A 56,597-nucleotide genomic window follows, 5' to 3' on the forward strand; every position below is an offset into this window, starting at 1 on the left:
AATGAAAAAACCAGTCCGTGAGATCACGAACTGGCAGGCGATTGTGAGCGCAGAGGCAAAAAGCGTGAAACCGAAGACGCTGAAAAATGCGTGGATGATGGTGGCGGCCGCGCTGAAATTCGGCGGGTGCGACGTGCCCAAGGTAACGCTGCCGCAAGTGCCGCCGAACGAACGCCAATGGCTAGACCCAGAGCAAATCAGGGTATTCGTGGCGGACGTTGCAAACGAGCCGTTTGCCATTCCCGCGCTGCTGGCGCTGCACGGCCTCCGCCGCTCGGAGATCATGGCGGTTAACTGGTCGGACATAGACCTGACCGCAAAGACGATCCGCGTATCCGGTGCGGTCGTCATCGGCGAGGATCAGCGGCCGCAGCAAAAGGCATCCAACAAAAACCGATCTTCCACGCGCACAATCCCTATCATGATACCGGAGCTGCTGGCCGCGCTGGAGGCCGTCGAGGACAAGTCCGGGCCGGTCGTGCACTGTAACCCGAACACGATTTACCACCAGATCAACCGCGTGTGCGCGCGCAATGGGCTGCCGCAGGTCGGAACGCACGGGCTTCGGCACAGCTTCGCGTCGCTGGGGTATCACCTCGGCGTGCCGGAGCTGGAAATGATGCAGCTTGGCGGATGGGCAGACAACCAGACCATGATACGCATTTATACGCACATCGCAAACGCTGACCGGGTCAAGGCAGAAAACGCTATGACCGGATTTTTTACGCAAAATGCTAACAAAAATGCTAACCGCAAGCAAAAAACGTAGTGTTTTCAATGGTTTTGCGATGCTTTTCAGCGGGTTCGATTCCCGTATCCCGCTCCAGTAGCCGCTGCGGAGGGATCTCTGCGGCGGCATTTTTTGCCATGACCTTGAAAAAGCCTGACGCAATCTGCGTCAGGCTTTTCGTTTATCCCGCAGCAGCCCGCCGTGCACGGTGCGCATCCAGCTTGGAAAACACCAAGCAGACCAGCCCCATATAGACAAAGAGAATGGCAAGCGCCGGAAGCTCATACAAAAACGGCACCGGTATCCACTTCCAGAGCAGGTTCAGGATACTGACGTCTATGTCCTGCCCGAACGCGAAGAAATAATTTGCCTGCGGACAAACGGTGTGCCGCAGCAGCAGGTCCACAAGGAATGCCGCAAATGCAGTCGTCAAAAGCGCCCCTGTGACGCCCGGCAGATCCTTCAGCCGAGGCCGGTAAAAGCCCAGTGTTGTCAGGCTGAACCCGCAGATTAGGATCAGCATGTGCGTGATATAATATCCCAGCATCCGCGGCAGCCACAGAGAGTAGCCAACAAACGGCGCCTCCGGAAACACAAGCGCCATGAGCGCACCGAGCGGCGCGACGAAAAAGGCAAACCCGAGCAAGGAGCGCCGGTGCGTCAGGATGCCGATTGGGATCAGGAACATGTTGATATTGCAGAGCTGCAGCGGCAGCTCGTTGAACCAGTTGAACCGGTCGAGCCCCGACGCCTGCAAAAACTGCACATCCCGGGACAAAAAGCCTTTATAGACGAAAAATCCGATGATGTTCACTGCACACAGCGCGATAAGCACGGCGGCACGGCAGCGCTCCGACCGGCCGCGCAGCAGAGCCCACAGCAGCACGACCGCTCCGGCGGCAAACGCAAGGAGCAGCAGATAGGCAGCATTAAACGGTCGTATGATCATGGTGAGACCTCCTCTTGGAAAACAGATACGTTGTCAGCGAATGCGCGGCCACGGCAAGTGCGCAGCCGGCGATGAGATCCGCCGCAGAGTGCTGCTTGACCAGCAGTGTGGACAGGCAGATCAAAATGACCAATACAGCGGACGCCAGACGCAGCCGCTTGCGCGCACGCAGCGGCGGCATGCGAAACGTCGCCAGATGCATGACCAGCGCCTCATAGCAGTGCAGGCTCGGAAACACGTTGACCGGCGCATCGTTAGCATAGATCAGGCGGCACAGCGCACGAGCCAAGCCGGGCCCCGCTGCGCTCGGGCGAAAATCCACACACGTCGGATAAAGCACAAACACGGCCGCACAGACAAACGCACCCGAAAACAGCGCCGCCACCTGCCGGTAAAACACATCCCTGGCCCGGAAACAGGCCCAGAGCATGCACCCCGGCACATAGAAATACCACAAAACATAAAACACGATAAAGCCCGGCCAAAACGGAAGCCAGTCATCGAGCGGCAAATGCACGACATGATACCGCAGCCCGAGGTGCTGCGACACGAAATAAAAAACCGACAGCGCACCGAAGAGCAGAAACCAGAGCGCGTGCCTGTATTTTTGAAACAACGACTGCATCGTCCGCCCTCCTTTGCGTGAGGCAGTATAACACACCACGGCACCTTTGTGCGGGGATTCGGCCATGTTTCACATCTTAATTCGACAAAGTGCGCAAAAACACACGACATAAGGCCCGAAGCCGATGGCTCCGGGCCTTTGCATAGAAACGTATTTACAGCAGCAGGATGCCGGCCCGCTCACAGGCGGCGGTCGTCTCGTCGTCCCAGACAGACGCCTGCACCTCACCGATATGTGCCTTGCCGAGCAGCAGCATGGACAGGCGCGACTGGCCGATGCCGCCGCCGATCGTCGGCGGTAGCTGGCCTGCCAGCAGCATCTTGTGATAGGTCCGCTCGCGGCGGTCGTCACAGCCGGCAATGGTCAGCTGACGATCCAGACTCTCGGGATCGACACGGATGCCCATGGACGAGAGCTCAAACGCGCAGTCGAGCAGCTCGTTCCAGAACAGGATATCGCCGTTCATCGTCCAGTCGTCATAGTCCGGCGAGCGGCCGTCGTGCGGCTTGCCGGAGCGCAGCGCGCCGCCGATGCCGATGATGAACGTCGTGTGGTGCTCGCGCACGAAGGCGTGCTCGCGTTCCTTCGGCGTCAGGTCCGGATAACGATCTTCCAGCTCCTGCGCCGTGACAAACGTCACCTGGCGCTCCAGCTCCGGCAGCACCTGAAGCTGCGGATAAATCGCGCGCATGGTGCGCTGCGTGTCACAGACAGCGGCAACGATATCCATGACCGTCGACTTGAGATAGTCCAGATTCCGGTCGCTGCTCTCAATGATTTTTTCCCAGTCCCACTGATCGACGTAGACCGAGTGCAGATTGTCGAGCACATCCTCGTCGCGGCGGATGGCGTTCATGTCGGTATAAAAGCCCTTGCCGGGATAGAAATCATAGCGGTGGAGCGCCATGCGCTTCCACTTGGCGAGCGACTGGACGACCTGCGCCTCCTTGCCAGCCTGGGGAATATCGAACAAAACCGGGCGCTCGTAGCCGTTGAGATTGTCGTTCAGGCCGCTGGCCTCTTCCAGAAACAGCGGCGCCGAAACGCGAAACAGATTCAGCTTCGCGGCGAGCTGATCCTCAAACAGACGTTTGAGCAGGCCGATGGCCTTCTGCGTGTCATAAACGCCGAGCAGGCTCTTATAGCCCTCGGGGATGTAGGTGTTCATGCTTTGTTTTCCTCGCTTTCTGTGAGCATACGCACGAGCGTCTGATAGACATCCTCCGCGTGTGCCTTAAAATAGTGCTCCATCGTGCGCGCCTGCGCCTCGTCGGCAGCCAGCAGCTGCATGGAAACGATCCGGCCGATCCCGTCCGAAAGCGAGAGATGCACATTGCACCCGCCCTCCGGCGTGTTCGTATGCTGCGCGACGATCATGGCGGCGCGGCGCATCTGCTCGGCGATCGGCTCCGTGACGCGGTCGGCCTTCATGCGCACGGAGTACGGCAGACTGCTGGCGACCTCCCTGACATTGCGGCTGCCCTTTTCCGTGATGCGGTACTTGCCGCCCTCTTCCGTGATGTGCGCCGTATCCACCAAATCCGCAAGACAGTCAGCGTAATCAAAATAGCCGATGCCGTTGTCGCAGAAAACGAGGTCGGACAACGTCTGCGCATCCACCGCCGCGGGTAAATGATTCAAAATGTAGAGGATGAGGATCTTAATGTCGAGTTTCTCGTGAATGAAACCGAGCCCTTCCATGGCGCACCTCCCATATGGGATAATAATATATTATAACGCGGAAAGCGTTTTGTGTAAAGCGCTTTCAAAAGGAATCACATCGAAAACCGCCACGCATACACTGTTACTGAAGCGTGCTTCAATCTGATGCCAGGAGGTTATGAAATGGCAGACAAAGTGGTACCGGGACCGGTCGAGGGCAGCGCCGCAGTCCGGGAAGCGGTTTGTATCCATACGCGCAAGATCTTCGACTCCTGCCGCGACAAAGACTGCGTGGAGGACCTGCGGGTGTATCCCACGGCCTGCTCGCAGGCGAAGCTGGACTGCGCCCTGAGCGTGCGTCCGCGCAGCGCCGAGCTGCTGTGCGCCGACGTGCACGTCAAGGAGATTACCTTCAACAAGGGCTACTATACGGTGGACGTGACGTACTTCTACCGCGTGCGCGGCGAGACGTTCCCCGGCTGCGAGCCGGTGTGCGGCCTTGCGATCTTCGATAAGCGCGTCATGCTCTTCGGCAGTCAGGCGAGCGCAAAGGTATTTGCCTCCGACGACTGCTGCTGCGATCCGTGCGAGAACGGCCTGCCGATCGGCGTGGTCGAATCCGTCGACCCGATCGCCCTGCACATGAAGTTGGTGGACAGCGGCAGTTCCGTGGAGTCCGAGCAGGAGCCGCGCGCCATCCCGCAGAAGATCCTCGACGCCATGGGCGAAGAGCTCTCGCTGACTTGCTGCGGCAAGAAGCTGTACGTGACGCTGGGGCAGTTTTCGATCATCCGGCTCGAGCGTGACACGCAGCTGCTCATCCCGGCCTACGACTACTGCATGCCGGACAAAGCGTGCCAGGGCTCGACCGAGGACGATCCGTGCTCGATGTTCAGCCGCATCCACTTCCCCATCGACGAGTTCTTCCCGCCGGACTGCGTGACGCCGGACGAGGACTACCGCAGTCTGCTGTAAGGCCGCGGGTGGCAGCAAAAATCCCATCGGCCTGCGCCGATGGGATTTTGCTTTTATTTCTTGTGGACGACCTCGCCCGAGGACTTGAGGATGCTGTCCGCCGGGATGACGCCGCGCACGCACGACACCGGATAGATGTTCGAGTGCCGGCCGATGACCGTGCCGGGGTTCAGGACGCTGTTGCAGCCGACCTCCACATAATCGCCGAGGATAGCGCCGACCTTCTTGCGGCCGGTCTCGATGTGCTCGGCCCCGTTTTTGATGACGACGAGCGTTTTATCACTCTTGACGTTTGACGTGATGGAGCCCGCGCCCATGTGGGACTTGTAGCCGAGGATGGAATCGCCGACGTAGTTGAAGTGCGGCGTCTGGACATTATCAAACAGCACCACGTTTTTCAGCTCGCAGGAGTTACCAACGACGGCGTTTTTGCCCACGATCGCATTGCCGCGCACGAAAGCGCACTGGCGCAGCTCAGCGCCGTGGTCAATGATGCAGGGGCCGGCGATATAGGCGCTGTCAAAGATCTTGGCATCGCGCGCGATCCAGATGTTCTCGCCGCGCTGCTCGTATTCCTCCGCCTGGAGCGTCGGGCCGAGCTGAAGAATGAAATCTCCGATCTCCGCCAGAGCCTCCCACGGATAGGTCTTGCCCGCAAACAGCGGGGCCGCGATCGTCTTGCTCAGGTCGAGCAGGTCTTGTATCGTCATCATATCATCTCACCCGGATCAAATGTCCGCTCTTTTGCATGGCGTCGATCACAGACGCAACATTTTCCTCACACAGCGCGTGCGTGGCCGCCTCGACCATGACGCGCAGCACCGGCTCCGTGCCGCTCTTGCGCACGAGGATGCGTCCCTCGTCGCCGAGCCGCTCGGTGACGGCCTGCTCCGCCGCAACGACCGCGGGGTCATGGAGCGTGGCGTCTTTGTCATCGACCTCCACATTCGTGAGCTGCTGCGGATACTCGCGCACCGGCGCGGCCAGCTCGGAGAGCGTCTTTTTGCGGTCGAGCATGACCTGCATGAGCTTGATGGCCGTCAGCAGTCCGTCGCCAGTATTGGCATATTTGCCGAAAATAATGTGCCCGGACTGTTCGCCGCCGATCAGGTGTCCGTTGGCGCGCATATTCTCTGCGACGTATTTATCACCAACGTCCGTCTTTTCATAGCCGATGCCGGCCTCGTCGAGCGCCTTGTACAGGCCGAGGTTGGACATGACCGTCGTGACCACTTTGGAATTGCCGAAGCGGCCCTCAGTCTGCATATTGCGTGCGCAGACATACAGGATCTTGTCGCCGTTGACGACCGAGCCGTTTTCATCCACGGCCAGGCAGCGGTCGGCGTCGCCGTCAAAGGCAAAGCCCACGTCCAACCGGTTGAGGCGGACATACTTCTGCAGGTTCTCGATGTGCGTCGAGCCGCAGTCCCGGTTGATGTTCGTGCCGTCGGGTTCATTGCCGATGACATACGTGTCCGCGCCGAGCGCGTCGAAGATGTTCTTCGCCATCATCCACGTGCTGCCGTTGGCGCAGTCCAGACCAACCTTCATGCCCTTGTACGAGTGCGTGGACAGGCTGATGAGATAGCCGATGTAGCGGTTGCGGCCGGCGGAATAGTCCTGCGTGCGGCCGATATTCGCGTCCGTGGCAAACGGGATCTCCAGATTGCCGTCGAGATAGTTCTCGATCTCGTCAATGACGCTCTGCTCCATCTTTTCACCGGCGCTGTTGAGCAGCTTGATGCCGTTGTCCGTAAAGGGATTGTGGCTCGCGCTGATCATGATGCCGCAGTCAAAATCATCCGAACGGACGATGTAGGACACGCTCGGCGTCGTCGTCACGTGCATGAGATAGGCGTCTGCGCCCGAGGCCGTCAGGCCGGCGGACAGGGCATTTTCAAACATATAGCTGGATCTGCGGGTATCTTTGCCGATCACGACCGAGCACTTGTGCTCCCGGCCGTAATACCAGCCGAGAAACCGGCCGATCCGGTAGGCGTGCTCCACCGTCAGGCCCACGTTGGCCTCACCGCGGAAGCCGTCTGTGCCGAAATATTTGGACATGGATGCTTCCCTCCGATCAGAATCGCCCGCAAACGCCGCGGGCAACTATTGATTATAACTGCGCAGCAGCGTCCGCGTCAAGATAAACCTCGACATCCGTATGCAGCTGCAGGAACGACGCGGGGATAAACGTTTCCGGACGGCCCGTAAGCGTGGCGTTGGCCGCCTTCGCGCAGCGCGCGCCAAAGCCGACGAGCAGGATCTTTTTCGCGCCCAGGATCGTGTGGATGCCGATCGTGATGCCGTGCTCCGGCGTCTGCTCGAGCGTGCCGAAGTCCGCGGCGATGGCCTCGCGCGTCACCTCCGCGAGCTTGGCAATGTGCGTTTTCTCGCCAAATCCCGCGCCCGGCTCATTGAACGCAACGTGGCCGCGCTCACCCAGACCGAGGATCACCAGATCGAGCCCCCCGGCTGCCTGAATGGCGGCGTCGTAGTCCGCCGCGTGCTCGGCATCCGCGTCCGGGTCCGGGGCGTGCACGGCCGCAAACGGCTTTGCCGCCGTGAGCGGCGAAAACGCCGTGCCGACCGCGTGCGCGCCCTTGCCGGCCGCGCCGCAGTATTCGCACGCCTGAAAGAGCGTCGCCCTGTCAAAGGCAATGTCGCTGGCAGCGAGCGCATCGAGTACTTCCGCCGGCAGATCCACCGCCGAAATGGCGATGTTCGCCTCCGGCTTGCTTGCGAGCACGGCCGCGACCTGTGCCGTCAGCTCTTTTGCAACATCTGCTTTCGTTCCGATGATCGTTTTCATGTCTTGTGACCTCCTATACCATCATCGTGGCCGCGCTCAGAGCGTGACCGTACCGTCAAACACAAAGGCTGCAGGGCCGGTCATATACAGCAGATCCTGCGTCCGATCCCATGCGATGTGCAGCGTGCCGCCGCGCAGGATCACATCCGCCTCGTCGCCGCACTTGCCCAGCCGCGCCGTGACGGCCAGCGCCGCCGTCGAACCCGTGCCGCAGGCGAGCGTCTCGCCGCTGCCGCGCTCCCACACGCGCACGCGCAGCGTGTGATCGTCCACGACCTCGACAAACTCGATATTTGCCCGCGCCGGGAACATCTTATGGTTTTCAAACGCGGGACCGATGCGCGGAAAATCCAGCGCCATGGCATCGTCCACGTAAGTGACGCAGTGCGGATTGCCGGTGTTCACGGACGAAACGATCCACGTCTCGCCCAGCACATCGATCGGCTGCTCGAGGAAGGTCTCCCCCGCCGCCGCGACCGGGATCTTCTCCGGCCGGAACTCCGGGCTGCCCATGCACACACGCACGGTCTCGACCGCGCCGTCGGCCACGTTCAGCCAGAGCGTCTTGATGCCGGCGCGCGTCTCGATCGTGAGCTCGGTCTTGTCGGTCAGACCGCGGTCGTAGACAAATTTGCCCACGCAGCGAATGGCGTTGCCGCACATTTCCGAGCGCGAACCGTCGGCATTGTACATCTCCATGCAAAAATCCGCGACGTTCGACGGGCAGATGAGCACCAGACCGTCCCCGCCGACGCCGAAGTGGCGGTCGGACAGGCGGATGGCCGCGGCCGAAGGATCGGCCACTGTCTCGGTGAAGCAGTTGACATAGATATAGTCATTGCCGCAGCCCTGCATTTTTGTAAACTTCGTTTTGGACACCTCCTACGCGGGTATGAACCCGCACGAATCGGAAAAACTAAACCAATCTGGAAAGGTGGTAATCTCATGGCGATCATTCTCATCCGGACACTGATCATTTTTCTTGCGCTCATCGTGGCCATGCGCCTCATGGGCAAGCGGCAGCTCGGCGAGCTGGAACTGTCCGAGCTGGTGGTGGCCGTGCTCATCGCGGACATCGCGTCCATTCCACTGCAAAACCCTTCCCTGCCGCTGAGCTACGGGCTCATTCCGCTGCTGGTGCTGTTTTGCTGCGAGCTGATCTTCTCCGGCCTGACGTACAAGAGCATTCACCTGCGCAAGCTGCTCTACGGCCGGCCGAACTTCATCATCGAGCGCGGCCGCATCGCCCAGCAGGCCATGCACCGCAACCGCTTCACGCTCGACGAGCTGACGCAGGAGCTGCGCAATCAGGGCATTCTCGACATTGCGAGCGTGGAATACGCCGTGCTCGAAACCAACGGCCAGCTCAACATCATCCTCGCCCCGGCACAGCAGCCGGTCACGGCCGAGCAGATGCACATGGAAACCGAGGACACCGGCTATTTTTCCATCCTCATCAACAACGGCCGCATCCTGCGCGACAATCTCAAACGCATGGGGCGCGATGAGCGCTGGCTGCAAAAGCAGGTGCAGCAGCGCGGCGCACAGTGCATTGCGGACGTCTACCTGCTGATGATGAACGACGCCGGACAGGTCTACTTTGCGGCAAAGGAGCTCGGATGAAAAAGGAACTGTTTGCAGGTGTGCTGCTGCTCGTGCTCATCGGCCTGTGCGCGTGGAATCTCCGGTATCTGTCCCGGATGTGCACGCAGCTCGACGAGGCCGCGGCGCAGGCGGAGGCAAGCTGCGCTGCCGGAGACCCGGCGCGCGCGAGCGAGACGCTGCGCGCGGCGTCTGCGCGCTGGAGCGAAGCCGAGGACTATGCCCACTGTATGCTCCCGCACGAGAGCACAGACGCCGTGACGGAGGGCTTCCGCCGGGCGATCCGCACGGCGGAGACCGGCGATCCGTCCGCCGCGGCGGACATCGCCCTTCTGCGCGTGCGCATTCAGGGGCTCGCCGACGGGGAGCGCATCACGCTCGGCAACATTTTTTAGCCGCGGTCGTTGAGGAGCTTCGTCAGCTCCTGCATGAACGTATCAATGTCCTTGAACTGGCGGTAGACCGAGGCAAAGCGCACATAGGCGACCTCGTCCACGTCCTTGAGACGCTTCATGACCATCTCGCCGACCTGCTCGGTCGTGATCTCGCGCTCAAGCGCGCTCTGCAGCTCCTGCTCGATCTCGTCAGCGATCTTTTCGAGCACCGGCAGCGGCACCTTGCGCTTGTCGCAGGCGCGCACCATGCCGTTGATGAGCTTGCTCTTGTCAAAGCTCTGGCGGCTGCCGTCGCGCTTGATGACAACGAGCGGGAGCGTCTCGATGATCTCATAGGTCGTAAAGCGTTTCTGGCACGCAAGGCACTCGCGGCGGCGGCGGATGGTCGCGCCCTCCTCGGCCGGACGGGAATCAATGACCTTGCTCTCGGCAAAGCCGCAAAACGGACATTTCATATGTGGATCCTCCATATATCTGGTTTCCGATTACTTTACATAATTCCGTACAGTACTATACCACAGGCCCGGCGCATTTGCACGAAAAATTTCGCCGTATCTGGTGTTTTCTCCCCCGGATACGGCGATTTTCAGCTATTTGCACAGATTCCGAAACGCCTCGCGCGTCATGAGCGCGTTGAGCACCTCGAGCAATGCGTTCGTGCTCAGACGCTCCGGCAGATTGAGCTGCTCAAGCAGCCGCTGCCGGGCAGCCCGGCTGTCCGCCCCGCCGGTGAGTCCGGCGGCGTAGAGGTCGGCCTTCGTGATGCGCGCGCCCGGCAGCGGCGCGTCCTCGCCCTCGATGGTCGCGCCCGCGCGGCGCAGCGCCTCGAGCAGCACCTCCGGCCGCATGCCCTCCACGCCGAGCTTGCCCTCTTTCGAGGCGGTACGCTTGCGCCGCTCCTTGCCGGCTACGTCCGGGATATAGGCATGCTTGACCTGCGCCGGGTCGATCGCTCCGCGCAGATAGTTGCGGATGACAAAGCCCGCCCCGTCACTGTCCGTGAGGACGATGATGCCGCGCGTTTCGGCCAGGCGGCGCAGCAGTGCCAGGCGCTGGCTGTCGTGGAAGATGCCGAAGCCGGACGTCTCGAGAATGGGCGCGTCCACGACCTGCGCGAGCGTGTTTTTGTCATACCGGCCCTCGACGATGATGGCCTCGCGGATGCGGATCATGCCGTGCCTCCCACGGCGATGCGCAGCAGCAGCTCCTTGAGCAGCTCGGCGTCGTCCGCGCCGGTGTTTTTCATGGCAAAGTCTGTCTGCGCGCACAGGCGCACCGCCTCCTCGAGCTGGCGGCCGGAGAATTTCCGGGCCGAGCGCAGGAGATTTTCCGCAATGAAGTCATATGGCAGGCCGAGCAGCGCGCGCAGATCGCCCGTGCCAAGGCCCGCGTGCCGCGCGAGCCGCGCGGCATAAAGCCTGCGCATCTGCTGGCCGATGACGGCGAGCAGGAAGATCGGTGTGTTCGCCTTGTCGGCGAGGAGGTCCGCGAGAATGCGCATGGCGCCGTCATAGTCCTGATCGGCCAGCCGGTCGGTCAGTTCGTAAGCCACCGCCTCCGGCAGCCGGTGCGCCACGGCCAGAATGTCCGCGCGCGTGACCGTGTCGCTCGAAACGTAGGCCGCGATCTTGTCGATCTCCGGGATCATACTGTTCATCAGGCCGCCGGTGAAGAAAATCAGCTGGCGGGCGTCCTCGGGCGAAATGTGCTTCTTGTGCGCGGCAAAGCGTTTGCCGACCCAACGCACAAGCGCGCTCTCCCCCTGGGCGGTGAACTGGATGAGCTCACCGTATTTTTTGAAGGCCTTCGTCGTCTTCAGGCGGCCGTCCGGCTCAAAATCCGTGCTCATCAGAAACACCAGCGTGCAGTAATCCGGCAGGTCGCCGATGACCCGGACGAGCGCCTGCGCCTCTTCCTCGCGGCACTTATTCGTGTCGAATCCACGCACCTCGATGAGCGTGCGCTCGGTCAGAAACGGCACTGCGTCCACCGCGTCCGCCAGCGCCTGAAAGTCGAGCTCCGCCCCGTCAAACCGGTGATAGCTGAAGTCGTCCTCGCCGCCGGGCAGGCAGAGCTTTTTCAGCTCCAGCAGGTACTGCTCGCGCAGGTAATCCTCCCGCCCCCAGAGCAGGTACAGCCGTCCCGGCCCCTGCTCGCGCAGGCTGCGCACCTGTGCGCCGTAGTCGAGCACTTCCGTTTTCTTTTTTCCTTTAGCTTTTGCCATAGCGTTTCCTCACGAGAGATGCACCGTAATGTCGCCCATCTGATCGGTGCGGTAGATCGGTATGTGGTGCGCCTGCAGGCGCTCGAGCGTGTCACTCGTCGGATGACCGTAGCTGTTGTAGCCGACGGAGATGATCGCTGCGTCCGGCGCGATGGCGTCGAGCCATGCGTCACCGGTGGATCTTTTCGAACCGTGGTGGCCGACGAACAGCAGCTCAATGTCGGGATAGGTGCAGGTGCTGAGAAACTTTGCCTCTGCCGTCGTGTCCACGTCGCCGGGCACAAGCGTGTCATAATCGCCGATGGAGGCCAGCACGATCATGCTGCCGTCCTCCTGTCCGGCGCAGGGCTCCGGATACAGGCGCACGGAGATGCCGCCGGCCGCGATCGTCTGTTGCGCGTCCACGCGCACAACGGTCGTATGGTTCGCCTCCGCGAGCGCGAGAATGTCGCTCAGCGGGGCCTGCGTGATATCCGCAGCGGCCGGGATGACCAGTGTGCGCACCGGAAGCCAGTGCATCAGGCGCAGCACGCCGTTGACATGATCGTCGTGCGGGTGCGTGAGCACGAGCAGGTCAAGGCTCCGGTGCCCCTGCGCGAGCAGCTTGCGCGCCGCGAGGTCGCCCGGATCTTCCGCCGTAGAGCGGCCGCCGCAGTCCACTACGGCGCAGGATCGCCCGCTGGAAAACACGATACTCTGCCCCTGACTGACATCGAGCGCCGTCACGGTCGATGTGCGCTGCAGCTGCACGGCATTGACGGTCAGCACCGCGCACAGTGCCAGCACGCTGCACGCAGCGGGGATCCAATAGCGCACCTTACGCCGCCGGGAGAGCAGCCACGCCGCGCCGAACATGGCATACACCAGCACGAGCCACCAGACGACCATGCGGCTGCCGGTGAACAGCACTGCACCCGGAAGTTTTGAGAGCACGTTTGCCACAGCGAGGATATACCGCAGCGGCCACGCCGTCACCCACGCGAGCGCCGTGCCGCCCCATGCCCAGACAAGGCCGAGCAGCGCCGTGAGGTAGCAACCGATGAACGCGGCCGGCAGCAGCCACAGGATGAGCAGGTTCGTGACCGGCGCGATGAGCGAAATGTTGCCGAAATGCAGCGCCGTGAGCGGCACGGTAAACACCATGGCGCCGACGGAGCTCGCCGTTGTGGCACTGAAAAAGGCGCGGATCTTCCGCCGCGGACGCGAGAGCTTCACATCGGCGGGCAGCAGGCGCGCATCGAGCGCGCGGTACAGCGCACCAGAGACACAAAACAGGCCCGCCATGGACGCAAACGAGAGCTGCAGACTGATACTCGCCGCTGCAAATGGATTGGCCGTAAGCAATATGGCCAATGCTGTCAGCAGCGACGTCGGCGGGTCGTTCTCCCGCCCGAGCAGCGGCGCAAAAAGCACCAGCGCCGTCATGAACGCCGCGCGCAGCACCGACGGGCTGCATCCGGCCATGACGACAAACACAACCATCATCGGCAGGCCGATGATGGCCGTCATGCGCCGGTTGCCGGTGAACAGACGCAAAAAGCCCAGCAGAAACGCCAGATGCAAGCCGGAAACCGCGACCGTGTGCATGATACCGGTCGTGCTGAGCGGAATGTCCAGATCCTGCGCGTAGAGCGCGGATTTATCGCCGAGCATGAGCGCCTGCGCAAACGGCAGCACATCCGCCGGGAAGGCGGCCTGCGCGCTCGTTTTGAGCGACTGGGCGACGGTTTTCGGCCAGTAGAGCCAGCTGCGGCTCCAGACGCCGGTGCGCGCAAGCGTTTTGTCCCGCACACTGCCGATGAGGTATATGCCCTTGGTAATGTAGGCGTCCGTCTCCTCCCCGTAGCGCAGCGTGGATGGGCGGAACTTCACGTCCGCCGTGATCTCGTCGCCGGGGCGCAGCGCAGCGGCGTCCGCATCGGAGACGTAGAGCCGCGCCTTGCAGTTGGGCACGTCCGGGCTTGTGAGCAGGGCGGTCAGCCCATAGCTGCGCGCATATGCGACAGGATACTCCGTCACGCGCGCCGTGACCGTCTGCACATCGCCGGAAACGTTCTGCACAGGCGTCAGGCGCAGGGCCGACGCCGCAGCGTACCACCCGAAGCCAATGGCTGCCGACAGCAGCGCGGCCATGACCCTGCGGCGCGTCTGCCCCGGGAGCAGCAGCGTCACGAGCGCAAGCACGACTGCCGCGAGCGCACCGGGCAGCACCCAGCGCGCCGGCAGCAGAAAATGCGCCAGAAAGATCGCAGCCGAAAATCCGCCTGCGCAGTATGCCAGCTTTCGCACGCCCGCTCCCCCCTCTATCTCTGGGGACATTATAAACAAAAACGGCGGCCGGAACAAGTCCCGCCGCCGAATTTCGTTGCCTTTACAGCAGCTTCTCGCCCATCGGCGCGCCGCCGAGGACGTGGAAGTGCAGGTGATGCACGGTCTGGCCAGCATCGTCGCCACAGTTGGAGATGACGCGGTAGCCGCCGGTCAGTCCCTCCTGCGCGGCGAGCTTCGCAATGACCTCAAAGCACTTGGCGACCACAGCGGAGTTTTCCGCCGTGATGGCCGCGACCGAGTCGATGTGCTGCTTCGGGATCACAAGAAAGTGCACCGGCATCTGAGGATTGATGTCGCGGAACGCATAAACATCATCATCGTTGTACAGGCAGGTGGAAGGGATCTCCCCCGCCGCGATCTTACAAAACAGGCAGTCGTTCATAATGAAACCTCCTTACAGTCCCAGCTTTTCCGCCACGAAATCGTCCACGATGGCCAGCGCGTCGTCGATCTTCAGCACCTCGCTGCCGCCGCCCATGGCGGAGTCCGGCTTGCCGCCGCCCTTGCCGCCGGTGACCGCCGACACGGCGCGCACAAGATCGCCCGCGCGGATGCCCCTGGCCACGGCGTTCTTACCGCAGACGGCCACGAACGTGACCTTGCTCTCCGTCGCCGTCGCAAGCACCGCGACCGTGTCCGGATCCTTATCACGCAGGAAGTCGCCGAGCTTGCGCAGGTCGCCGGCCTCGAGGTCGGTGCGCGTCGTCGTGATGACCTTGATGCCGCCGATGTTCTTCGAGGCATAGAGGAAACGGTCGACGTCGCTGTGCAGGATCTTCTCTTTCATGCGCTCAACGTTCTGGCGCGCCTCCTTGAGCTCCGCCGTGAAGCCCTTTGCCTTGGCAATGAGGTCGGCGGGCTTGGCGTGCAGCACCTCGGCCGCCGCGTACATGCGGCGGTTGACGGCCTCCATCTCGCGCAGGTAGGCCTTGCCGGTGATCGCCTCCACGCGGCGCACGCCGGACGCGACCGAGCTCTCGCCCGTGATGCGGAACGGGCCGATCTTGGCGGTGTTGTCCACATGCGTGCCGCCGCAGAGCTCAACGGACTTGCCGCCCATGTTCACCACGCGCACGAGATCGCCGTACTTCTCACTGAAGAGCGCCGTCGCGCCGCTGGCCTTGGCCTGCTCCATCGACATCTCGGACACGGTGACGTCCATGCCGTCAAGGATCCAGTCGCCGACGATCTCATTGACCCGCTCCAGCTCCTCGGGCGTGATGGCCGAGAAATGCGTCAGGTCAAAGCGCAGGCGATCCGGCTCCACGAGCGAGCCCGCCTGATGCACGTGATCGCCCAGCACCTCGCGCAGCGCGGCCTGGAGCAGGTGCGTGGCCGAGTGCGCACGCATGATCGCCTTGCGGCGGTCGGTATCGATGCGCGCCGTGACGGTCTGCTCGACCTGCAGGCGGCCGGAGTGCATCACACCGTGGTGCAGGAATTTGCCGGCCTTGTCCTTCTGGACGTCCGTCACCTGGAAGAGCGCGCCGTCCGTCTCAATGACGCCGTTGTCGGCCACCTGGCCGCCCATCTCGGCATAAAACGGCGTGCAGTCGAGCACGAGCACGCCCTGCTTGCCCTCATCGATCTCCGAACAGACCTCACCGTCGCAGACGATGGCCAGGATCGTGCCCTGATCGACCGTGTGGTCATAGCCGGTGAATTTCGTCGGCGTCGTGTCCAGGCCGAGGTCCACACCGGCCCATGCCAGGTCGCCGAGCGCCTCGCGCGCCTTTCTCGCGCGCACGCGCTGCTGCTCCATCAGCTCCTGGAACGCATCCTCATCCACGGTCATGTCCTGCTCCTGCACCATCTCGCGGGTCAGGTCGATTGGGAAGCCGTAGGTGTCATAGAGCTTGAACGCATCCGCGCCGGAGAACACCCGCTCGCCCTTGGCCTGATGCTCGGCGAGCAGGTCGGAGAAGATGTGCATGCCAGCGTCGATGGTCTTGGCGAAGTTCTCCTCCTCGTTGCGGATGACGCGGGTGATATACGCCTGCTTCTCGCGCAGCTCGGGGTACTGGCACTCGTTTTCGTGCACGACCATATCCACGACCTGATACAGGAACGGTTCGTTGACGCCGAGGAGCTTGCCGTGGCGCGCCGCACGGCGCAGCAGACGGCGCAGCACGTAGCCGCGGCCCTCGTTCGACGGCAGGATACCGTCCGAGATCATCATGACGGAGGCGCGGATATGGTCGGTGATGACGCGCAGGGACACGTCGGTCTGGTGGCTGTCACCATAGTGCGCGCCGGTGATCTCGCTGACCTTGTGGGTGATGTTCATGACGGTATCGACGTCGAAGAGCGAATCCACGCCCTGGCAGACAACGGCCAGACGCTCAAGGCCCATGCCGGTGTCAATGTTTTTCTGAACGAGATCGGAGTAGTTGCCGTTGCCGTCGTTGTCAAACTGGGAAAAGACGTTGTTCCAGACCTCCATATAGCGGTCGCAGTCGCAGCCGGGCGCGCAGTCCGGCTTGCCGCAGCCGTAGGCTTCGCCGCGGTCAAAATAGATCTCCGAGCAGGGGCCGCACGGGCCGGAGCCATGCTCCCAGAAGTTATCGTCCTTGCCGAGGCGGGTGATGCGGCTCTCGGGGATGCCGATCTCGTCGCGCCAGATGTTGAACGCCTCGTCGTCCTTTTCATACACGGACGGGTACAGCCGCTCGGGGTCGAGACCGACCCAGTCCGGGCTCGTCAGAAACTCCCACGACCAGGCGATGGCTTCATGCTTGAAGTAGTCGCCGAAGGAGAAGTTGCCGAGCATCTCAAAATACGTGCCGTGGCGCGCGGTCTTGCCGATGTTCTCGATATCGCCGGTGCGGATGCACTTCTGGCAGGTGCAGACACGGTGGCGCGGCGGCTCCTTGTCTCCCTTGAAGTAGGGCTTCATCGGCGCCATGCCGGAGTTGATGAGCAGCAGGCTTGCGTCATCCTGCGGGATGAGCGAGAAGCTCGGCAGACGCAGGTGTCCCTTCGTCTCGAAAAAGCGCAGGAACATTTCGCGCAGTTCATTCAGACCATATGGTTTCATAATCATCTATCCTCCAAATCAAATTCTCTTGCTTCACTCTTTTTGCAGCCGCTCGGAAAGGCTGGGCGCGTCCGCGCGGTAAAACTCCAGCTTGCCGCAGCGCCTGCAGGCATAGATATCGACCTCCAGCGCACCGGAAAAGAGGTTGGACAAGTGGCCGGTCAAAAGGCCGTATTGCCCGAGCTGCAGGGATTCCTGCCCCAGATGCTCCATCTCGCCATGACAACGCAGACAGTCCATAACACGTCTCCTTTCAAAAAAAGATGCCTCCGCCCCATGGACAGGGGCGAAGGCATTCGAGCATTCACGGTACCACCCTGATTGCCGCTCACGCGGCGTCTCAAGTCGTCCTTAACGCGGACAGACGTCCCGGTCGTCCCGGGCCGCTCCGGAGCGGCCGCCATGCTGCCGGCCGAAGGGCTTCCACCGTCCCCTTCTCTCTGCTGACCGGGTGCTGCACAGTTCTTCTCCATCCAAGCGTTCTGTTCTGGATTTTTATATTTTACCACATTCGAGCCGAATGTCAACCGTTTCGGCGGGTAATTTCCGCCGCACGAGCGACAGCGGCGCAGCCCTGCACGGCAGCGGCATGGTAAAGCGCTGCATCGGGTGCGGCACGCTCTCGAGTGGAAGGCCATCGGCATCGCACAGATCCTGCGCCGTGAAGGTCACGGGCGGTGCGGCGTTCGTGACGAGCTCGAGCGTATCGCCGACGGAAAACTTGTTGCGCTGCGTCAGCACGGCGCGCCCGTCGGGCGCGGTGCCCTCCACGACGGCGCAGACCTCCGCACCGGCAAAGTAGGCGGAGTTTTCCGTGTACTGCCCCGGCTGGCCGAAGTAGAACCCGGTACTGTACGGCCGGTGGCTGATCTGCAGCACCTCGCGCTGCCAGACCGGGTCGAGCGGCCGCCCGGCGACGGCATCGTCGAGCGCGTGGCGGTAGGCATTCGTGACCGCGCCGACATAATAGGCGCTCTTGGTGCGCCCCTCGATCTTCAGGCTCGTAATGCCGGCCGCCAGCAGCTCCGGCAGGTGATCGATCATGCACATGTCGCGGGAGTTGAAGATGTACGTCCCGCGCGCGTCCTCCGTGATGTCAAACACCTGGCCGGGGCGCTTGGACTCCGTGAGGCCGTACTTCCAGCGGCAGGGCTGGGCGCAGCGGCCGCGGTTGGCATCGCGCCCGGTGAGGTAGTTTGACAGCAGGCAGCGGCCGGAAAACGACACGCACATTGCCCCGTGCACGAATGCCTCGAGCTCCAGCTCAGGCGGTGTGTGGGCGCGGATGGCAGCGATCTCGGCGAGCGACAGCTCACGCGCGAGCACGACCCGCTGCGCGCCGAGATCATACAGCGCCGCCGCAGCCGCCGAATTGACCACGCCGAACTGCGTGCTCACGTGCAGCGCGACGTGCGGCGCATAGCGCTTTGCGAGCGTGATCACGCCAAGATCGGCCGCGATGATCGCATCCACGCCAGCGTCGTCGAGCAGCTCCAGATACGCCGGCAACTGCGCCATCTCGTCATCGCGCGGCAGAGTGTTGCACGTCACGTGCACGGCGGCGCCCTGCACGTGCGCAAGCTGCACGGCCGCGCGGATGCCGTCCGGCGTGAAATTTTCCGCCCCGGCGCGCATGCCGAACTGCGCACCGGCCAGATATACTGCGTCTGCACCGAAATGGAGCGCCATTTGCAGGCGCTCCAGATCTCCGGCAGGGCATAACAATTCCGGTTTGTTCATATTCGTCCCCGCTTATTGTGAATAACTCTGTTTGGCCACGAACGCCTGGAACTCGCCATAGTTCGTGAAGAACTTGTGCGTACCGGACTCGGCGTCGAGCGCGTAGTACAGCGCCTGCGTGCTTGCCGGCGAGAGCGCCGCCTTGATGGACGCAAGGCCGGGGTTTGCAATCGGCGTGGGCGGCAGGCCCTTGTTCTGATAGGTGTTGTACGGGCTGTCGATCTTCGTATCCTCCACGGTGAGCACATCCTTGTGCTCCGGCAGGACGTACATGATCGTCGAGTCGATCTGCAGCGGCATGCCGGCCTCGATACGGTTATAGATGACGGCGGCGATCATGGCGCGCTCATCGTCGTTGGCCGCTTCCTTTTCGATCATGGACGCGACCGTGACGACCTCCTGCATGGTCATGCCGCGCTCGTCCGCCTTTTCGAGCATCTCGGCCGTGATGCGGTCGTGGAAGTTCTCCAGGAACTTATTGATGGCGCTCGATGCCTGCATGCCCTGATAGAACTCATACGTGTCCGGGAACAGGAAGCCCTCGAGGCGCTTGGCGTCGCCCTGCATGCTCTGGTCGATGAACGAGTAGTTGTAGGAATAATTGGCCGCCGCGTCCATAAGGTCGTCATACGAACAGACGTTTTCATCCTCGAGCTTGCGGAAGATCTGCTCCATCGTATAACCCTCGGGGATGGTGACCTTGGTCGTGACCATAGCGCCGGAGCCGACCTGCATCTTCTTGACGAGCGCGCGGTAATCATAGTTCGTGCTCAGCTCATACGTGCCGGGGTCAATCTTCGTTTTCGCGTGCGAAACACTGCAGTAAAGCTCGAAGAGGCCCTTATACTTGATGATACCGGCATCCTTGAGCTGCTTTGCCACGTAGCCCACGCTCACCTGATGGCCGGAGCGCTCCTTGGCATTGCCGTCGGCGTCCGTGTACGAAATGGTGACGTCCTTGAACTCGGACTTATCGAGCGTGACCGTCGCCGTGACCGGCTCTTTGTTGAGCGCGAGTACGTCCGACGCCGCCATCCAGCCGACGCAGGCGAGAATGATGCTGATGCTGACGACAAAGGCAAAATAGATCAGGCCGCCGAGGCAGCCGCTGCGGCCGGCGCGGCGCGGCGCTTCCGGCTCTGCCGGGCGCGCAGCGCGCTCGACAGGCGCTGCCTGTACCTCCGTTTCCGGCGCTGGGCGCGGGGCCGGCTGTGGGCGCGCGGCAGGCGTCTGCTCCGTATGGGGGTGAGCCGGCCGCTGCTGCCGCGGCTGTTCGGCGCGCGGCGTCTGCGCCTGGGCCGGGCGGGGCTGTGCATGCGGCTGCACGGGATGGGGACGCGCGGAGCGCTGCCCCTCCGGGCGCACCGGATGCGGCTGGGCCGGACGCGCGGAGCGCTGTCCTTCCGGGCGCACCGGATGCGGCTGTGCCGGGCGCGCGGGGCGCTGCCCCTCCGGACGTGCCGGACGCGGCTGGGCCGGGTGCGCGGAGTGCTGTCCCTCCGAACGTACCGGGCGCGGCTGGGCCGGATGTGCGGGGCGCTGCCCCTCCGGCTGTGCCGGACGGCGGCGGGCCGGCTGCGCGGCTGCCGAACGCTGCGGGCGGGACGAATCCTGCTCGTCGCGGAACAGCTCATCAAAGTTCTTAAAGTGATCAGACATGGTTCGGTCTCCCTGTCAACATGGAATTCGTTCCTGCCGCCCACACGGCGCAGGAACCCCCATGCCCCGAGGGGCATAAGATAAGGCGACGGACGGAAACGGCGCCGTTTCTCCGGTCACGCCGGAAAACATTGCGCCAGATCCATGCACCGCGCGGGGTCTGGCCACGCAAAAATCAGTTGCGCGGAGAAAGGGTTTTGGTTATGTGCTGCGGAAATAATAATAGCTGTCTCTGGATCATCCTCATTCTGATCCTGCTCTTCTGCTGCGGCGGCTGGGGCAACTGCGGCTGCGACAACAACAATAACAACGGCTGCGGCTGCGGCTGCTAACGGCCTGACACCGATCGGGGCTCCTCCGGGAGCCCCGGTTTTTCCTGTGGGCGCAAAACGCCGTCCTCGGTTATGACGGCGGAAACCGGCACATCGTTCCATTCGGCCGGCAGCGCGTCGAGCAGGAACGCCGCGCGGATCAGCCCCACGGTGCAGCAGTCCACACGCGCCAGAAAGCGGTCATAGTACCCGCCGCCGCGGCCGAGACGCCGCCCTGCGCGGTCATACGCCAGCGCCGGGACGAGCATCAGGTCGCCGGGCTGCGGCAGCAGCGTCCGCGCGCTGCGCGGCGGTTCGGGAATGCCAAAGCGCCCGGGCACGAGCGCACCGTCAAAGCGCGCGAACCGCATCTGCCCATCCGGCTGTGTGACCGGAAGCGCGACCGTCTTGCCGCGCCGCCGCGCCTGCGCAAGGATGGCGTGCGTGTCCACCTCGGGCACGACGCTGCAATAGGCAAAGATCCGCTCCGCCGCCTGAAACGCCGGCAGCGAGAGCACCTGCAGCGTGATGCGCACATCGCACGCGGCGTTCTCCGCCGGGTCGCTCTGCGAAAGCCGGGCGCGCAGCTGCGCACGCAGGGCATCCTTTTCCCCGGAAATGCTCACAGCGCGCTGCGGATGATGGAGAAGATCTCCTCGTGCTTTTCTTCCAGCGCGCGCTCAGCGCCGTCTTTCATAAACGGCACGATCGTCCAGCCATAGTGCGCGGCAGCGAGGCGGCCGATGCGCAGGCAGTTTTCCAGATAGGACACGTCCTGCTCATGAATATCGGCCTTGGTATTCTGCTTTTCCTGCCGGTGCTGCATCCGCTTGAGCGAGGTCGGCAGGTCCACGTCCAGATAGAGCACCAGATCCGGGCGCGGCAGGCCCATCTTGCCGTACTCCAGATCGTACAGCCAGTCAAAGAAGGCCGGCAGCTCCGCCTCCGGCAGCTTGGAACCCTGATGGATGGCGTTTGAGGTCGTGTAGCGGTCCGAGAGGATCAGGCCGCCATTTTCATAGATCTCGCCCCAGTCGGTGCGGTAAGACGCATAGCGGTCGACCGCGAAAAACGTGGACGCCGCATAGGCGTTGACATCCGACGGATGCGCGCCGAACGCGCCGTTGAGATACATGCGGATGAGCGCCGACGACTCCTGGTCGTAGCGCGGAAAGACGATGTGATGATAGGCCATGCCCATCTCGTCAAAACGAGCGCACAGGCGGCGGTACTGCGCGGATTTTCCGCTGCCGTCAATGCCCTCCAGTACAATCAGTTTACCCTTCGCCATGGTGTTTCTTCCCCCGAAGTTTGCAGCCGATGGCCGCAAACAGGAATTTCGGCAGCTTCATCATGCGGCCGATGCGCTTCGGCTCTTTGAGGAGCCGGTAAAACCACTCGAGCCCGAGCTTCTGGAAAAACTTCGGCGCACGCTTGACATTGCCGGCGAACACGTCCAGACTGCCGCCGAGGCCGGCCATGAGGCCGACGCGCAGGCGCGGTGCGTTGCGCTGCATCCAGAGCTCCTGCTTCGGCGCGCCGAGGCACACGAGCAGCAGATCCGGCTGCGCAGCGTTGATCTTCTCCACCACGGGGTCGTCGTCCTGAAAATAGCCGTCGTTCGTCCCGGCGATGACGAGGCCGGGAAAACGCTCACGCATTTTCTCCGCCGCCGCATCCGCGACGCCGGGCTTGGCGCCCAGCAGGAACACGCTTTTGCCCTCCTGCCCCATCTGCGCCATCAGCGCCGAGGCAAAGTCGATGCCCGGCAGCTTCGCGCGCAGCGGCGTGCCGAGGATCTTCGCGCCGTAGATCACGCCGATGCCGTCCGGCAGCACGAGATCCGCTCCCTGTACGGCCTGCATGGCCGCGGGATCGTCACGGCAGAGCATCACGATCTCCGGATTCGGCGTGACGACATAGGCCGCGCGCCGCTCCGCCATCAGGTCACGCGCACGCGCGACCGCTTCGTCCATCGTCAGGCTGTCAAACCCGACGCCCATTACGTCAATTCGCATGAAAACCTGCTTCCTCCGTTATACCTGGGCAAAGACTTCGCCGATCTTCTCATGGATGATGAGATTTGCCTGATCGTCATACGGCGTGGCGCTGCGGTTGATGAGCACCAGCTTGCTGCCCCGGTAGTAATTCAAAAGTCCGGCCGCGGGGTACACGGCCAGCGACGTGCCGCCGACGATGAGCACCTCCGCCTCGCGGATATAATGGACTGCCTTGGACACGACATCGTCGTCCAGGCACTCCTCATAAAACACAATGTCCGGCCGGATGATGCCGCCGCAGTCACAGTGCGGCACACCGGTGCCGTGGTTGACGCGCTCCGCCGGATACGGCCGGCCGCAGCGCATGCAGTAGCAGCGGTGGATGCTGCCGTGCAGCTCGAGCACATTCTTGCTCCCGGCAGCCTGATGCAGGCCGTCGATGTTCTGCGTGATGACCGCCTGGAGCTTGCCCTCGCGCTCCAGCTCCGCCAGACGCAGGTGGGCACGATTGGGCTTGGCCCCGTCGACGACGAGCTTATCCCGGTGAAATTTGTAGTACTCCTCCGGGTGCGCCATGAAGAAGGAATGACTCAGGATCGTCTCGGGCGGATAATCATACTTCTGGTTATACAGGCCGTCCACGCTGCGAAAATCCGGGATGCCGCTCTCGGTCGAGACGCCGGCGCCGCCGAAAAATACGATCCGGTCGCTGCCGTCGATCCACTGTTTTAGCTGCTGAATGTTGTCCATGGACACTGCCTCCTGTTACACTGCCCCAAAAATGGGGGCAAATCTTATCATACAACGCTTCGCGCGCGGGGTCAACTTTGCGCGAGCAGAAAGCGCTCAATGGCCTCGGCCACGCCATCGTGGTCGCAGTCGGGCATGACATACCGCGCTGCGGCCTTCACGTCTGCGATCGCGTTGCCCATTGCGAGCGGCAGGTCGGCGTCGCGCAGGAGCGGGCGGTCGTTTTCCGAGTCACCGATGGCGATCGTCGCGCTGATGGGAATGTTCAGGCAGCGGCACAGCGCCTGCAGCCCGCTCCCCTTATCGGCGCCGATGGCGTTGATCTCCACACCCGCACTCTCGCACGGGACGACCCAGGCGCGCACATCCTGCACACGCGCGAGGTACTTGGCGCGCTCGGTGGAATCGACAAAGTAAAAATCCAGCTTCTCCACGGGATAGGGCGCTGCGAGAAAGCGCCGCTCCATGTCCTCGCAGGCCGTGCAGTGGGATTTGAAATTGTCCACATAGGCATCCATGCCGAAGCGCTGCGGGTCATCGAGCAGCTCCGGGCGGTAGAGCGCCTCGCCGTTGAAGAAGAGGATCGGGAAGCCGTCGAGCCCCTCGAACGCGCGGACAAGCTCTGCCGCGACATCTGCCGGGAGGTTCTGCGCCGAAATGATCCGATCCTGCACGCAGTCGGCCACGGCAGCGCCGCTGGACGTAATGGCATAGCGCATGGCCGGAAACTGCGCCATATACGGCACGATCTGCCGGTAGCAGCGGCCGGTCGTCATGACGACGTGATACCCGCGCGCAAGCGCTGCCGTAACAGCGGCCTCCGTGCGCGGTGTGATCTCTTTTTGGGAATTGAGCAATGTGCCGTCCATATCGACGGCGATGAGCTGATATGCCATGGGACGTTCCTTTCTGCACAGTTTCACAGCATATATTGTACCCGTTTCAACCCGACCTGTCAACCGGACGTGCGGGACTTGAACCCGCACGCCAAAGCCGCTATAATGGCGGCAGACCGATTTTTAAGGAGTTACCGCTATGTATGTTGACCAGAATTTATATCACGGCCGCCCAGTGAGTGGGCAGCGGCTGGACAAGGAGCTGCGCTGCTACGACCTGCTCGACCGCCTGGGGCTCGCCTACGACCGGGCCGATCACGACGCTGCCGACACGATCGAAGCCTGCGCCGCCGTGGAGCAGGTGCTCGGCGCCGGGATCTGCAAGAATCTTTTCCTCACGAACCGGCAGCAGACGGCATTTTATCTGCTGCTGATGCCGGGGCACAAGCCGTTTCGCACGAAGGATCTCTCGCACCAGATCGGCAGCGCGCGGCTGTCGTTTGCCTCCCCGGAGCATATGCTCGAGCTGCTGGACATCGCGCCCGGCTCTGTGAGCGTGCTGGGGCTGATGAACGACCATGACGGGCGCGTGCGCCTGCTCATCGACCGCGACCTGCTGCAGGATGCGTACCTCTGCTGCCACCCGTGCATCAACACGTCAACGCTCAAGCTGCGCATGGCGGACGCCATCGACGTGCTGATCCCGGCGCTGGCGCACGCACCGACGTATGTGGACCTGCCGGTGTACGAACCGCAGACCTGAAAAAGCAAGAAAAAAATCCTGCATCCGAAGATGCAGGATTTTTTGTTTGCATTAGTAGTAACGCTTATTCTTGTTCTTGCGAGCAGCCTCCGACTTTTTGCGGCGACGAACGCTGGGGCTCTGGTAGTACTCCTTGCGGCGCAGATCAGACATGACGCCGGCCTTGGCACAGCTGCGCTTAAATCTCTTGAGCGCGTTGTCCAGAGACTCGTTCTCCTTGACGTAGATTTCAGACATTTTATTCCCTCCCTCCAAATACGCCTTGCGGCGCTTCAAGGGCCATCATGCATGGCTTTAGCGTTAATATTATAATTGCAATTACCGCCGATGTCAAGATGAAGTTATGCCTTCGGCTTCAAAATCAGGTTGACGAGCTTGTTCGGGACGTGGATGACTTTGACGATCTGCATGCCCTCCATCTGACGCTGGACCTTGTCGAGCTGCAGCGCCGCGTCGACGACGGTCTGCTGGTCGCTGTCCTTGGCGACGGTGACGGTGCCCTTGAGCTTGCCGAGCACCTGCACGGCCATGGTAACAGTCGTGTCAACCGTCTTGGTCTCGTCATACGTCGGCCAGTCGCACTGGCAGCACATCTTGCCGTACTTGGCGGCAAAGCCGAGCCGCTCCCAGAGCTCCTCGACGATGTGCGGCGCAAACGGGCTGAGCAGGAGCAGCAGCTGCTCCATGTCGCCCTTCGTGCAGCCGTTGGCGGCAAACTCGTTGACCATGGTCATCATGGACGCGATGGCGGTGTTCATCTTCAGTTCGTCGATATCCTCCGTGACCTTCTTGATGGTCTTGTGGATGATCGCCTCGTTCTTGTCCGAGATGGCCGGATCGTCCGTGCAGCTCTCGGCCAGATTCCAGACACGGTCGAGGAAGCGCTTCGAGCCCTTGACGGCCTCGTTGGACCAGGTGACGGCCTTCTCAAAATCGCCGATGAACATGATGTGCAGGCGCATGGTGTCCGCGCCGTACTGATCGACGATGTCGTTGGGATTGACGACGTTGCCGCGAGACTTGGACATTTTTTCGCCGCCCTCGCCGAGGATCATGCCATGGCTCGTGCGCTTCTGATACGGCTCCTTGGTCGGCACGACGCCGATATCATACAGGAACTTGTGCCAGAAACGGCTGTAGAGCAGGTGGAGCGTGGTGTGCTCCATGCCGCCGTTGTACCAGTCGACGGGACTCCAGTAGTCCAGCGCCTCTTTGGAAGCGAGCGCTTTGTCATTGTGCGGATCCATGTAGCGCAGGAAATACCAGCTCGAGCCGGCCCACTGCGGCATGGTGTCGGTCTCGCGCTTGGCAGGGCCGCCGCACTGCGGGCAGGTGGTGTTGACCCAGTCGGTCATCTTGCTGAGCGGACTCTCGCCGTCGTCGGTTGGCTCATAGCTGTCCACCTGCGGGAGCACGAGCGGGAGCTGATCCTCCGGGATCGGCACCCAGCCGCACTTCGGGCAGTTGACGAGCGGGATCGGCTCGCCCCAGTAACGCTGGCGGCTGAAGACCCAGTCGCGCAGCTTGTAGTTGACCTTTTCCTTGCCGAAGCCCTGCTCCACGACGTACTTCTTCATGGCGGGGATGGCTTCTTTAACGGTCATGCCGTTGAGGAAGCCGGAGTTGACCATGACGGCGCTGTCGTCCTTGGCAACGAAGGCTTCCTTCGTCACGTCGCCGCCGGCGACAACCTCGACGATCGGCAGGCCGAACTTCGTGGCAAACTCCCAGTCGCGCTGGTCGTGGCCCGGAACGCCCATGACGATGCCGGTGCCGTAGCCCATGAGGACGTAGTCCGAGACGAACATGGGCAGCGCCTTATGCGTCACGGGGTTCATGACCTCGATGCCCTCGAGACGGACGCCGGTCTTTTCCTTGTTGAGCTCGCCGCGCTCAAAATCGGACTTGTGCGCAGCCTCTTCCTGATAGGCGGCCACGGCGTCCCAGTTGGCAATGTGCGGCTGCCACTGCTTGAGCAGCGGATGCTCCGGCGAAATGACCATGTACGTCGTGCCGAAGAGCGTATCGGCACGGGTGGTGTAGACGGTGATATCGTCGCCGACATTGGTCTTGAACGTGATCTCCGCGCCGGTGGAGCGGCCGATCCAGTTGCGCTGCTGGGTCTTGACGCGCTCGATGTAATCCACATCGTCCAGATCGTCGATCAGGCGCTGGGCATACTTCGTGATGGCGAGCATCCACTGGCTCTTCTCCTTGCGCACGACCTCGCTGCCGCAGCGCTCGCAGACACCGTTGACGACCTCTTCATTCGCCAGCACGCACTTGCAGCTCGTGCACCAGTTGACGGGCATGGTGGTCTTATAGGCCAGACCGTGCTTATACATCTGCAGGAAGATCCACTGCGTCCACTTATAGTAGCTCGGATCGGTCGTATCGACCGCACGGTCCCAGTCAAAGCTGTAGCCGAGCATTTTGAGCTGCTTGGTGAAGTTGGCAATGTTGTTTTTCGTCACGACGGCCGGGTGGATATGGTTCTTGATGGCGTAGTTCTCGGTCGGCAGGCCGAAGGCGTCAAAGCCGATCGGGAACAGAACGTTGTAGCCCTGCATCCGGCGCTTGCGGCAGATGATATCCATCGCCGTGAACGGGCGCGGGTGGCCGACGTGCAGGCCCTGGCCGGAGGGGTACGGGAACTCGATCAGGCCGTAAAACTTCGGCCGCGGGTCGCCGGTGACGGCCGCGAAGGGCTTTTCTTCCTCCCAGCGCGCCTGCCATTTTTTCTCGATCGCCTGGAAATCGTACTTCATAGCATTCACTTCTCTCTGAAAAATCAAAAAATCATAAGTAGGTCACGGGGCGGAACAAGCATCCGCCCCGGTTGGTTTTGTTTTGGCGCTCAGGCGCGCATATCGGAAATGTCCACGACCTCCGCGTCGCTCCAGAGCCGCTCCAGATCGTAAAACTTGCGGGCCTCGTCCTGGAACACGTGCACGATCACACAGCCATAGTCGAGCAGGACCCAGCTGCCGCTGCGGTGTCCCTCCCGGCGCAGGACGGGTTCGCCCACGTCGTCCGCCGCCGCTTCCACGGCGTCGGTCAGGGTCTTCACGTGCGTCGAGGAGCTGGCCGTGCAGATGACAAAATAGTCTGCCAGCGTCGTCAGGTCCTGGGTTTTGAGCAGCTGAATGTTCTCGCCCTTTTTTGCGTCCAGCGCCTTGACGATGACCGCAGCAAGCTCGTTAGCAGGCATCATAATGCTACATCCTTCCTTTTTGTTACCATTTGTTTGGGCCCTGAACCGTGCCGGAAGTGGCCACGACCTGCCCATTGGATTCATAGAGAATGTCCACATCCGCGGACGTGATCTCCTTCGTATAGGGGTTGAGCCAGGTGTTGAGATAATCCAGCCACTCGTCCACGTGGATGAACACGTAGGACATACCGTTTTTGGTGCCACTGTAATTGGCGGGAATCGTCTCAAACGAGATGGCGCTCTCATCGAGCTTCAAAAACTCCTTGACATAGAACATCACATTGCCTGCCGACAGGTTTGTGGTGACATCCTTTTCATAGATGTCAATGAGTTTGTTGAGATTTGGGATGTTGTGCAGCTTCAAAAACTGGCTCGTCATGGCCTTAAGCAACTGGTGCTGCACGTCGATGCGGCCGATATCGCCGTTGGCATACGTGTTGCGGAAGCGGAACACGCCCATGGTCTGATAGCCGTTGAGGTGCTGATAGCCCTTCTGGACATGGATGCTCAGATCCTGACCGGGGTCGTCATAGTCCATATCGACCGGGACGTCAAAATCAATGCCGCCCATGGCGTCAATGAGCTCGACGAACACCTCCACGTCAAAGAGCGCATAACTGTCGACCCGGTAGCCGAGAATCTGCTCCGCGCCGCCGATGAGCGCCTCCACGCCGTCCCTGCCGTTGTTTTCGGCCGCGGCATAGTACTGGTTCATCTTCTTGGGCTTGTAGGACACGTTCACGGCCGTATCGCGCGGGATGCTGACAAACTTCAGAGACTGATTCTCCGTGTCGAGCATACCGACAAGTACGGTGTCCGTCAGGCCGGCCGCGCGGTCCTTGCCGGCGATGAGGAACGTGTAGCACCCTTTCTTGCGGCCGTCTGTGCTGACGCTCACATCGTCCGAATCGCCGTCGCTCAGGCTCGGCGGGCTGACCCAGTGGTTCATCAGGATCGCAAACTCGCCGATGAGGAGCGCCAGCACCACGACCACGATGACCGTGATGCGCACTTTTTTCTTTTTCTTGCGCTTTGCCTGCGACTGCTGCGCCTGCACGCGGTGGTTCACCGCCGCAGATGCCTCGGAAAACGGGTCGTCCTGAAAGCCGCTGCCGTCGTCGTAGGAATCGTCATAGCCGCCGTCGTAACGGTCGTAACCCTGATCGTCATATCCGCCGTAATCGCCCGGATAGCGATCGTCACTCTGTCGTCTTTTCATATTCTTTTTCCCTGCCCTGATACCAGTTTAATGCCTGCACCGTGTTCTCGTGCGGCGTGATGCCGCCGGCCTTCAGATCCTCCAGGCTCATCTTCAGCCCGAGCACCATGGCCGCATCCAGATCGGTGTAAGCGAGCCGCCGCAGCTCGTCCACGCCGTCAAAATCCCGCGACGGCTCGATATAGTCGGCCATATACAGGACCTTTTCGAGCGTGGTCATATCGGGCTTGCCGGTCGTGTGCCAGCGGATGGCATTTTCTATCTCAAGTGGTACGCCGAAACGATCCCTGGCCACGGCAGCGCCGGTTTTGGCGTGCAGGAGCTTGGTGTTGGCCGTTTCGACCGTATCGTTTATGATACCATATTTATCAGACAATAGCAATTGGTCAGATAGCTCTAATTTTTTCGTGCAATCGTGCAAAATTCCGGCCTCTGCGGCAGCATCCGGATCGCAGCCCCAGCGCTCGGCGAGGTGGCGCGCCTCGTGCTCGCAGCCCCAGACATGGGAGATACGCCGCGGCTTGAGCATGGGGTAAGCCTGCTCGCGCAGCCAGTTGAGATCGGGCTTTGCGCCGTAGAGCCGCTGCTGGATGATGTGCGCATACACATTCGGCGCGAGGTACTCGCTGCCCCGCCGCCGCGGCAGCAGCGCACGAACGGCCGTGCTCGTGACCGGGACCGGCTCGGCCGGCAGGGCGATGACGCGCGCGTCATACGTCCCGCGCAGGTAGGCGCTGAAGCGCTCGACCTCCGCATGCTCATCGCCCGTGCGGGCGAGCGCGACGAGCGTCACCTGAGCGAGCAGATACCGAAAATCGTGCCACTGCTCAAACGTCGTGAGCATATCCGTGCCGATGACGAGATACAGCTCCGCGTCCGGATTGCACGCGCTCAGCTCGCGCACGGTGTCGGCCGTGTAGCTCTTGCCGGAGCGGTGCAGCTCCATGTCAGAGACCTCCACGCCCGGCTCGCCTGCGAAGGCCATCATCGTCATGAGCAGGCGCTCCGCCGGCTCCGGGCTGCCCGCCGTGAGCTCCTTGTGCGGCGGGATGCGATCCGGAATGACGAGCGTCAGATCCGGCCGGATGGCCGCGCGCACCGCGCGCAGCGCGGCCGTATGTCCCAGATGCGGCGGGTTGAAGCTGCCGCCATAGATGCAGATCTTCATTTGCGTGCCTTTTTCACGAGCTCGATCTTCGGCTTCTGCTCGTTGCGCTTATAGAGCACAAACTTCGATCCGATGACCTGCACGGGTTCTGCGCGGCAGACCTCGGCGAGCCGGTCGCACGCCTCGCGCGCGGACAGGAGCGAGTTTTCAAGCACGCGGCCCTTGACGAGCTCGCGCGCCTTGAGCGCGTCGCTCATCTGGGTGATGATGTTGTCCGTGATGCCGCCCTTGCCGATGTGGACGATGGTGTCCTCCGTCGCGGCAAGACCGCGCAGCTGGGCGCGCTGTTTACTTGTCAGCATAGTAGTTCCTCAATTCTTCTTTCAGGATTTTGAGCGCATTCCCGCGGTGGGAAATGGCGTTTTTCTCTTCCGGGCGCAGCTCCGCCATGGAGCAGGCATAGCCGTCCGGCTGAAACACGGGGTCATAGCCGAAGCCGTTTTCCCCGCGCGGCGCAAACAGGATGCTGCCCTCGCACGTGCCGCGGGCGCGCAGGACGTCGCCGTTCGGGAACGTGCAGCAGATGCACGACACGAACCGGGCCGTGCGGTCGGTGCGGTCGCCGAGGTTATGGAGCAGGAGCGTGTAGCGCGCGGCGTCCGAATCCTCGTGCCGGCCGGTATAGCGGGCCGAGTGCACGCCGGGCGCGCCGCCGAGCGCATCGACCATAAGGCCGGAATCGTCCGCGACGGCGGGCTGCCCCGTCGCGCGGGTCACGGCGATGGCCTTCAGGTAGGCGTTTTCCTCGAAGGTCTCCCCCGTCTCGTCCACCTCAAAGTGGCAGCCGGCCGCGCTCTGCGGGATGATCTCGATGCCCATGTCCGCAAAGATGGCGCGAAACTCCTCGAGCTTATGTGCGTTGTTGCTTGCAAGGATCATGACAGCAGCGCCTCCACAAATTCCGCGGGCTTGAACTCGAGCAGATCGTCGATCTGCTCGCCAACGCCGACATATTTCACCGGCAGCTGCAGGTCGTTTGCGATGGCAAAGACGATGCCGCCCTTAGCCGTACCGTCGAGCTTTGTGAGCACGATGCCGGTGAGGTCGGCCGTGTCGAGAAACTGCTTGGCCTGGATGAGGCCGTTCTGGCCGGTCGTGGCATCGAGCACCATGAGCGTTTCGATATCGGCCTCCGGCAGCTCGCGGCGGATGACGCGGGTGATCTTATTGAGCTCGTTCATGAGGTTTGTTTTGTTGTGCAGGCGGCCGGCGGTGTCGATGATGACAACGTCCGTGCCGCGGGCCTTCGCCGCCTGAATGGAGTCGAACACCACGGCGGCGGGATCGGATCCCTCCTCGTGTTTGACGATGTCCACGCCCGCGCGCTGCGCCCAGACGGTGAGCTGGTCGGCCGCCGCGGCGCGGAACGTGTCCGCCGCCGAGAGCAGAACGCGGTTGCCTTCTTTCTTGAGCTGGGCGGCAAGCTTGCCGATCGTCGTCGTCTTGCCGACGCCGTTAACACCGACGACGAGCACGACCGACGGCTGCGTCGTGAGCAAGAGCATGGTGTCCTGCACTTTGAGGATGCGCGTGAGGATCTGCACGAACTCCTTTTTCACCTCCGCGCCGGTGCGCAGCTTCTTGAGCTCGATGGCCTTGCGCAGCTGCGCGATGGCCTTGGTCGTCGTCTCCACGCCGGTGTCGGCGAGGATGAGCGTCTCCTCAAGGTCCTCGAAAAATTCCTCGTCCCCCGGCTCATAGGCGGCAAAAATGCCGGTCAGCTGGGCGTCCATCTTCGTCTTGGTCTTGGTCAGGCCCTGTTTGATCTTATCAAAAAATCCCATAGAACTATCTTCTCCGTTACGATATGGTTTTAGCCGCTTCATCCAGCGAAAGCTCGATGACGCGGGACACGCCTTTTTCCTGCATGGTCACGCCGAACAGATGGTCGGCCTCCTCCATGGTGCCGCGGCGGTGCGTAATGACGAGAAACTGCGTGTTCTTGGCGAGGCGGCGCATGTACTGCACATAGCGCGTGACATTTGCCTCGTCGAGCGCAGCCTCGATCTCGTCCATGACGCAAAACGGCGTCGGCCGCACCTTCAAAATGGCAAAATAGAGTGCGATGGCCACAAACGCCATCTCGCCGCCGGACATGAGGCTCAGCGTCGAGAGCGCCTTGCCGGGCGGCTGCACCTTGATCTCAATACCGCTGTCGAGCACGTGCTCCGGGTCTTCAAGCACGAGCGCGGCCTTGCCGCCGCCGAACAGCTCCAGAAATGTCTGGCGGAACGCCTGGTCGATCGCCTGAAACTGCGTGGTGAAGATGCCCTCCATCTCCCCCGTCACGTCGGCGATGATGCCGGTCAGCTCGCGCTTGGCCTTGAGGATGTCGTCCCGCTGGCCGGTAAGGAAGGTGTAGCGCGTGTTCACGCGCGTGAATTCGTCGATCGCGCCGAGGTTCGGCGTGCCCAGTGCTCCGATATTGCGCCGCAGCTCGGCGATCTGCCGGTTGGCCTTCGTCATGTTCTCGATCGGCTGACGCAGCGCCTCGGCCGCCGTGCGGCTGAGCTCATAATTGTCCCAGAGTTTATCGAGGATCTGCTTTTCCTCCATGTCGGCCGAGAGCTTCTTCTGCTCGAAGCGCGACACAAGCCCCTGCATATCCAGCAGGTCGCGGTTGCGTGCCTGCGCGTCGCGGTCGGTGCGGGTGCGCTGGCCCTCGAGCTCCAGCTTGCGGCTGCTGCACGCGGCGAGGTCGCTGCGCAGCGTTTCGGCGCGCTGGCGCAGTTCGGCCAGGCGGCGCTCATGCATCTGCAGGGTCTGTTGCAGCTGCTGCGTGCCGGCCTCGGCCTGCTCGATCTGGGCAAGGCGGGCCGTGCGGTCGCCGGTCATTTCCTCAAAGAGGTCGTGGATCTGTTGCGTCGTGCGCGTGATGGTCTCGCGCTCGGCGTCCAGAGACGCCGACTCCGCCCGCAGGCCGGCCAGCTGATCGGCCAGTTCCTGACGGCGGCGGTCAAACGCGCCGCGGCCCAGCTCGCTCCGGTCGCGCTCTGCGCGAAGCGCGGCGAGCGCCTGCTCCGCCGAAAGCGCGTCGGCGCGGGCGGCCGCGATGCGATCCTGATTCGCCTTCTGCTGCGCGCGGCAGGCGTCGATGGACGCATTCTGCCCCGCAATGGTCTCCTGCGCGGCGTTTTTCAGCAGCGCGACCTGCGCGGCTTCGGACTCCGCCTTGTGCAGCGTCTCGACCGCCTGCTCCAGCTGCGCCTGCACGGTGTCGAGCTGCGCATGGGCCGCGTCGAGCGCCGTCTGCGCGTCCTCAAGCTCGGCCTCGCACTGCTTTTTCTCCAGCGTGAGCGTGTCGAGCGCCGCGCGCAGGCGCTTGAGCTCGTTTGCGCGGGAAAGGATGCCGCTGCCCTTGGCGGCGCTGCCGCCGGTGAGCGAGCCGCCCGCGTTGACGAGCTGCCCGTCGAGCGTGACGATGCGGTAGCGGTGGTCATAGCGCCTGGAGATGGCGATGGCATCTTTCATCGTCTCGGCCACGACGGTGCGGCCGAGGAGATTGCTGACGATATTGCGGTAAGCGGCGGCGCAGGTGACAAGCGTATCGGCCACGCCGACATAGCCCGGCTCCTGATCCGGCACGCTGTTTAAGTGCATCGGACGGATGGTATCGAGCGGCAGGAACGTCGCGCGGCCGGTCTCGCGCCGGCGCAGCAGCTCAATGGCCTGCGCGCCGCAGCTTTGCGTATCGACGACGATGTTCTGCGCCGCGGCGCCGAGCGCCGTCTCGATGGCGAGGGCGTAGCGGTCGCCAGTCTTGATGAGGTTTGCGACCGGGCCGCGCACGCCGCGCAGCGTCCCCTTTTCGGCCGCGTGCATGACGGCCTTGACCGCGCGGTTGTAGCCCTCGAAGTCCTTTTCCATCTCCGTGAGCATACGGATGCGCGACTCGGTGCTGCGCAGGTCAACCGTCAGACCGGACAGCCGCTCCTGCTGTCGGGTGAGCGCCTGCTCACAGGCGGAAAGGCGCTGGGCCTTTTCCCTTTGCTCCGCGCGCAGGGCGTCGCACGCGGTGCGCGCCTGCTGCTGCGCTGTCTGCTTTTCCTGCTGCTGCGTCTCAAGCGCCGCCAGATGCTCGGCCGCTTCCGCGGCGGCGGTGGCGACGGCGTTTTCCTGATCGAGCAGCTCCTGCGATTTATCCGCCAGGAGCGTGATGCGCGTGCGGCACTCGGCCAGCGCGCTGCTCTGCGCGCTCTCTTTGGCGAGCAGCTCCGTGTACGCGCGCTCGGCCTCGCCGGAGGAGGCCGCGTTGCGGTCGATCTCGGCGAGCACGGATTGTATCTCCTGCGCGTGCTGCGCCTTTTCGGCCTCGATCTCCTGCAGGCGGCGCTGCTGCGCGTCGATCTGTGCCTGCAGAGCGTCCGCACGGTCAGTCTGCTCGGATACCTCCACGCGCAGGCGCGCGATGCTGTCGGCACTGTTTTGCAGGTTCGTGCGCACGACGGCCGCGGCGCTCTCGCACTCGGCAGCGGCGCTCTCGGCCTCGGAGATCTGCTCGCGTGTGCGCTCGGACTCCAGATCCTTCTCGCGCATCTTCTGCGCGATGTTCTCCGACGCTGCATAGAGCTGCTCGAGCTCACGCTGCGCGCCGGCGAGGTTTTCCTTCGCGGTCTGATAATCGCGGTTCACGGTCTCAGCCTGCGCGTGCAGCCGGTCGAGCGTCTCCATCCAGACGGAAACCTCCGCGCTCTTGAGCTCGTCGCGCAATCGGAGATACTTCTTCGCCGTCTCGGCCTGCTTGCGCAGGGGCTCAACCTGCAGCTCCAGCTCATCGACCTTGTCGTTGATGCGCAGGAGGTTTTCCTCCGTGCGGGCGAGCTTGCGCTCCGACTCCTCCTTGCGGTAGCGGTAGCGCGAGATGCCGGCCGCTTCCTCAAAGATCTCGCGGCGCTCGTTGCTCTTGCCGGAAACGATCTCGGCGATGCGACCCTGCCCGATGATCGAGTACCCGTCGCGGCCGAGACCGGTGTCCATGAGCAGCTCGTTGATATCGCGCAGGCGGCAGGCCTCGCGGTTGATATAATATTCGCTCTCGCCGCTGCGGTAATAGCGGCGGGTGATCATGACCTCGGTGTTCTCGGTGTCGAAGATGCCGGTGCTGTTGTCAAGGATGAGCGACACCTGCGCAAAGCCCATGGGGCTGCGCTTTTCCGTGCCGCCGAAGATGACATCCTCCATCTTGCCGCCGCGCAGCGTTTTCGTGCGCTGCTCGCCCATGACCCACAGGATGGCGTCCGATATGTTCGACTTGCCGCTCCCGTTCGGGCCGACAATCGCCGTGATCTCCTGGTCAAAATTCAGGCGCGTCTTGTCCGGGAAGGACTTGAAGCCCTGGATCTCCAATGCTTTTAAGTACACAAAATCCCTCGCATATCCGGCGTCTGCGCGTGCAGAGACGCCGCTGATATCTCAAATCAAAGTAATACAAAGTAGAGTATACCGCCAAAAATGCCATTTTGCAACGGCCGGAGCGCATTTTTTCAGATGTGAAAAAATGCAGCCGCCTGCGTTTTCGCAGGCGGCTGCATGCCGTTATTGCGGCATCTGTTCGAGCGCGCACCGGGCGGCGGACTGCTCCGCCTCCTTTTTCGTGCGGCCGGTGCCGCGGCCGATCTCGCTGCCGTTGAGCAGCACGGCCATGGTGAATGTCTTGTTATGGTCCGGACCGCTCTCGGCGCAGACGGTATAGGAAAGCGTCTGCCCGGCGCGGCGCTGCACGCGCTCCTGCAGCTCGGTCTTATAGTCCTCGACGTGGTGGATCTCCCCCTCGGCCAGACCGTTGAGGATGTGCGCGAGGATAAAGCGCTGCGCGGGCTCCAGCCCGCCGTCAAGATACATGGCGGCGATGACCGCCTCCACCGCGTCGGCGAGAATGGACGGCCGCTCTCTGCCGCCGCTGCGCTCCTCCCCGTGGCCGAGGCGGATATAGTCGCCCAGATGCAGCGTGAGCGCCACGCCGTGCAGCGCCTGCTCGCAGACGAGCTCGGCACGCAGGCGGCTCATCTTCCCCTCCGGCATGTCGGGATAGAGCGCATAGAGCCGCGTCGCCGTGACCATACCGAGCACGGAATCGCCTAGAAACTCGAGCCGCTCGTTGCTGGTATAGCCCCGCGCGCGGTTTTCATTGGCATAGGAGCTGTGCATGAGCGCATTCTCCAGCAGCGCCCGGTCGCGGAACGTGTAGCCCAGGCGGGCCTCCAGCGCCTCCATCAGTTGCTCTCCTTCGCCGCGTGCTTGTCCACACGCATGTAGGAGATGTTGGCCGTGATGTCGTCAATGATGCCGGAATCGACAAAGGCGATCGCCTGACGGATGGCGTTGTAGATCGCGCGCGCATCAGATGAGCCGTGGGCCTTGATGACCGGCTTGCTGATGCCGAGCATGGCCGTGCCGCCGACCTCGTTCGGGTCAAGCGATGCCTTGAGCGCGTGGAACTCGTCCCTGATGGCAAGGGCAGCCATCTTGGTCTTGAAGTTTTTCATGAAAATGCCCTTGAGCTGGCGCGTCATGTACTTGATGCTGCCCTCGATGCCCTTGAGCAGCACATTGCCGGTAAAGCCGTCCGTGACGACGACGTCCACATCGCCGCTGAACACCTGCGACGCCTCAACGTTGCCGATAAAGCGGATGCGGCCGGCGGCGTCCGCCGCCTTGAGCAGCGGGAATGTCTCGTGCTGGAGCTCAGAGCCCTTGTGATCCTCGGTGCCGTTGCTGAGCAGGCCGACGCGCGGCGCGGCGATGCCGAGCATGGTGCGGGCATAATAGCTGCCCATATAGGCAAACTGCAGCAGGTACTCCGGCGTGCAGTCGGCGTTGGCGCCGCAGTCGATGAGCATGACGCCCGCGTCGCCGTTCGGCAGCACAGGGGCCAGCGCCGCGCGGCGGATACCGTGGATGCGCTTGACGATGAGCGTAGCGCCGGTGAGCAGCGCGCCGGTGCTGCCGGCAGAGACGACCGCGTCGCCCTTGCCGTCGCGCAGCATATTGAGCGCGACCGTCATGGAAGCGTCCTTCTTGCGGCGGGTGGCTGTGCTGGGGTCGTCGTCCATGGTGATGACTTCGCTCGCGTCGATGATCTCGAGCTTGGCCTGCTCATTGCGCAGGCAGGCCTCAATGGCGGCGCGCTGGCCGACGAGCACGATCTCCGCGCCCAGCTCCTGCTGCGCGTGCACCGCGCCCTTGACGATCTCGTCCGGAGCGAGGTCACCGCTCATTGCGTCCACAAGAATTCTCATAGATGAAAAACCTCCTTTTGTTTCAGCCCGTCCAGGATCTGCAGGCTGCGCGCCGAGATCTCCGCGTTCTTATTGCGCTTGCCGCGCACGCGGTGATCCAGCGGTGTGATGATGCCAAAATTGATGTTCATGGGTTGAAAATCGCCGACGCTGCCGCCGGAAATGTACAGCGACAGTGCGCCGATGGCCGTCTCTTGCGGGAAATCGACAGGCGGCAGTCCGAGCAGCTGCGCGGCCGTCTCGATGCCGACGAGCGCGCCGGACGCACACGACTCCACATAACCCTCGACGCCGGTCATCTGCCCGGCGAAGCGGATGCGCGGGTCGCGCCGGAGACGATAATACCGGTCGAGCAGCTGCGGGGAATTTAAATAGGTGTTGCGGTGCATGACGCCGTAGCGGACGAAATCCGCATTCCGCAGCGCCGGGATCATGGAAAAGACGCGCTTTTGCTCGCCGAACGTCAGGTGCGTCTGGAAGCCGACAATGTTATACAGCGTGCCCCCGGCGTTGTCGCGCCGGAGCTGCACGACGGCATAGTTGTCGCGCCCGGTGCGCGGGTCGCGCAGGCCGACCGGCTTGAGCGGGCCGTAGCGCAGCGTGTCCTCCCCGCGGCGGGCCATGACCTCGACCGGCATGCAGCCCTCAAAGACTGCACCGTCGTCAAAGCCGTGGATGGGCGCTTCCTTTGCGCTGCGCAGCTCCTGCACGAAAGCGGTATACTCCGCCTGATCCATGGGACAGTTGACGTAGTCGGCCGTGCCCTTGTCGTAGCGGCTGGCAAAAAAGGCGCTGTCCATGTCCACGCTCTCGAGCGTGACGATGGGGGCAACGGCATCGTAAAAATGCAGGTCGAACTCCGGGCAGAGGCGCTGGATCTCGGCCGCCATGGCATCGCTCGTGAGCGGGCCGGTCGCAATGACGACCTCACCGTCCGGGATGGCGTCGGCCTCGGCGCGCTCGACGGTGATGTTCGGATGCGCGCAGATGCGCTCCGTGATCTCGCGCGCGAACGCCTCGCGGTCCACGGCGAGCGCGCCGCCGGCGGCGACGCGGTTGTGATCCGCGCTCGCAAGCACGACGGAGTCGAGCCGGCGCAGCTCCTCCTTGAGCAGGCCGACGGCGTTCGTGAGCTCATCGCTGCGCAGGGAGTTGGAGCAGACGAGCTCGGCAAAGTTTTCGGATACGTGCGCGGGGGTCATTTTCTTGGGTTTCATCTCGATCAGGCGCACCGGGATGCCGCGCCCGGCCAGCTGCCACGCGCACTCGCATCCCGCCAGGCCCGCACCGATCACGGTCACTGGGGTCATAGCGTTCCTCCTCGAAAAAGGCGGCCGGTCAGGCCGCCTTTCCAATTATACTTCCTTCTTGGGTTTCGTCGTCTTTTTGGCTGCCGGTTTTTTGGCGGCCGTTTTCTTTGCAGCGGGCTTTTTGGCAGCGGTTTTCTTTGCAGCGGACTTTTTTGCCGCCGGCTTCTTGGTCTCCGGCTTCGTCTCCTTGGACTCCGACTCAGCCTTGGGCTCAGCCGCGTCGTCCGCCGGTTTCGGCTTGCGCTTGTAGCCGCGCTTGTCGGGCGGCAGATAATTCGGGCACTCGGGGTTGATGCAAAACGGCTTGTTCGCGCCCTTGCCGGCGCGTTTGAACATGGTCTTGCCGCACTCGGGGCAATAGTCCTTCGTCGGCACGTCCCAGGTCATGAAGCCCTGGATGCTCTCGCCGCCCTCACCCTCGCCATGTCCCGGGCAATCATGCCCGCGCTCACAAGCGTAGTAGGCAAAGCCCTTGCGGGACGTGCGCTTGAGCAGACGGCCGCCGCAGGCCGGGCACTTGCCGGGCATCTCGACGACGATGGGCATCGTAAAGCTGCACTCCGGGTAGCCTGGGCAGGCAAGGAAGCGGCCGAAGCGGCCGTTTTTATACACGAGCTTGCGCCCGCAGTTCGGGCAGACCTCGTCCGACTCCTCATCCGGCACCTTGAGATGCTTGCCCTCGAGCTGGATCTCGGCGTTGTTGAGGTTCGCGTCAAAGTCTTTATAATACTCGCGCAGCACGTCCTTCCACGCCATCTTGCCGGCCTCGATCTTGTCAAGGTCCGTCTCCATGTTGGCGGTGAACTTCAGATCGACGATGTTGCGGAAGTACTCCTCCATCATCTCGGTCACGACGATGCCGAGATTCGTCGGGCGCAGGTAGCGCCCCTCCTTGACAACATAGTTGCGGCTGAGGATGGTCGAGATCGTCGGCGCGTACGTGGACGGACGGCCGATGCCCTTTTCCTCCATGGCGCGGATGAGCGTCGCCTCCGTGTAGCGGGCGGGCGGCTGCGTGAACTGCTGCTCCTTCGTGACGTTTTTAAGCTCCACGGCATCGCCCTGCTTGAGCGACGGCAGCGGACGGCGCACTTCACTCGTCTCCTCGTCCTTCGCCTCTTCATACACGGCGGTGTAGCCCGCGAACTTCTGCTCGGAGTAGTTGGCGCGGAAGAGATAGCCCGCGCTGCCGGCATCCACGACGACGTTGTCGTACACGGCGTTGGACATCTGGCAGGCCGTGAAGCGGCCCCAGATGAGCCGGTAGAGCCGGTACTGCTCCGGCGTAAGGTCGTGGCGCACGCGATCCGGCGTGAGCGTGACGTCCGTCGGGCGGATGGCCTCGTGCGCGTCCTGTGCGCCGGCCTTGGTCTTATACGTGCGCGGCTTACCGGGGTGGTACTCCGGGCCGTAATGCTCGACGATGAAGGACTGCGCGGCGGCGAGCGCCTCATCGGACAGGCGCTGCGAATCGGTACGCATATAGGTGATGAGGCCGATCGTGCCGCGGTCGGTAATGTCCACGCCCTCATAGAGCTGCTGCGCGACCGACATGGTGCGCCGCGGCGTCATGCCCAGGCGACGGGAAGCCTCCTGCTGCAGGGTCGAGGTGATGAACGGGGGCGACGGGCTGCGCTGCTTTTCGCCGCGCTTGACGCTCGCAATTTTGAACGGTTCGGCCGACACGGCGGCAATGATCTTGTCGGCCGTGGCCTCGTCCGGGACATCCATTTTCTTATCGGCCGTGCCGTAAAAGCGCGCCGTGAACGTGCCCGCGCCGCAGTCGAGCAGCGCGTCGAGCAGCCAGTACTCCTGCGGCTGGAAGGCGCGGATCTCGTTTTCGCGGTCGACCACGATGCGCGTGGCCACCGACTGCACGCGGCCGGCGGACAGGCCGGGCTTGACCTTGCGCCAGAGCAGCGGACTGAGCTTATAGCCCACGATGCGGTCGAGAATACGGCGTGCCTGCTGCGCGTCGACCAGATCCTGATCGATCTCGCGCGGGTGCTGGATGCTCTCGGTGACGACCTTTTTCGTGATCTCGTTGAACGTCACGCGCTTGGCCTTGTCATCCGGCAGATCCAGCAACTCCTTCAGGTGCCATGAAATGGCCTCTCCTTCGCGGTCCGGGTCGGTCGCAAGATAGACGGTGTCGGCCGATTTCGCGCGCTTTTTCAGGTCGGCGATCACGTCCGCGCGGTCTTTCACGGGCAGGTACTGCGGCGTAAAATCACCGTCAATGTCCACACCCATGGTGCTCTTGGGCAGGTCACGCAGGTGGCCCATCGAGGCCACGACCTGATAATGATTGCCCAGATATTTTTCGATTGTTCTGGCCTTCGCCGGAGACTCGACGATCACCAGATCGGTTTTTGCTTTTGCCATCGGGTCTACTCCAACTCCTTATGATTCTGCGCAGTGCCTGCGCGTATATTTAATGAAAAGCGTTTGCCCGGCTCCTGCCGGACGACGCCGCGGATCTGCAGCACGGTCAGCTCCGCGAGCACCTTACTCGCCGGCAGCTGCGTCTTTTCGATGATGAGGTCCACCTGTGTGCCGGGCGCATCGATCGCCGCGACGATCTGCAGCTGCTCGGTCGTGAGCGACTTCAGCTGCGCTTCCAGGTCAATATATGCCTCCGACTGCGGCTTGTCAATCCTTTTCTCCGCGACCGGGCGGCGCACCTGTGCAAAGCCGCTGCCCATCTCCGGCGGCGGTTCAGGCGCCTGGGTCTCGGGCGCGGGCGCGATATTTTCCCGCAGCGTGCCGGGAAACATGCGGCGAAAATCGCTCAGCACATCCCACGCGCACGTGGCCGGACGGGCGCCGTCCTTGAGCAGCGCATTGCTGCCGGCCGAGGCGCGGGAGTCCGCGTTGCCGGGCACGGCAAAGACCTCCCTGCCCTGCGTGACGGCATCGTCGGCAAACAGGAGCGCGCCGCTTTTCTCCGGTGCTTCGACCACGACCGTCGCCACCGCGAGACCGGACGTGATGCGGTTGCGCAGCCGGAAGCCAAAGCGCGGCACGGACATATTCGGCGCAAACTCGCTCACAACGGCGCCGCAGCGCGCGACCTCCTGCGTGTATGCACCCGCAAAATCCAGGTTGATCGCCGTACCGGACACGCCCACGCAAATGCCGCCGGCGTGCAGCGCGCCCTCGGCGGCCGAGCGGTCGATCCCGGCGGTGAGGCCGGAGAGCACGATACCACCGTGCCGCACGATCTCGAAGCCGAACTTGCGCGCGGTGCGCACGCCATACGGCGTTGCGCTGCGCGTGCCGACCACGGCGACGGCCGCGCGGTCGTCGAGCTGCGGCAGCGTGCCGCGCACGTAGAGCACGAGCGGCGGGTCGTAGATCTGCAGCAGGCGCTGCGGATAGGCGGCGTCCTGGATCGTCAGGATGCGGATATGCTCCCGGTCACAGATGGCGAGCGCGCGGTTGGCATCCTTCATGTCTTTATCCAGCAGCAGACGGAGCTCCTCCGGGCGCAGCGGCACACGGACACGGTAATCCGCCTCCGTGGCAAAATATACATCCCGCGGCGTGCCGAAATGCTCCACGAGCGCGAGCTTCATCTTCGGGCGCACGCCAAAGCGCATGGACAGCCAAACCCAGTATTGCAGCTGCGACATTTGCGCGCCTCCTCACATCCCGGTGCGGGCGATCTCCCACATGACGACCGCCGCGGCCACCGCCGCATTGAGCGACTCCGCCCCCGGCTGCATGGGGATGATGATCTGCCCGTCGCACTGTGCGAGCAGCTGCGCGCTCAGGCCGCGCCCCTCGCTGCCGATCGCCACGGCGGCCGGCGAGAGCGGCACGCACCGCAGATCCTGCGCCGCATCCGTCAGCGCCGCGCCGTAGAGCTTCAGCCCGCGGGCATGCAGCAGCTGCAGCAGCTCGTCCGTCGTGCACGTCAGCACCGGCTGGCGGAAGAGCGCGCCCATCGCAGCGCGCACGGTCTTGGGGCTGTAGAGATCGGCGCACGCGCCGGTGAGCACCACGGCATCCATGCCAAGGGCGTTCGCCGTGCGGATGACCGTTCCGACGTTGCCGGGATCCTGCACGCCCTCGAGCACGATGACGTGCCGCAGCGGCTGCGGCAGGCGCATCTCCGGGAGGCGCACGGTAAAGACCGGGCCGGGCGAATGCATGAGCGGCGAGGCATAGGCGACGAGCTCCGCGTCGGCCGTATACTGCGCAGCGCCGTCCGGCAGCGGGAACGCCGCCGCATCGCGCCAGAGCACGGACGTGACCTCCGCGCCGAACTGCAGCGCCTCGCGCAGCAGCTTTTCACCGTCGCAGACGTACTCCCCCGCGTCCCGGCGCACATCCTTATCCCTGGCCAGCGCGCGCAGGTGCAGGATATATTGATTTTTCCGCGACCGAATCTGCTCCATAAACCTGTTCTCCGCATATTCCATTACAATGTAATTCAAATATGTTCTTCATCTTATAACATCGCTCCACAATTTTCAAGTCCCGAGTTTCAGGAATTTGCAAAGCGCTGCAAATTTTCCGCCGCATACCCCAGCAGCGCGGCCCTGTCGTTCGGCAGCGTCTCATCCATGACCGCGTCCAGACACGCCTGCAGCGCCGCGCCGACCGCCCGGCCGCGCAGGCCGAGCGCGAGCAGATCATCCCCGTTGACCGCGAGGTCTTTGAGCGAGAAGCAGGCATCCGCCGCGAGCAGCTCGTCGAGCACGCGCTCCGCCTGCCGGTACGTCTCCACCCGGCCGGCACAGATGGCCGACTGGCCGCAGGTATCGGCAATGTGCAGCTCAAAAAGCTGCCGCACGGTCTCAACGCCGAGCTTGTTCATCAGCCGCCGGATGGGCTTTGCCTCCGGCGCGATGGGCAGGTCGTGATAGCGGATGAGCTGCATGATGCGCGTGCGCCCGGCCGTGTCAAAGCGCAGGCGCGTGAGAATGCCCTCCGCCAGCTCGGTGCTCTTGGCCGCGTGGCCGTAAAAATGGCCGACACCATCCGGCCCGAGGGAAAAGCACGGCGGCTTGCCGACATCGTGCAGCAGCGCCGCCCAGCGCAGCACCGGCTCCGGCGGGATGTGCTCCACGACCGCGGCCGTGTGCAGCCAGGCGTCCCGGTCATGGTGCGGGTTGTGCTGCGCAAAGCCGAACATCGGCCGCAGCTCCGGGATCGGGACGGCCAGCACATCGGAAAATTCCCGCAGCACTGCGTCCACGTTCTGCCCGCAGAGGAGCTTTGTCAGCTCGCTGCGCACGCGCTCCGCCGCGAGATACTGCAGCAGCGCGCGATTGCGATGGATGGCCGCCGCCGTCTCCGGCGCGATCTGAAAGCCGAGCACGGACGCAAAGCGCAGCGCGCGCAGGATGCGCAGCCCATCCTCCTGAAAGCGGCGGCCCGGCTCGCCCACGCAGCGCACAACGCCGCGCGCAATGTCCTCCGCCCCGCCGCAGACGTCGACCAGCCCCGTGCGCGGATGGTAGGCCAGCGCGTTCATCGTGAAATCGCGGCGCAGCAGATCCTCGCGCAGGCTGCGCGTAAAGCGCACGGCGTCCGGCCGCCGGTGGTCGGTATAGTCCCCGTCGACGCGGTAGGTCGTGATCTCAAGCGGCAGGCCGTCGAGCAGGACGGTCACGGTGCCGTGCCTGAGCCCCGTCTCGATGAGCCGCTCGCCGGCAAAGACGCGCTCGACCTGCGCGGGCTCGGCATTGGTCGTGATGTCCCAATCCCCCGCCGCGCAGCCACGCAGCGCGTCGCGCACAGCCCCGCCGACGACATAGGCCTCCCAGCCCGCCGCCGTGAGACGATCGAGCGCCGTATGCACTTGTGACGGCAGGGTCAGCATGGGCAGCCTCCTTAGTTGTGGTGATAGATCTTCTTTTCCAGCGCAAAAATGCGGGCACTGAAGCTGCCGGCCGGCACGGTCGGCAGCGTTTCCGCATAGATCTCCATGCGGCTGTCGATGAGGTCAATGTATGACAGCAGCTCCGCCTCCGCGCACATGGGCCGCACGGCCGCGCCGAACTCCGGCTCGCCGTGGTGCGAGAGCAGCAGGTGCTGCAGCAGCATGGACTTTTCCTCGGGAATGCCAAGCTCGCGCGCGGCGTCCGCGACCTCCTGCGCCCCCATGACCAGATGGCCAAGGAGCTGCCCGGCCGTGGAGTACTCCGTCACGATGCCGAGATCGGAAAACGCAAACTCCCGCTCCTTGCCGAAATCGTGCAGCAGCGTGCCGGTCAGCAGCAGGCTACGGTCAATGACCTCCGGATACAGGCCCGCGAGAAAATCCGCCGTGCGCAGCATGTTGTAAGTATGCATCAAAAGGCCGGACAGGAAACTGTGGTGCACGCTCTTCCCGGCCGGAATGCGCCGGAATGCATCGAGGTGCCGCGCCAGCATCGTCTCGGCCACGCTGCGGTAATCCGCGTCCGTGATCGAGGCGACCAGCCGCTGCACGTCCGCCAGCGCGGCGTCCGCGTCGATGGGCGCCGTCGGCACGAGCAGCGCCGTGTCATAATCGTCCGCCGCTTCGGCCATACGGATGCGGTGGACGCTGATCTGCAGCGCACCGCGGTATTCCGAGACGCTGCCGCGGATCTTTACGACGCGGCCGGTATCGTCCGGGCGCGCGCCGATCGGGCCGCTGTAGTTCCAGATCTTGATCTCCACGCTGCCCGTGCGGTCGCAGATCGTACCGCTGAGAAACGGTTTGCCGTTGTTCGTCGTCTTGAGCGCCGCCGCGCGCAGAATATAAAAGCCCTCGACATCCATGCCGGGGAGCATATCCGCAATGGGTTTATTGAATTCCATGGCTCCGCCTTTCCGCCCGCAGAGCGGGTCGTTCGTTCTATAGGATAACTATACATTGCCGTGATTTTGCCCGTCTGTCAAGCCTTTTCCCGCAAAAATCCGCCCCGCCGCCGATGGCTCGGCCTGCGGGACGGAGGCATTCAGTGTTCGGCGCGGGCGATCCGCTCGGCCGCCTGCCGGCCAGTCGGCGTAGCGGCAAGGCCGCCGAGGCCGGTCTCGCGCAGGCTGGCCGGGAGCGCATCACCGACCTCGCCCATGGCATCGATGACCTCATCGACCGGGATGCGGCTCGTGATGCCGGCGACGGCCATATTCGCCGCGCTCACGGCATTGACCGCACCGATGACATTGCGCTTGACACACGGTACCTCGACCAGGCCCGCGACCGGGTCACACACCAGGCCGAGCAGATTGCCGAGCGCGATGGCGTACGCATCCGCGCACTGCTGCGCCGTGCCACCGAGGATGTGCGTCAGCGCGGCCGCCGCCATGGCGCTGGCCGTGCCGATCTCCGCCTGGCAGCCGCCCTCCGCGCCGGCCACGCTCGCGCGCAGCGCCGTGACCTGGCCGAACCCGGCCGCGATATACAGCGCCTGCAGGATCGTCTCCTCCGGCACGTCCCGCTCCTCTGCCAACGGGATCAGCACCGCCGGCAGCACGCCGCAGCTGCCCGCCGTGGGCGCGGCGACGATGCGCTTCATGCACGCATTGCACTCGGCCACCTTGAGCGCCTGCTCCGTCACGCGCTGAAAATACGTCCCGCCGAGGAGGCGGCCGGCCTCCGCCGCCGCGCGGAATCTGGCCGCGTCGCCGCCGATGAGCCCGCTGTTGGAGCGGTCGGATGCGCAGTACTGCCGGCTCGACTGCTGCATCGCCGTCCAGAGCGCCGCGATCTGGCGGTAGGACGCCGCAGCGTCATAGCCGTTTTCCTGACAGTCCGCATCACGGATGACGGCATAGAGCGGCTGCCCGCTCTCCTGTGCAGCCGAAAGCATGGATGCAATGCTCGAAAAGCTCATACCGGTTCCTCCTGATTAAAGATCGTGATCTTCTGAATGCCCTCGATGTGCGACAGCCACTGCTCGATATCCTTCGGGATCGGCTGGTCACACTCGAGGATCATGACCGCGTAGCCGCCCTGCTCGCTGCGGTAGAGCTGCATGGTGGCGATGTTGACGTGCCGCTGCATGAGCGCCGCCGTCACGGCAGCGACATGGCCGGGCGTGTCCTGATTGTGGACAATGAGCGTGTTGTGCTCACCGGAAAAGTTCGTCTCGATACCGTCGATGGAGCAGATGCGGATGCGCCCGCCGCCGATGCTCTCGGCCACGATGTCCAGCGTGCGGCCCTTGGCGCCCGTGAGCTGCAGGCGCGCGGTGTTCGGGTGCGCGTTGCGCAGCTGCACGTTCCGGAACGAGAACGTCAGCCCCTGCTCCGCCGCGACGGCAAAGCTGCCCGGAATGCGCAGATCGTCCGGCTGCATACCGAGCAGGCCCGCGATCAGCGCGCAGTCCGTGCCGTGGCCATGACCGGTCAGGGCGAAGCTGCCGTGCAGCGAAATGTCCGCGTGCACCGGCCGGTCGCCGAGCAGTTTGCGGGCCGTCAGGCCGATGCGCACAGCCCCGGCCGTGTGGCTGCTGGACGGGCCGACCATGACCGGCCCGAGAATATCAAATAAACGCATGGCGCGCCTCCTTGGGTATGCAAATCTTTTGCAAAATGAAATATGCGGTATTATACGCGCTCGGCGCGCAAAATGCAATGCCGATTCTCCGCCGGTGCGAAAATTCGGCGCAAAAATGCCGGCCGCCAACCGGCAGCCGGCAATATTCGGCGGATCAGTGCTCCTGGATCATCATGCGGATGATCGTGCGGTCGGTCTCGCGCATGCCCTCGCTCGCAAGTGTGCCGATGTTGCGGATCGTGTTCTCCACGCCCTTGACGACGATGCCGTCGCCGCCGTAGAACTGGCTCTCGTGCATCTGCATCTGCATACCCAGCAGACCCGCCTCGACTGCCGAGGCGATCTTGGCCGCGCAGCTCGCCTTCGCGCCGTCGCAGATCATGCCGGAGTCGATAGCGATGGCGTTGACGATGGTGTGCGCGATCTCACGGAACTGCCCGCCATACAGATACGTCACGCCCGCGGCCGCGCCGCAGCCGGCCGCCGTAGCGCCGCAGTAGGCGGACAGGCTGCCGATGCCGGTTTTCAGATGGATGGTGACGAGGTTCGACACCACGAGCGCGCGGTAGAGCATCTGCTGCGTGACGCCCAGCTCCTTGGCATAGACAATGACCGGCAGTGACGCTGTCAGCCCCTGGTTGCCGCTGCCGGAGTTGATGACCACCGGCAGGTCGCAGCCGTTCATGCGTGCATCCGACCCGGCCGCGGCGTAGGCCTTGGCGCGGTTGTGGATGCTCATACCGTAAGACTGCAGCAGAATACGGCCGATGTTCGCGCCGTAATCCCCGCGCAGGCCCTCCTCGGCGATGGCCCAGTTATAGTCGATCTGCCGCTGGAGCGTCTCCTGCACGTCGGCAATGTCCACCTCGTTTGCAAAGGCGATGATGTGCTCGACCGTCAGCAGACTGCGGTCAGTGGCGTGCTGGCTGCCGGACTCCTGATAGTCCTTGTGAAACTGCACGACGCCGTTTTTCTCGATACGGATCACGTTCGTGTGATAGCCCGCGATCTCGACGGACGCGCTGTCCGCCCCCGCCGTGACGCGCACCTGAATGTCGAACACGTAGTCCTTGTCCGCGCGCCGGACGGTAAAGGCAGCCTGCTGCAGATAGGCGCCCACCGCATCCACCTGCTCCGGCGTGAGGCTCGCAAGTACCTGCAGCTGCGCGTCGGCATTGCCGGAAACGATACCCGCCGCTGCGGCCGCCGCAATGCCGCGCTGGCCGTTCGTATTCGGCACAATGACGCTCTTGACGTTTTTGATGATGTTCGCGCTCGCAAGCACCTCGACCGTCTCCGGCAGCGCGCCGAGCGTCCTGCGGGCCAGCGCCGCACAGTAAGCCACGGCGATCGGCTCTGTACAGCCCATGGCGGGCTGCAGTTCCTCTTTCAGGATCGCAACGTATTCGCGATAGATCCGCTCGTCCATGTTTCTCTCCTCCGATTTTTGTTTTTTCTCCGTTTTTGACCGTAAAATTCCGCTTTTTGTAATAGTATAACGAAACAGCGGCACATTTTCAACAAAAAAGATACCGGCAAAAGCACCGGTATCTCAAGGCAGGTCAATCTTCACGTTTTTTCCTGCAGGCGTGCACGATCGCCCAGAGCGCATAGCCGAGCACGCCTCCGGTCGTGTTCGTGATGACGTCCGTAATGTCCGAACTGCGGAATGCGTGCAGCAGCGGCTGCACGACCTCGATGCCGACACTGAGCGCCAGCGTCAGCAGCAGGCAGCGCCAGAAGCTGCACCGCCTGCCGCGGCAGCTGCGGCACAGCGGCAGCAGCACACCGAACGGGACAAACAGGGCGATGTTCAGCACGATCTGCCGAACATAATCGCCATGGCGGAGAATGACATCCTCAAACGGCGCCATGTGCATGGGGATATACGGATGGTCAAAGCAGAACGGCAGCGCCGCCAACACCGGCATGAGCGTGAAGCGCGCAATGCTGGCGAGGCAGCCATACATGAGCGTATAGACGAGCAGCGGTCTTTTCCCCAGCCGCCGCCACTTCGGCAGCAGCCAGATGCCGTAAACGGCCGCAAGCACTGCCAGGTCGATGAGTATTTTTGCGTTTCGGCTCATGTACGGCCTCCTTCTCTCTGCTGCCCGGAGCGCACACGTTACCCGCGCAGCCACTGCTCCAGTTTCGGTTTTGCGCTGTCCACCGCGCTGCCGCGCAGCGACAGGCCGCGCGCGACCCGCGCGCCCTTCGCCGCCCGCTGGATGTCCTGCTCCGTGTTCGACAGGCCGCTGCCCTCATTCGTGCAGAACGGATGGATGGTTTTCCCCTGCCAGTCATAGTGCTCAAGAAAGGTGTAGACCGCCATCGGCATGGTACCGCAGTAGTTCGGATAGCCGAGGTAGATTTCTTCATAGTCGTCCAGACGCTCCGGCAGCGCCGTCAGTTCCGGACGGGCATTGGCGCGCAGGTCGCGCCGCGCCTCGGCGACGCAGGTGTCATAGTCGTCCGAATACGGCACCTTCTGCTCGATGTGGAACAGCTCCGCACCGGTGAGTTCGGCGAGCAGCCGCGCCGCCTTCTCCGTGTTGCCGACGGCGATGGCGCGGTGCGTCCCGGAAAAATAGTTCTCTCCCGCGCGGGAGTAATAGGCAATGAGTTTTTTCATAAGGATTCCTCCGTTTTCTGCCCTAAAAGGATATGTGTACCTCACGGATGCGCATACACATCCGCGTAATCGTATAAGGTCTCGCGGGCGCAGCGATCCGCCTGCCGCTCCAGTCTGGACTCGTCCGCAGTCTGATACCCCACGGGATCGCGCACCCATTGAAAATAATGCGTCAGCTCGTGCGCGAGCGAGCGCAGGATCGATGCCAGCGCACTGTCCTGTCCCCACGCTGCAAGCATCTGCGGGTAATCTCCGACAGCAAGGCGGATATACGGCTCCTGTTTCGGATCGCTGGGGCCAAGAAATGTCCCGCAGGCCAGATCGCCATCCCGGCACAAAAGCCGCTCGGCCGCCCGCACATAGACCGGCACGCGCACAGTGAACGCGTACTGCGTCTGCAGCCAGCGCACAAACTGCATAAGGGCGCGCCGCACCTCCGGGTCAACGCCCGGATCGAACCGCAGCCGGATGCCTCCGCGGCGTCTGGGCATCGCTGCGCCCTGCCCGGGCGGGCAGCTCCATGATCTGCGCATTGCTCCCTCCATAGCTCGTCAAAGTCTCCGGCAACGCCGGATTGAACCCACATTGCCGCCAAAAGCATACCGCAGTTTTCCGCATCCGTCAACCGTCCAACCAGTACGCGAAAAATTGCTGCAATATACCGCAAGAGAAACAGAAAAAGCTCCCCCGCCGGGGGAGCTTTTTTGCTGCCTTAGCGCACGCGCAGGCGCTCCACGAGCGCCTCATTGCTCTCGGCCATGCAGGTCTGGTAGTCCGTATAGAGCACCATGCCCGGCAGCGCGCCGGACGGCTTGCGCACGAAGCGCGCCATGGTGTAATCCACCGGTGTCTTCCCGCCGCCGCGCGCCTGCGAATAGTATACGGCGAGACTCGCCGCCTCGGCGATCGTCTGATCGTCCGGCGTTGTGTCGTGCGCGCGGATGATGACGTGCGAACCGTGTACCTTCTGCACATGCAGCCAGATGTCCGTGCGGCGGGCGGTGCGGTGCGTCAGCTCGTCATTTTGCGTGTTGGAGCGGCCGACGAGGATCTCATACCCGGTGCTCGAAACGAAGGCGAGCGGCGCGCGCTGCGCCGTCTTTTCCTTTTTGGCATTGCGCGGCTGGCGCAGATACCCGGTCGCGCGCAGCTCGGCGCGGATGTCGGCAAGGTCGCGCTCGCTCTCGGCGCGCGCGAGCTCATCGAGCACACTGTTGAGATAGTCGAGGTTCCGGCTCGCCTCCGCGATCAGGCCGGTCAGGTGCTGTTCGGCCGTTTTGGCCTTGCGGTAGGACTTATAGAGCGCGGCGGCGTTCTCCTGCGGGCTCTTGCGCGGGTCCAGCTCGATCGTCACGTCCGGGCAGCCCTCGGCGTAGTAGTCCTGCACCGTCACGGTGCGGTCACCTTTCTGGATACGGTAGAGGTTGGCCTTGATGAGGTCGGCCTTCTGCCGCAGGGCCTCGCGGTCGGCGCAGCGCAGCAGGTCCGACTGCTGGATGGCCAGCTTTTTGGCCGTGCGGTCGCGCAGGGTGCGCACCTGATGCGTCAGCTCCTGCGAGCGGCGGCGCATGGCCTCCGCCTTGTCGCGGCGGAGATAAAATTCGTCCAGCAGCTCGGAAAACGAGCCGCAGCCGCGGCATTCCAGCGCGTCCTGATACTGCAGGATCGGCACGGCGGAAAAATCCTTCGGCCGGTCGCCGTCGAGCAGCATGGTGGGCACGAGATTGTTCGTCTCGACCGAGAACACCAGCGCGTCCAGCTCGTGCTCCAGGCGCGCGCGCTGCGCATCGTCCAGCCGCTCGAGCCGGGGGCTGGCATCGCCGAGCGCGCGGAAGCACACCTCCCGGCACAGCAGGGGCGACACGCCGGAGAACAGACCCAGCAGCCACTTATCAAGCGTCGCCGCAGTGACCGGGCCGGAGAGCAGCTGCGCGCGCTGCTCCGGCGTCGTGTCAAACAGGACCGGCTTGTCCTGCCGCAGCGGCAGGCGGTAAAACATGCCCGGCTGCACCTGGCGCGTCTCGCTCATGGAGGAATCCACGCGGCGCATGCAGTCGATGATGTGCCCGTCGGCGCTGACGAGGATGACGTTCGACTGGCGGCCAAGCATTTCAACAATGAGCTGCTTTTTGACCGGCGTGCCGAGCTCATCGCGCCCGTCGAGATCGAGAACGAGCATGCGCTCGAAGTCCGGCTGGGAAATACCCGTGATGCGCGCGCCGACCAGATGCTTGCGCAGAAGCATGCAGAACATCGGCGGTTCGGCCGGATTTTCAAACGTGCCGGCCGTGAAATGCACCCGCGCGCTGCCCACGCCGCCGTGCACGAGCAGCTTCGCGTTGCCGCTCTGCGTGCGCACGGACAGCAGCAGCAGGTCGCGCTCCGGCTGCTGCACCTTGTCGATGCGCGCGCCGGTCAGGCTCTGCGTCAGTTCCTGCGTCAGGCCGTGCAGAAAAACTGCGTCCATTGGCATGTTACAGCACCTCCGTGATCTTGCTGAAGAGCTCGCGCAGCCGCTGCGTGCGGCCGAGCAGATACAGCCAGCCAAAGAGCGTCTCGAGCCCCGTGGCCGCGTGATACTGCGCGACGTCCGCGTGCTGCGGCACCGAGTTCACCTTCGCGTTGCGGCCGCGCTTGTAGACCGCGCGCTCCTCGTCCGTGAGCGCGGGCTGAATGGCCTCCGCCACGCGCGCCTGCGCGGGCGCGTTGACGCGGCGCACCGTCTCACGGTGCAGGTCGGTCACGGCCGTGAGCCCGGCGGCACACAGGGCCGTGCGCATCATGAGCTCATATACCCCGTCGCCGATGTGCGCGAGGGCGAGCGTGCTGTAAGCGCCGACCTGCGCCGGCGTCATTTCCGGGGCAAAGTCCGCCCCATCTGGAAAGGCAATCGTGCCGACGGGGCGGCGCTCCGGCCGCCCCGTGTGGAGATCATGATTCATCGTCTTCAGGTTCCTCTTCGTTGTCATCGGCAAAGTCCGTCTGCGCCTGCAGCACCTCGCTCGGTGCGGTGCCCTGCACATACTGCATCTCCTGCCACTGCTGCTTCGTGATGAGGATCTTGCGCGGCTTCGAGCCCTCAAACGGGCCGACGATGCCCATCTCCTCCATCTGATCGACCATGCGCGCGGCGCGCGAATAGCCGAGCTTCAGCCGGCGCTGCAGCATGGACACCGACGCCTGCTTCGTCTCGAGAATGACGTCCACGGCCTGCGGCAGCAGCTCGTCATAGTCGCTCTTGGCGGGCTTGTCCGCCTCGGGCGCGGGGCCGGACTTCTTGTCGGCCTCGGCGGCGGATTTCTCGATCTGCGCGATGATATCGTCGCTGTACTGCGCCTCGGAGTTTTGCTTGATGAAGCGCACGACCTCCTCGCGCTCCTCGTCCGACACAAACGAGCCCTGCACACGCAGGGGCTTGCCGGTGCCGATGGGCGCATAGAGCATATCGCCCATGCCGATGAGCTTTTCCGCGCCGGAGGTATCGAGGATGATGCGGCTCTCGAGCGAGGACGAGACCGCAAAGGCAATGCGGCTCGGGATGTTCGCCTTCATGAGGCCGGTGATGACATCCGCGGACGGGCGCTGCGTTGCGATGATAAGGTGCATGCCCGCGGCGCGGCCCATCTGCGCCACGCGGCAGATGCTCTCCTCCACCTCTTTGGCGGCGCAGAGCATGAGGTCGGCCAGCTCGTCGATGACGATAACGACCTGCGGCAGCGTCTGCCCGTCGGGCTCGTTTTTCTGGAGGGCATTGTAGCTGGCGAGGTCGCGCACCTGCGCCTCGGAGAAGAGGCGGTAGCGCTTGAGCATCTCCACGACCGCCCACTGCAGCGCGCCGGCCGCCTTCTTTGGGTCGGTCACGACGGGGATGAACAGGTGCGGGATGCCGTTATAGATGCCGAGCTCGACCATTTTCGGGTCGATCATGATCAGGCGCACCTCGTCCGGCGTCGCCTTATAGAGCAGGCTCAGAATGAGCGAGTTCATGCACACGGACTTGCCCGAGCCGGTCGTGCCGGCGATGAGCATATGCGGCAGCTTGGCGATGTTGCCGATGATGCAGTTGCCGCCGATGTCCTTGCCGACGGCAAACGAGAGCTTGGACTTCGCATTGCGGAACGCGGGCGAGTCGATGATATCGCGCAGGCAAACGGCGCTGACGACCTTGTTCGGCACCTCGATGCCGACGGTCGAGATCTTGTCCGGGATCGGCGCGATGCGCACATTCTCCACACCGAGCGCGAGCGCAAGGTCGCCGGAGAGGTTCGTGATCTTGTTGAGCTTCACGCCCGCCTCGAGCTCGAGATCGTAGCGCGTGACCGTGGGGCCGCGCGTCACGTCGCGGATGGTCGCATTGACGCCGAAGCTGCTCAGGGCAGTGTTGAGCCGGTCGCGGTTGAAGCGGATCTCCTCCGTCGCGTCCGTCTGATCCTTCTTCCCCGCGCGCAGGAACGACACCGGCGGGAGCTGATAGGAAGAGTGATCGGCATTCTCGCTCTCGATGGCGGAGGTGATCGCGGCCGTCTCCGCCGCGACGGCGGCACTGGCCGCCTTTTTGGACGGCTTCGGCGGGTCCTGGATCTCCTGCGTGACCGGGGTGACGCCGCAGATATCGGCCGCCTCCTCCACGGACAGCGGCTGGACATTTTGCGTGGCATCGGCCGGCGCGGCCTTTTTCGCGCCGCGGGCAGGCTTTTTGACCGGGATCGGATCGATCGGATCGTCGTCCGGCTCCGTCATGGTCTCCTCGACCGGAATGTCGATGAATTTTTTCTTGGCGACCGGCTTGTCCGGCACGGCACGGCGCGCACTGCGCCGCGGCTCGGGCAGCGGCTGCGGTTCCGGTTCGTCCTCCTCATCCTCCGCAAGCGGCACGTCTTCGTCCGGGATGTACTGTGCCTCGCGCCGTGTGCGCACCCAGGCCGCGATCTTGCCGACCGTCAGGTCCATGCTGCCCAGCACGCAGAACACGAACGCCGCCATCGTCAGCGGCAGCGCCGCATAGACGCTGATGCCGGCCTTGAGCAGATAGCCAATGCCGCCGGAGATCACGCCGCCGGACGTGAGCACCTTGCCCCCGTCATAGAGCTGGCCGACGATCGCGCCGAACGTCTGCGCCGTGAACGCCACGCGGCAGACCATCAGGTGCACGATCGTGCCGAACAGCGGCGCGATCAGCAGCGCCGCCGTCACGCGCAGGCCAAAGCGCTCGCGCGGGTTGCGCACAAAGGTCCACGCCAGCAGCAGCATCGCAAACGGGAACGCCCAAAAGCCCCAGCCCATGATGCCGCACAGGAAGCCCGCAAAGCCGTCGATCACGACGCCCTCGGCATGAAACAGGCCCAGGAACGCCAGCAGCGACAGCACGATGCACGCCAGCGCATACGGCCATGTCGGTGCCGTCGGCGCGGAGGCCGGAGCCGCCTTGGCAGCCGGCTGCTTTTTCGGCGCGGCGGCCGGCTTTTTTGCTGCCGGGGCGGATTTTTTCGCCGTGCCGGTTTTCTTTTTGGATGATGAAGTTGCCATGTTATATAACGTCCTCTCAGAAAATCAGAGACAGAATCATCGTCAGTGCGCCCGCGCCCCAACAGTAGTAGGAAAACGCGCCGAAACGGCCCTTCGACGTCAGGCGCTTGACAAGGCCGATGGCCGCGACGCCCGAGACCATCGCCACGAGCATGCCGGCCAGATACGCCGGCAGGAGTGACACATCGATACCCGCCTTGGCCGCCTTGGCCAGAGACAGGATGTTTGCCCCCAGCACCGCGGGCAGCGACATCAGAAACGAGAAGCGCACCGCAAAGCTGCGATCCAGTCCCGTGGCCATGCCGGCCGCGATCGTCGTGCCCGACCGGGACAGGCCTGGGATCGTCGCCACGGCCTGACACACGCCGATGACCAGCGCGTCGCGCACGCGCATGGTTTTCTCCGTG

At 63.3% G+C, this 56,597-nt stretch carries 55 protein-coding genes (2 of these 55 cut by a window edge); 6 read left to right on the forward strand and 49 right to left on the reverse strand.

Annotated features, from left to right (window positions below):
- Positions 1-769: the 3' portion of a site-specific integrase gene (locus tag OGM61_08530; protein ID UYI83898.1), read on the forward strand. Its footprint begins 281 nt before the window's first position; only the last 769 of its 1,050 coding nucleotides appear in the window; its start codon lies off the left edge, out of view; its stop codon occupies positions 767-769.
- 142 nt (positions 770-911) lie between these two features.
- Here the strand turns inward: OGM61_08530 and OGM61_08535 are convergent, their stop codons facing one another.
- The 4 genes from OGM61_08535 to OGM61_08550 form a co-directional block, all read right to left on the reverse strand.
- Complete coding sequence (locus OGM61_08535) at positions 912-1,679, reverse strand: YwaF family protein (GenBank protein ID UYI83899.1); 768 nt, start codon at positions 1,677-1,679, stop codon at positions 912-914.
- Positions 1,660-2,370 carry a phosphatase PAP2 family protein gene (locus OGM61_08540; protein UYI83900.1) on the reverse strand — a complete coding sequence of 237 codons (711 nt, stop codon included), beginning with the start codon at positions 2,368-2,370 and terminating at the stop codon, positions 1,660-1,662. The genes OGM61_08535 and OGM61_08540 overlap by 20 nt, the downstream gene beginning before the upstream one ends.
- 88 nt (positions 2,371-2,458) lie before the next feature.
- Complete coding sequence (gene asnA, locus OGM61_08545) at positions 2,459-3,472, reverse strand: aspartate--ammonia ligase (protein UYI83901.1); 1,014 nt, start codon at positions 3,470-3,472, stop codon at positions 2,459-2,461.
- On the reverse strand, positions 3,469-4,005 hold the full coding sequence (locus OGM61_08550) for a DUF4364 family protein (GenBank protein UYI83902.1): 537 nt from the start codon (positions 4,003-4,005) through the stop codon (positions 3,469-3,471). Before OGM61_08550 ends, asnA begins: the two co-directional genes overlap by 4 nt.
- Positions 4,006-4,149: 144 nt before the next feature.
- On the opposite strand from OGM61_08550, the gene OGM61_08555 reads away from it, so the two are divergent.
- The gene (locus tag OGM61_08555; protein ID UYI83903.1) at positions 4,150-4,941 is read left to right on the forward strand and encodes a hypothetical protein; all 792 of its coding nucleotides are present in this window, start codon (positions 4,150-4,152) and stop codon (positions 4,939-4,941) included.
- 53 nt (positions 4,942-4,994) lie between these two features.
- On the opposite strand, the gene OGM61_08560 is transcribed toward OGM61_08555, so the two are convergent.
- Genes OGM61_08560 through dapF form a run of 4 tightly spaced genes read right to left on the reverse strand, consistent with a single transcriptional unit; the run spans position 4,995 to position 8,608 of the window.
- A complete protein-coding gene (locus tag OGM61_08560; protein ID UYI83904.1) occupies positions 4,995-5,654 on the reverse strand; it encodes a UDP-N-acetylglucosamine pyrophosphorylase in 660 nt (219 codons plus the stop codon).
- Between the two features lies 1 nt (position 5,655).
- On the reverse strand, positions 5,656-7,005 hold the full coding sequence (gene glmM / locus OGM61_08565; GenBank protein UYI83905.1) for a phosphoglucosamine mutase: 1,350 nt from the start codon (positions 7,003-7,005) through the stop codon (positions 5,656-5,658).
- A 52-nt stretch (positions 7,006-7,057) separates the two neighbouring features.
- Positions 7,058-7,753, reverse strand: coding sequence for a 6-phosphogluconolactonase (locus OGM61_08570; GenBank protein UYI83906.1), 696 nt, complete (start codon positions 7,751-7,753; stop codon positions 7,058-7,060).
- Positions 7,754-7,789: 36 nt separating this feature from the next.
- Positions 7,790-8,608, reverse strand: coding sequence for a diaminopimelate epimerase (gene dapF, locus OGM61_08575; protein ID UYI85579.1), 819 nt, complete (start codon positions 8,606-8,608; stop codon positions 7,790-7,792).
- Positions 8,609-8,698: 90 nt separating this feature from the next.
- On the opposite strand from dapF, the gene OGM61_08580 reads away from it, so the two are divergent.
- Both OGM61_08580 and OGM61_08585 read left to right on the forward strand, forming a co-directional pair.
- On the forward strand, positions 8,699-9,376 hold the full coding sequence (locus OGM61_08580) for a DUF421 domain-containing protein (protein UYI83907.1): 678 nt from the start codon (positions 8,699-8,701) through the stop codon (positions 9,374-9,376).
- Positions 9,373-9,750: a DUF4363 family protein gene (locus OGM61_08585; GenBank protein ID UYI83908.1), complete on the forward strand. Its 378-nt coding sequence runs from the start codon at positions 9,373-9,375 to the stop codon at positions 9,748-9,750. The genes OGM61_08580 and OGM61_08585 overlap by 4 nt, the downstream gene beginning before the upstream one ends.
- On the opposite strand, the gene nrdR is transcribed toward OGM61_08585, so the two are convergent.
- The 9 genes from nrdR to mltG form a co-directional block, all read right to left on the reverse strand.
- Positions 9,747-10,205 (reverse strand): transcriptional regulator NrdR, encoded by a 459-nt coding sequence (nrdR, locus tag OGM61_08590; GenBank protein ID UYI83909.1) that lies wholly within the window; start codon positions 10,203-10,205, stop codon positions 9,747-9,749. The two genes, OGM61_08585 and nrdR, sit on opposite strands and share 4 nt — an antisense overlap.
- A 135-nt stretch (positions 10,206-10,340) precedes the next feature.
- Positions 10,341-10,922: a DUF4093 domain-containing protein gene (locus OGM61_08595; GenBank protein UYI83910.1), complete on the reverse strand. Its 582-nt coding sequence runs from the start codon at positions 10,920-10,922 to the stop codon at positions 10,341-10,343.
- On the reverse strand, positions 10,919-11,974 hold the full coding sequence (gene holA, locus OGM61_08600; protein ID UYI83911.1) for a DNA polymerase III subunit delta: 1,056 nt from the start codon (positions 11,972-11,974) through the stop codon (positions 10,919-10,921). Before holA ends, OGM61_08595 begins: the two co-directional genes overlap by 4 nt.
- Positions 11,975-11,983: 9 nt before the next feature.
- Positions 11,984-14,263: a ComEC/Rec2 family competence protein gene (locus OGM61_08605; protein UYI83912.1), complete on the reverse strand. Its 2,280-nt coding sequence runs from the start codon at positions 14,261-14,263 to the stop codon at positions 11,984-11,986.
- An 82-nt stretch (positions 14,264-14,345) separates the two neighbouring features.
- Entirely contained in the window at positions 14,346-14,687 is a 342-nt protein-coding gene (locus OGM61_08610; GenBank protein UYI83913.1) for a histidine triad nucleotide-binding protein, read from the reverse strand.
- A 12-nt stretch (positions 14,688-14,699) separates the two neighbouring features.
- Positions 14,700-17,342, reverse strand: coding sequence for an alanine--tRNA ligase (gene alaS, locus OGM61_08615; protein UYI83914.1), 2,643 nt, complete (start codon positions 17,340-17,342; stop codon positions 14,700-14,702).
- Between the two features lie 33 nt (positions 17,343-17,375).
- Complete coding sequence (locus OGM61_08620) at positions 17,376-17,582, reverse strand: hypothetical protein (GenBank protein UYI83915.1); 207 nt, start codon at positions 17,580-17,582, stop codon at positions 17,376-17,378.
- Positions 17,583-17,837: 255 nt separating this feature from the next.
- Positions 17,838-19,031, reverse strand: a complete 1,194-nt coding sequence (locus OGM61_08625; GenBank protein ID UYI83916.1) for a U32 family peptidase — start codon at positions 19,029-19,031, stop codon at positions 17,838-17,840.
- 63 nt (positions 19,032-19,094) lie between these two features.
- Complete coding sequence (gene mltG / locus OGM61_08630; GenBank protein ID UYI83917.1) at positions 19,095-20,741, reverse strand: endolytic transglycosylase MltG; 1,647 nt, start codon at positions 20,739-20,741, stop codon at positions 19,095-19,097.
- A gap of 203 nt (positions 20,742-20,944) precedes the next feature.
- Between mltG and OGM61_08635 the strand changes: the two genes are divergently transcribed.
- Positions 20,945-21,073 carry a hypothetical protein gene (locus OGM61_08635; protein ID UYI83918.1) on the forward strand — a complete coding sequence of 43 codons (129 nt, stop codon included), beginning with the start codon at positions 20,945-20,947 and terminating at the stop codon, positions 21,071-21,073.
- Here OGM61_08635 and OGM61_08640 read toward each other — a convergent pair.
- The 5 genes from OGM61_08640 to OGM61_08660 form a co-directional block, all read right to left on the reverse strand.
- Positions 21,070-21,678, reverse strand: coding sequence for a 5-formyltetrahydrofolate cyclo-ligase (locus OGM61_08640; GenBank protein UYI83919.1), 609 nt, complete (start codon positions 21,676-21,678; stop codon positions 21,070-21,072). The two genes, OGM61_08635 and OGM61_08640, sit on opposite strands and share 4 nt — an antisense overlap.
- On the reverse strand, positions 21,675-22,343 hold the full coding sequence (locus tag OGM61_08645) for a deoxynucleoside kinase (protein ID UYI83920.1): 669 nt from the start codon (positions 22,341-22,343) through the stop codon (positions 21,675-21,677). Before OGM61_08645 ends, OGM61_08640 begins: the two co-directional genes overlap by 4 nt.
- Positions 22,330-23,070 (reverse strand): WecB/TagA/CpsF family glycosyltransferase, encoded by a 741-nt coding sequence (locus OGM61_08650; protein ID UYI83921.1) that lies wholly within the window; start codon positions 23,068-23,070, stop codon positions 22,330-22,332. The genes OGM61_08645 and OGM61_08650 overlap by 14 nt, the downstream gene beginning before the upstream one ends.
- A gap of 18 nt (positions 23,071-23,088) precedes the next feature.
- Positions 23,089-23,802, reverse strand: a complete 714-nt coding sequence (locus OGM61_08655) for an NAD-dependent protein deacylase (protein ID UYI83922.1) — start codon at positions 23,800-23,802, stop codon at positions 23,089-23,091.
- A 71-nt stretch (positions 23,803-23,873) separates the two neighbouring features.
- Positions 23,874-24,698: a Cof-type HAD-IIB family hydrolase gene (locus OGM61_08660; GenBank protein ID UYI83923.1), complete on the reverse strand. Its 825-nt coding sequence runs from the start codon at positions 24,696-24,698 to the stop codon at positions 23,874-23,876.
- 139 nt (positions 24,699-24,837) lie between these two features.
- Between OGM61_08660 and OGM61_08665 the strand changes: the two genes are divergently transcribed.
- On the forward strand, positions 24,838-25,401 hold the full coding sequence (locus OGM61_08665; GenBank protein ID UYI83924.1) for a prolyl-tRNA synthetase associated domain-containing protein: 564 nt from the start codon (positions 24,838-24,840) through the stop codon (positions 25,399-25,401).
- A 51-nt stretch (positions 25,402-25,452) separates the two neighbouring features.
- Here the strand turns inward: OGM61_08665 and rpsU are convergent, their stop codons facing one another.
- The 27 genes from rpsU to OGM61_08800 all read right to left on the reverse strand — a co-directional run.
- On the reverse strand, positions 25,453-25,638 hold the full coding sequence (rpsU, locus tag OGM61_08670) for a 30S ribosomal protein S21 (GenBank protein UYI83925.1): 186 nt from the start codon (positions 25,636-25,638) through the stop codon (positions 25,453-25,455).
- Positions 25,639-25,742: 104 nt separating this feature from the next.
- Complete coding sequence (leuS, locus tag OGM61_08675) at positions 25,743-28,169, reverse strand: leucine--tRNA ligase (protein UYI83926.1); 2,427 nt, start codon at positions 28,167-28,169, stop codon at positions 25,743-25,745.
- 89 nt (positions 28,170-28,258) lie between these two features.
- Positions 28,259-28,612: a ribosome silencing factor gene (gene rsfS, locus OGM61_08680; protein ID UYI85580.1), complete on the reverse strand. Its 354-nt coding sequence runs from the start codon at positions 28,610-28,612 to the stop codon at positions 28,259-28,261.
- Between the two features lie 25 nt (positions 28,613-28,637).
- A complete protein-coding gene (locus OGM61_08685; protein UYI83927.1) occupies positions 28,638-29,834 on the reverse strand; it encodes an LCP family protein in 1,197 nt (398 codons plus the stop codon).
- The gene (nadD, locus tag OGM61_08690; GenBank protein UYI83928.1) at positions 29,815-31,002 is read right to left on the reverse strand and encodes a nicotinate (nicotinamide) nucleotide adenylyltransferase; all 1,188 of its coding nucleotides are present in this window, start codon (positions 31,000-31,002) and stop codon (positions 29,815-29,817) included. Before nadD ends, OGM61_08685 begins: the two co-directional genes overlap by 20 nt.
- On the reverse strand, positions 30,999-31,304 hold the full coding sequence (locus OGM61_08695) for a YhbY family RNA-binding protein (GenBank protein ID UYI83929.1): 306 nt from the start codon (positions 31,302-31,304) through the stop codon (positions 30,999-31,001). The genes nadD and OGM61_08695 overlap by 4 nt, the downstream gene beginning before the upstream one ends.
- Positions 31,291-31,881 (reverse strand): RdgB/HAM1 family non-canonical purine NTP pyrophosphatase, encoded by a 591-nt coding sequence (gene rdgB / locus OGM61_08700; protein ID UYI83930.1) that lies wholly within the window; start codon positions 31,879-31,881, stop codon positions 31,291-31,293. Before rdgB ends, OGM61_08695 begins: the two co-directional genes overlap by 14 nt.
- Positions 31,878-32,786, reverse strand: a complete 909-nt coding sequence (ftsY, locus tag OGM61_08705) for a signal recognition particle-docking protein FtsY (GenBank protein ID UYI83931.1) — start codon at positions 32,784-32,786, stop codon at positions 31,878-31,880. Before ftsY ends, rdgB begins: the two co-directional genes overlap by 4 nt.
- A gap of 16 nt (positions 32,787-32,802) precedes the next feature.
- Entirely contained in the window at positions 32,803-36,363 is a 3,561-nt protein-coding gene (gene smc / locus OGM61_08710) for a chromosome segregation protein SMC (GenBank protein ID UYI83932.1), read from the reverse strand.
- Positions 36,364-36,537: 174 nt separating this feature from the next.
- Positions 36,538-37,215: a ribonuclease III gene (gene rnc, locus OGM61_08715; GenBank protein UYI83933.1), complete on the reverse strand. Its 678-nt coding sequence runs from the start codon at positions 37,213-37,215 to the stop codon at positions 36,538-36,540.
- Positions 37,215-38,240, reverse strand: a complete 1,026-nt coding sequence (gene plsX / locus OGM61_08720) for a phosphate acyltransferase PlsX (protein ID UYI83934.1) — start codon at positions 38,238-38,240, stop codon at positions 37,215-37,217. The genes rnc and plsX overlap by 1 nt, the downstream gene beginning before the upstream one ends.
- Positions 38,237-39,550 (reverse strand): methylenetetrahydrofolate--tRNA-(uracil(54)-C(5))-methyltransferase (FADH(2)-oxidizing) TrmFO, encoded by a 1,314-nt coding sequence (gene trmFO, locus OGM61_08725; protein UYI83935.1) that lies wholly within the window; start codon positions 39,548-39,550, stop codon positions 38,237-38,239. Before trmFO ends, plsX begins: the two co-directional genes overlap by 4 nt.
- Before the next feature lie 45 nt (positions 39,551-39,595).
- Complete coding sequence (gene topA / locus OGM61_08730; protein ID UYI83936.1) at positions 39,596-41,935, reverse strand: type I DNA topoisomerase; 2,340 nt, start codon at positions 41,933-41,935, stop codon at positions 39,596-39,598.
- A 5-nt stretch (positions 41,936-41,940) separates the two neighbouring features.
- Entirely contained in the window at positions 41,941-43,185 is a 1,245-nt protein-coding gene (locus OGM61_08735) for a DNA-protecting protein DprA (GenBank protein ID UYI83937.1), read from the reverse strand.
- A gap of 12 nt (positions 43,186-43,197) precedes the next feature.
- Positions 43,198-43,953: an RNA methyltransferase gene (locus tag OGM61_08740; GenBank protein UYI83938.1), complete on the reverse strand. Its 756-nt coding sequence runs from the start codon at positions 43,951-43,953 to the stop codon at positions 43,198-43,200.
- Between the two features lie 89 nt (positions 43,954-44,042).
- A complete protein-coding gene (locus tag OGM61_08745; protein ID UYI83939.1) occupies positions 44,043-45,383 on the reverse strand; it encodes an HD domain-containing protein in 1,341 nt (446 codons plus the stop codon).
- Between the two features lie 11 nt (positions 45,384-45,394).
- Positions 45,395-46,348, reverse strand: a complete 954-nt coding sequence (locus OGM61_08750; protein UYI83940.1) for an HD domain-containing protein — start codon at positions 46,346-46,348, stop codon at positions 45,395-45,397.
- 140 nt (positions 46,349-46,488) lie between these two features.
- A complete protein-coding gene (sdaAA, locus tag OGM61_08755; GenBank protein UYI83941.1) occupies positions 46,489-47,367 on the reverse strand; it encodes an L-serine ammonia-lyase, iron-sulfur-dependent, subunit alpha in 879 nt (292 codons plus the stop codon).
- Positions 47,364-48,032 carry an L-serine ammonia-lyase, iron-sulfur-dependent subunit beta gene (gene sdaAB / locus OGM61_08760; GenBank protein UYI83942.1) on the reverse strand — a complete coding sequence of 223 codons (669 nt, stop codon included), beginning with the start codon at positions 48,030-48,032 and terminating at the stop codon, positions 47,364-47,366. Before sdaAB ends, sdaAA begins: the two co-directional genes overlap by 4 nt.
- 154 nt (positions 48,033-48,186) lie before the next feature.
- Positions 48,187-49,461, reverse strand: a complete 1,275-nt coding sequence (locus OGM61_08765) for an L-serine ammonia-lyase, iron-sulfur-dependent, subunit alpha (protein UYI83943.1) — start codon at positions 49,459-49,461, stop codon at positions 48,187-48,189.
- 133 nt (positions 49,462-49,594) lie between these two features.
- On the reverse strand, positions 49,595-50,119 hold the full coding sequence (locus OGM61_08770; protein UYI83944.1) for a VanZ family protein: 525 nt from the start codon (positions 50,117-50,119) through the stop codon (positions 49,595-49,597).
- 38 nt (positions 50,120-50,157) lie between these two features.
- On the reverse strand, positions 50,158-50,664 hold the full coding sequence (locus OGM61_08775) for a flavodoxin (protein ID UYI83945.1): 507 nt from the start codon (positions 50,662-50,664) through the stop codon (positions 50,158-50,160).
- Positions 50,665-50,705: 41 nt separating this feature from the next.
- Positions 50,706-51,155: a hypothetical protein gene (locus tag OGM61_08780; GenBank protein ID UYI83946.1), complete on the reverse strand. Its 450-nt coding sequence runs from the start codon at positions 51,153-51,155 to the stop codon at positions 50,706-50,708.
- 221 nt (positions 51,156-51,376) lie between these two features.
- Complete coding sequence (locus tag OGM61_08785) at positions 51,377-53,137, reverse strand: NFACT family protein (protein UYI83947.1); 1,761 nt, start codon at positions 53,135-53,137, stop codon at positions 51,377-51,379.
- 1 nt (position 53,138) lies between these two features.
- A complete protein-coding gene (locus OGM61_08790) occupies positions 53,139-53,606 on the reverse strand; it encodes a ribonuclease III (protein ID UYI83948.1) in 468 nt (155 codons plus the stop codon).
- Positions 53,596-56,190: a DNA translocase FtsK gene (locus OGM61_08795; protein UYI83949.1), complete on the reverse strand. Its 2,595-nt coding sequence runs from the start codon at positions 56,188-56,190 to the stop codon at positions 53,596-53,598. Before OGM61_08795 ends, OGM61_08790 begins: the two co-directional genes overlap by 11 nt.
- Before the next feature lie 16 nt (positions 56,191-56,206).
- A protein-coding gene (locus OGM61_08800) for an undecaprenyl-diphosphate phosphatase (GenBank protein ID UYI83950.1) crosses the window boundary here: on the reverse strand, positions 56,207-56,597 show its end. Its footprint extends 446 nt past the window's final position; 391 of the gene's 837 nt are visible here — the last part of the coding sequence; the start codon falls outside the window, past its right edge; it ends in the stop codon at positions 56,207-56,209.

It is taken from the genome of Clostridiales bacterium (genome assembly GCA_025757645.1).
In the GTDB taxonomy this organism is placed as follows: Bacteria; Bacillota; Clostridia; order Oscillospirales; family Oscillospiraceae; genus CAG-103.

Excerpts from the sequence above, each read along its gene's own strand:
- sdaAB (UYI83942.1), bottom strand. The coding sequence starts at position 48,032 with ATGCGTTTATTTGATATTCTCGGGCCGGTCATGGTCGGCCCGTCCAGC.
- OGM61_08695 (UYI83929.1), bottom strand. The coding sequence starts at position 31,304 with ATGCTGACAAGTAAACAGCGCGCCCAGCTGCGCGGTCTTGCCGCGACG.
- holA (UYI83911.1), bottom strand. The coding sequence starts at position 11,974 with ATGGCAAAAGCTAAAGGAAAAAAGAAAACGGAAGTGCTCGACTACGGC.
- nrdR (UYI83909.1), bottom strand. The coding sequence starts at position 10,205 with ATGAAATGTCCGTTTTGCGGCTTTGCCGAGAGCAAGGTCATTGATTCC.
- rsfS (UYI85580.1), bottom strand. The coding sequence starts at position 28,612 with ATGCCTGCTAACGAGCTTGCTGCGGTCATCGTCAAGGCGCTGGACGCA.
- OGM61_08585 (UYI83908.1), top strand. The coding sequence starts at position 9,373 with ATGAAAAAGGAACTGTTTGCAGGTGTGCTGCTGCTCGTGCTCATCGGC.
- OGM61_08780 (UYI83946.1), bottom strand. The coding sequence starts at position 51,155 with ATGCCCAGACGCCGCGGAGGCATCCGGCTGCGGTTCGATCCGGGCGTT.
- OGM61_08610 (UYI83913.1), bottom strand. The coding sequence starts at position 14,687 with ATGAACGACTGCCTGTTTTGTAAGATCGCGGCGGGGGAGATCCCTTCC.
- OGM61_08570 (UYI83906.1), bottom strand. The coding sequence starts at position 7,753 with ATGAAAACGATCATCGGAACGAAAGCAGATGTTGCAAAAGAGCTGACG.
- OGM61_08745 (UYI83939.1), bottom strand. The coding sequence starts at position 45,383 with ATGCTGACCCTGCCGTCACAAGTGCATACGGCGCTCGATCGTCTCACG.
- OGM61_08685 (UYI83927.1), bottom strand. The coding sequence starts at position 29,834 with ATGAAAAGACGACAGAGTGACGATCGCTATCCGGGCGATTACGGCGGA.
- leuS (UYI83926.1), bottom strand. The coding sequence starts at position 28,169 with ATGAAGTACGATTTCCAGGCGATCGAGAAAAAATGGCAGGCGCGCTGG.
- OGM61_08790 (UYI83948.1), bottom strand. The coding sequence starts at position 53,606 with ATGAATCATGATCTCCACACGGGGCGGCCGGAGCGCCGCCCCGTCGGC.
- rnc (UYI83933.1), bottom strand. The coding sequence starts at position 37,215 with ATGGAGGCGCTGGAGGCCCGCCTGGGCTACACGTTCCGCGACCGGGCG.
- OGM61_08580 (UYI83907.1), top strand. The coding sequence starts at position 8,699 with ATGGCGATCATTCTCATCCGGACACTGATCATTTTTCTTGCGCTCATC.
- OGM61_08635 (UYI83918.1), top strand. The coding sequence starts at position 20,945 with ATGTGCTGCGGAAATAATAATAGCTGTCTCTGGATCATCCTCATTCTG.
- OGM61_08560 (UYI83904.1), bottom strand. The coding sequence starts at position 5,654 with ATGATGACGATACAAGACCTGCTCGACCTGAGCAAGACGATCGCGGCC.
- OGM61_08540 (UYI83900.1), bottom strand. The coding sequence starts at position 2,370 with ATGGCCGAATCCCCGCACAAAGGTGCCGTGGTGTGTTATACTGCCTCA.
- asnA (UYI83901.1), bottom strand. The coding sequence starts at position 3,472 with ATGAACACCTACATCCCCGAGGGCTATAAGAGCCTGCTCGGCGTTTAT.
- OGM61_08655 (UYI83922.1), bottom strand. The coding sequence starts at position 23,802 with ATGGACAACATTCAGCAGCTAAAACAGTGGATCGACGGCAGCGACCGG.
- OGM61_08535 (UYI83899.1), bottom strand. The coding sequence starts at position 1,679 with ATGATCATACGACCGTTTAATGCTGCCTATCTGCTGCTCCTTGCGTTT.
- dapF (UYI85579.1), bottom strand. The coding sequence starts at position 8,608 with ATGCAGGGCTGCGGCAATGACTATATCTATGTCAACTGCTTCACCGAG.
- OGM61_08620 (UYI83915.1), bottom strand. The coding sequence starts at position 17,582 with ATGGACTGTCTGCGTTGTCATGGCGAGATGGAGCATCTGGGGCAGGAA.
- OGM61_08555 (UYI83903.1), top strand. The coding sequence starts at position 4,150 with ATGGCAGACAAAGTGGTACCGGGACCGGTCGAGGGCAGCGCCGCAGTC.
- OGM61_08765 (UYI83943.1), bottom strand. The coding sequence starts at position 49,461 with ATGGACGAGCGGATCTATCGCGAATACGTTGCGATCCTGAAAGAGGAA.
- plsX (UYI83934.1), bottom strand. The coding sequence starts at position 38,240 with ATGAGAATTCTTGTGGACGCAATGAGCGGTGACCTCGCTCCGGACGAG.
- OGM61_08645 (UYI83920.1), bottom strand. The coding sequence starts at position 22,343 with ATGGCGAAGGGTAAACTGATTGTACTGGAGGGCATTGACGGCAGCGGA.
- OGM61_08735 (UYI83937.1), bottom strand. The coding sequence starts at position 43,185 with ATGTCGCAGCTGCAATACTGGGTTTGGCTGTCCATGCGCTTTGGCGTG.
- OGM61_08625 (UYI83916.1), bottom strand. The coding sequence starts at position 19,031 with ATGGCGCTCCATTTCGGTGCAGACGCAGTATATCTGGCCGGTGCGCAG.
- rpsU (UYI83925.1), bottom strand. The coding sequence starts at position 25,638 with ATGTCTGAAATCTACGTCAAGGAGAACGAGTCTCTGGACAACGCGCTC.
- OGM61_08770 (UYI83944.1), bottom strand. The coding sequence starts at position 50,119 with ATGAGCCGAAACGCAAAAATACTCATCGACCTGGCAGTGCTTGCGGCC.
- OGM61_08750 (UYI83940.1), bottom strand. The coding sequence starts at position 46,348 with ATGGAATTCAATAAACCCATTGCGGATATGCTCCCCGGCATGGATGTC.
- OGM61_08740 (UYI83938.1), bottom strand. The coding sequence starts at position 43,953 with ATGGAGCAGATTCGGTCGCGGAAAAATCAATATATCCTGCACCTGCGC.
- OGM61_08660 (UYI83923.1), bottom strand. The coding sequence starts at position 24,698 with ATGGCATATCAGCTCATCGCCGTCGATATGGACGGCACATTGCTCAAT.
- ftsY (UYI83931.1), bottom strand. The coding sequence starts at position 32,786 with ATGGGATTTTTTGATAAGATCAAACAGGGCCTGACCAAGACCAAGACG.
- nadD (UYI83928.1), bottom strand. The coding sequence starts at position 31,002 with ATGAAGATCTGCATCTATGGCGGCAGCTTCAACCCGCCGCATCTGGGA.
- alaS (UYI83914.1), bottom strand. The coding sequence starts at position 17,342 with ATGAAACCATATGGTCTGAATGAACTGCGCGAAATGTTCCTGCGCTTT.
- topA (UYI83936.1), bottom strand. The coding sequence starts at position 41,935 with ATGGCAAAAGCAAAAACCGATCTGGTGATCGTCGAGTCTCCGGCGAAG.
- OGM61_08795 (UYI83949.1), bottom strand. The coding sequence starts at position 56,190 with ATGGCAACTTCATCATCCAAAAAGAAAACCGGCACGGCGAAAAAATCC.
- OGM61_08550 (UYI83902.1), bottom strand. The coding sequence starts at position 4,005 with ATGGAAGGGCTCGGTTTCATTCACGAGAAACTCGACATTAAGATCCTC.
- trmFO (UYI83935.1), bottom strand. The coding sequence starts at position 39,550 with ATGACCCCAGTGACCGTGATCGGTGCGGGCCTGGCGGGATGCGAGTGC.
- mltG (UYI83917.1), bottom strand. The coding sequence starts at position 20,741 with ATGTCTGATCACTTTAAGAACTTTGATGAGCTGTTCCGCGACGAGCAG.
- rdgB (UYI83930.1), bottom strand. The coding sequence starts at position 31,881 with ATGATCCTTGCAAGCAACAACGCACATAAGCTCGAGGAGTTTCGCGCC.
- OGM61_08775 (UYI83945.1), bottom strand. The coding sequence starts at position 50,664 with ATGAAAAAACTCATTGCCTATTACTCCCGCGCGGGAGAGAACTATTTT.
- sdaAA (UYI83941.1), bottom strand. The coding sequence starts at position 47,367 with ATGAGCTTTTCGAGCATTGCATCCATGCTTTCGGCTGCACAGGAGAGC.
- OGM61_08665 (UYI83924.1), top strand. The coding sequence starts at position 24,838 with ATGTATGTTGACCAGAATTTATATCACGGCCGCCCAGTGAGTGGGCAG.
- OGM61_08650 (UYI83921.1), bottom strand. The coding sequence starts at position 23,070 with ATGCGAATTGACGTAATGGGCGTCGGGTTTGACAGCCTGACGATGGAC.
- OGM61_08785 (UYI83947.1), bottom strand. The coding sequence starts at position 53,137 with ATGCCAATGGACGCAGTTTTTCTGCACGGCCTGACGCAGGAACTGACG.
- OGM61_08595 (UYI83910.1), bottom strand. The coding sequence starts at position 10,922 with ATGATCCGCATCCGCGAGGCCATCATCGTCGAGGGCCGGTATGACAAA.
- glmM (UYI83905.1), bottom strand. The coding sequence starts at position 7,005 with ATGTCCAAATATTTCGGCACAGACGGCTTCCGCGGTGAGGCCAACGTG.